The organism is Bradyrhizobium sp. AUGA SZCCT0169 (assembly GCF_018130085.1).
In the GTDB taxonomy this organism is placed as follows: domain Bacteria; phylum Pseudomonadota; class Alphaproteobacteria; order Rhizobiales; family Xanthobacteraceae; genus Bradyrhizobium.
In genome coordinates this window covers 1-51,299 of sequence record NZ_JAFCMC010000050.1, presented here as the reverse complement: position 1 = coordinate 51,299, position 51,299 = coordinate 1, and the positions used below count along the sequence as shown (strand labels likewise).

Annotated in this window: 46 protein-coding genes and 1 tRNA gene; 23 read left to right on the top strand and 24 right to left on the bottom strand. The window is 59.8% G+C overall.

Annotated features, from left to right (window positions below):
* Positions 1-360: 360 nt before the first annotated feature.
* Both JQ609_RS32605 and JQ609_RS32600 read right to left on the bottom strand, forming a co-directional pair.
* The gene (locus JQ609_RS32605; protein WP_212276728.1) at positions 361-1,680 is read right to left on the bottom strand and encodes an adenylate/guanylate cyclase domain-containing protein; all 1,320 of its coding nucleotides are present in this window, start codon (positions 1,678-1,680) and stop codon (positions 361-363) included.
* 252 nt (positions 1,681-1,932) lie between these two features.
* Positions 1,933-2,739 carry an IclR family transcriptional regulator C-terminal domain-containing protein gene (locus JQ609_RS32600; protein WP_212276727.1) on the bottom strand — a complete coding sequence of 269 codons (807 nt, stop codon included), beginning with the start codon at positions 2,737-2,739 and terminating at the stop codon, positions 1,933-1,935.
* 196 nt (positions 2,740-2,935) lie between these two features.
* On the opposite strand from JQ609_RS32600, the gene JQ609_RS32595 reads away from it, so the two are divergent.
* The gene (locus tag JQ609_RS32595; RefSeq protein WP_212276726.1) at positions 2,936-3,871 is read left to right on the top strand and encodes a tripartite tricarboxylate transporter substrate binding protein; all 936 of its coding nucleotides are present in this window, start codon (positions 2,936-2,938) and stop codon (positions 3,869-3,871) included.
* A 199-nt stretch (positions 3,872-4,070) separates the two neighbouring features.
* Here JQ609_RS32595 and JQ609_RS32590 read toward each other — a convergent pair whose 3' ends face one another.
* Positions 4,071-7,397, bottom strand: a complete 3,327-nt coding sequence (locus JQ609_RS32590; RefSeq protein WP_212276725.1) for an AAA family ATPase — start codon at positions 7,395-7,397, stop codon at positions 4,071-4,073.
* A gap of 925 nt (positions 7,398-8,322) precedes the next feature.
* Between JQ609_RS32590 and JQ609_RS32585 the strand changes: the two genes are divergently transcribed.
* The 6 genes from JQ609_RS32585 to JQ609_RS32560 all read left to right on the top strand — a co-directional run bounded on the left by JQ609_RS32585 (position 8,323) and on the right by JQ609_RS32560 (position 14,255).
* A complete protein-coding gene (locus JQ609_RS32585) occupies positions 8,323-8,748 on the top strand; it encodes a hypothetical protein (protein WP_212276724.1) in 426 nt (141 codons plus the stop codon).
* A 258-nt stretch (positions 8,749-9,006) separates the two neighbouring features.
* Positions 9,007-9,453 carry an ester cyclase gene (locus JQ609_RS32580; protein ID WP_212276723.1) on the top strand — a complete coding sequence of 149 codons (447 nt, stop codon included), beginning with the start codon at positions 9,007-9,009 and terminating at the stop codon, positions 9,451-9,453.
* Positions 9,454-9,626: 173 nt separating this feature from the next.
* Positions 9,627-10,598: a tripartite tricarboxylate transporter substrate binding protein gene (locus tag JQ609_RS32575; protein ID WP_212276722.1), complete on the top strand. Its 972-nt coding sequence runs from the start codon at positions 9,627-9,629 to the stop codon at positions 10,596-10,598.
* Positions 10,599-11,164: 566 nt separating this feature from the next.
* Complete coding sequence (locus JQ609_RS32570; protein ID WP_212276721.1) at positions 11,165-11,617, top strand: (2Fe-2S)-binding protein; 453 nt, start codon at positions 11,165-11,167, stop codon at positions 11,615-11,617.
* A gap of 2 nt (positions 11,618-11,619) precedes the next feature.
* Positions 11,620-13,938, top strand: coding sequence for a xanthine dehydrogenase family protein molybdopterin-binding subunit (locus JQ609_RS32565; RefSeq protein WP_212276720.1), 2,319 nt, complete (start codon positions 11,620-11,622; stop codon positions 13,936-13,938).
* Between the two features lie 53 nt (positions 13,939-13,991).
* Entirely contained in the window at positions 13,992-14,255 is a 264-nt protein-coding gene (locus tag JQ609_RS32560) for a hypothetical protein (protein WP_212276719.1), read from the top strand.
* An 89-nt stretch (positions 14,256-14,344) separates the two neighbouring features.
* On the opposite strand, the gene JQ609_RS32555 is transcribed toward JQ609_RS32560, so the two are convergent.
* Positions 14,345-16,072 (bottom strand): methanol/ethanol family PQQ-dependent dehydrogenase, encoded by a 1,728-nt coding sequence (locus tag JQ609_RS32555; protein WP_212276718.1) that lies wholly within the window; start codon positions 16,070-16,072, stop codon positions 14,345-14,347.
* A gap of 72 nt (positions 16,073-16,144) precedes the next feature.
* Positions 16,145-16,738, bottom strand: a complete 594-nt coding sequence (locus JQ609_RS32550; protein WP_212276717.1) for a Rieske 2Fe-2S domain-containing protein — start codon at positions 16,736-16,738, stop codon at positions 16,145-16,147.
* A 368-nt stretch (positions 16,739-17,106) separates the two neighbouring features.
* Here JQ609_RS32550 and JQ609_RS32545 point away from each other — a divergent pair, with 368 nt between their 5' ends.
* Complete coding sequence (locus JQ609_RS32545) at positions 17,107-17,403, top strand: hypothetical protein (RefSeq protein ID WP_212276716.1); 297 nt, start codon at positions 17,107-17,109, stop codon at positions 17,401-17,403.
* Positions 17,404-17,710: 307 nt separating this feature from the next.
* Here JQ609_RS32545 and JQ609_RS32540 read toward each other — a convergent pair whose 3' ends face one another.
* The gene (locus JQ609_RS32540; RefSeq protein WP_249128701.1) at positions 17,711-18,067 is read right to left on the bottom strand and encodes a hypothetical protein; all 357 of its coding nucleotides are present in this window, start codon (positions 18,065-18,067) and stop codon (positions 17,711-17,713) included.
* 104 nt (positions 18,068-18,171) lie between these two features.
* Here JQ609_RS32540 and JQ609_RS32535 point away from each other — a divergent pair, with 104 nt between their 5' ends.
* The gene (locus JQ609_RS32535) at positions 18,172-19,161 is read left to right on the top strand and encodes a hypothetical protein (protein ID WP_212276715.1); all 990 of its coding nucleotides are present in this window, start codon (positions 18,172-18,174) and stop codon (positions 19,159-19,161) included.
* A 306-nt stretch (positions 19,162-19,467) separates the two neighbouring features.
* Here JQ609_RS32535 and JQ609_RS35410 read toward each other — a convergent pair whose 3' ends face one another.
* The 6 genes from JQ609_RS35410 to JQ609_RS32515 all read right to left on the bottom strand — a co-directional run bounded on the left by JQ609_RS35410 (position 19,468) and on the right by JQ609_RS32515 (position 23,893).
* Positions 19,468-20,196 carry a hypothetical protein gene (locus JQ609_RS35410; protein WP_249128699.1) on the bottom strand — a complete coding sequence of 243 codons (729 nt, stop codon included), beginning with the start codon at positions 20,194-20,196 and terminating at the stop codon, positions 19,468-19,470.
* Positions 20,197-20,202: 6 nt separating this feature from the next.
* Positions 20,203-20,457, bottom strand: a complete 255-nt coding sequence (locus JQ609_RS35405; RefSeq protein WP_312014923.1) for a recombinase family protein — start codon at positions 20,455-20,457, stop codon at positions 20,203-20,205.
* A gap of 104 nt (positions 20,458-20,561) precedes the next feature.
* Positions 20,562-21,122 carry a recombinase family protein gene (locus JQ609_RS35400; protein ID WP_249128697.1) on the bottom strand — a complete coding sequence of 187 codons (561 nt, stop codon included), beginning with the start codon at positions 21,120-21,122 and terminating at the stop codon, positions 20,562-20,564.
* 109 nt (positions 21,123-21,231) lie between these two features.
* Positions 21,232-21,534 carry a hypothetical protein gene (locus JQ609_RS32525; protein WP_212276714.1) on the bottom strand — a complete coding sequence of 101 codons (303 nt, stop codon included), beginning with the start codon at positions 21,532-21,534 and terminating at the stop codon, positions 21,232-21,234.
* Between the two features lie 463 nt (positions 21,535-21,997).
* Entirely contained in the window at positions 21,998-22,438 is a 441-nt protein-coding gene (locus tag JQ609_RS32520) for a DUF5681 domain-containing protein (protein WP_212039111.1), read from the bottom strand.
* Between the two features lie 84 nt (positions 22,439-22,522).
* Entirely contained in the window at positions 22,523-23,893 is a 1,371-nt protein-coding gene (locus JQ609_RS32515) for a site-specific DNA-methyltransferase (RefSeq protein WP_212276713.1), read from the bottom strand.
* 550 nt (positions 23,894-24,443) lie between these two features.
* On the opposite strand from JQ609_RS32515, the gene JQ609_RS32510 reads away from it, so the two are divergent.
* The 3 genes from JQ609_RS32510 to JQ609_RS32500 are packed head-to-tail and all read left to right on the top strand — an operon-like array spanning position 24,444 to position 26,732.
* Positions 24,444-24,782 (top strand): DUF3489 domain-containing protein, encoded by a 339-nt coding sequence (locus tag JQ609_RS32510; RefSeq protein ID WP_212276712.1) that lies wholly within the window; start codon positions 24,444-24,446, stop codon positions 24,780-24,782.
* Entirely contained in the window at positions 24,779-25,261 is a 483-nt protein-coding gene (locus tag JQ609_RS32505) for a DUF2924 domain-containing protein (protein ID WP_212276711.1), read from the top strand. Before JQ609_RS32510 ends, JQ609_RS32505 begins: the two co-directional genes overlap by 4 nt.
* Positions 25,251-26,732: a recombinase family protein gene (locus tag JQ609_RS32500; RefSeq protein ID WP_212037192.1), complete on the top strand. Its 1,482-nt coding sequence runs from the start codon at positions 25,251-25,253 to the stop codon at positions 26,730-26,732. The genes JQ609_RS32505 and JQ609_RS32500 overlap by 11 nt, the downstream gene beginning before the upstream one ends.
* 370 nt (positions 26,733-27,102) lie before the next feature.
* Here the strand turns inward: JQ609_RS32500 and JQ609_RS32495 are convergent, their stop codons facing one another.
* On the bottom strand, positions 27,103-27,384 hold the full coding sequence (locus JQ609_RS32495; protein ID WP_212276710.1) for a hypothetical protein: 282 nt from the start codon (positions 27,382-27,384) through the stop codon (positions 27,103-27,105).
* A gap of 105 nt (positions 27,385-27,489) precedes the next feature.
* The gene (locus JQ609_RS35960) at positions 27,490-27,729 is read right to left on the bottom strand and encodes a DUF6894 family protein (protein WP_409411217.1); all 240 of its coding nucleotides are present in this window, start codon (positions 27,727-27,729) and stop codon (positions 27,490-27,492) included.
* Between the two features lie 1,515 nt (positions 27,730-29,244).
* Here JQ609_RS35960 and JQ609_RS32490 point away from each other — a divergent pair.
* The 4 genes from JQ609_RS32490 to JQ609_RS32475 all read left to right on the top strand — a co-directional run bounded on the left by JQ609_RS32490 (position 29,245) and on the right by JQ609_RS32475 (position 31,601).
* A complete protein-coding gene (locus JQ609_RS32490; protein ID WP_212276709.1) occupies positions 29,245-29,559 on the top strand; it encodes a hypothetical protein in 315 nt (104 codons plus the stop codon).
* Positions 29,560-30,215: 656 nt separating this feature from the next.
* Complete coding sequence (locus tag JQ609_RS32485) at positions 30,216-30,392, top strand: hypothetical protein (protein WP_212276708.1); 177 nt, start codon at positions 30,216-30,218, stop codon at positions 30,390-30,392.
* A 736-nt stretch (positions 30,393-31,128) separates the two neighbouring features.
* Positions 31,129-31,308, top strand: coding sequence for a hypothetical protein (locus JQ609_RS32480; protein ID WP_212276707.1), 180 nt, complete (start codon positions 31,129-31,131; stop codon positions 31,306-31,308).
* Positions 31,308-31,601: a hypothetical protein gene (locus tag JQ609_RS32475; protein WP_212276706.1), complete on the top strand. Its 294-nt coding sequence runs from the start codon at positions 31,308-31,310 to the stop codon at positions 31,599-31,601. Before JQ609_RS32480 ends, JQ609_RS32475 begins: the two co-directional genes overlap by 1 nt.
* A 107-nt stretch (positions 31,602-31,708) precedes the next feature.
* Here the strand turns inward: JQ609_RS32475 and JQ609_RS32470 are convergent, their stop codons facing one another.
* The 4 genes from JQ609_RS32470 to JQ609_RS32455 all read right to left on the bottom strand — a co-directional run bounded on the left by JQ609_RS32470 (position 31,709) and on the right by JQ609_RS32455 (position 34,649).
* Positions 31,709-32,197 carry a hypothetical protein gene (locus tag JQ609_RS32470; RefSeq protein WP_212276705.1) on the bottom strand — a complete coding sequence of 163 codons (489 nt, stop codon included), beginning with the start codon at positions 32,195-32,197 and terminating at the stop codon, positions 31,709-31,711.
* A 182-nt stretch (positions 32,198-32,379) separates the two neighbouring features.
* Positions 32,380-32,616, bottom strand: coding sequence for a DUF6894 family protein (locus tag JQ609_RS32465; protein ID WP_212276704.1), 237 nt, complete (start codon positions 32,614-32,616; stop codon positions 32,380-32,382).
* 727 nt (positions 32,617-33,343) lie between these two features.
* On the bottom strand, positions 33,344-34,297 hold the full coding sequence (locus JQ609_RS32460; RefSeq protein ID WP_212276703.1) for an AIPR family protein: 954 nt from the start codon (positions 34,295-34,297) through the stop codon (positions 33,344-33,346).
* A 277-nt stretch (positions 34,298-34,574) separates the two neighbouring features.
* Positions 34,575-34,649: transfer RNA gene (locus tag JQ609_RS32455), tRNA-Gln, on the bottom strand.
* 379 nt (positions 34,650-35,028) lie between these two features.
* Here JQ609_RS32455 and JQ609_RS32450 point away from each other — a divergent pair.
* On the top strand, positions 35,029-36,810 hold the full coding sequence (locus JQ609_RS32450; RefSeq protein ID WP_212276702.1) for an acyl-CoA dehydrogenase: 1,782 nt from the start codon (positions 35,029-35,031) through the stop codon (positions 36,808-36,810).
* Between the two features lie 68 nt (positions 36,811-36,878).
* Positions 36,879-38,060, top strand: a complete 1,182-nt coding sequence (locus JQ609_RS32445; protein WP_212276701.1) for a MalY/PatB family protein — start codon at positions 36,879-36,881, stop codon at positions 38,058-38,060.
* A gap of 15 nt (positions 38,061-38,075) precedes the next feature.
* On the opposite strand, the gene JQ609_RS32440 is transcribed toward JQ609_RS32445, so the two are convergent.
* The 5 genes from JQ609_RS32440 to paoA form a co-directional block, all read right to left on the bottom strand.
* Positions 38,076-39,143, bottom strand: coding sequence for a hypothetical protein (locus JQ609_RS32440; RefSeq protein ID WP_212276700.1), 1,068 nt, complete (start codon positions 39,141-39,143; stop codon positions 38,076-38,078).
* Positions 39,144-39,414: 271 nt separating this feature from the next.
* The gene (locus JQ609_RS32435) at positions 39,415-39,810 is read right to left on the bottom strand and encodes a cupin domain-containing protein (RefSeq protein ID WP_212276729.1); all 396 of its coding nucleotides are present in this window, start codon (positions 39,808-39,810) and stop codon (positions 39,415-39,417) included.
* Positions 39,811-39,943: 133 nt separating this feature from the next.
* The gene (gene paoC, locus JQ609_RS32430; RefSeq protein ID WP_212276699.1) at positions 39,944-42,151 is read right to left on the bottom strand and encodes an aldehyde oxidoreductase molybdenum-binding subunit PaoC; all 2,208 of its coding nucleotides are present in this window, start codon (positions 42,149-42,151) and stop codon (positions 39,944-39,946) included.
* A gap of 3 nt (positions 42,152-42,154) precedes the next feature.
* Complete coding sequence (locus JQ609_RS32425; RefSeq protein WP_212276698.1) at positions 42,155-43,105, bottom strand: xanthine dehydrogenase family protein subunit M; 951 nt, start codon at positions 43,103-43,105, stop codon at positions 42,155-42,157.
* Positions 43,102-43,764 (bottom strand): aldehyde dehydrogenase iron-sulfur subunit PaoA, encoded by a 663-nt coding sequence (gene paoA, locus JQ609_RS32420; RefSeq protein ID WP_212276697.1) that lies wholly within the window; start codon positions 43,762-43,764, stop codon positions 43,102-43,104. The genes JQ609_RS32425 and paoA overlap by 4 nt, the downstream gene beginning before the upstream one ends.
* Positions 43,765-43,970: 206 nt before the next feature.
* On the opposite strand from paoA, the gene JQ609_RS32415 reads away from it, so the two are divergent.
* The 3 genes from JQ609_RS32415 (at position 43,971) to JQ609_RS32405 (ending at position 47,922) form a co-directional block, all read left to right on the top strand.
* On the top strand, positions 43,971-44,864 hold the full coding sequence (locus tag JQ609_RS32415) for a LysR family transcriptional regulator (RefSeq protein ID WP_212276696.1): 894 nt from the start codon (positions 43,971-43,973) through the stop codon (positions 44,862-44,864).
* A 113-nt stretch (positions 44,865-44,977) separates the two neighbouring features.
* Positions 44,978-47,335 carry an Orn/Lys/Arg decarboxylase N-terminal domain-containing protein gene (locus JQ609_RS32410; RefSeq protein WP_212276695.1) on the top strand — a complete coding sequence of 786 codons (2,358 nt, stop codon included), beginning with the start codon at positions 44,978-44,980 and terminating at the stop codon, positions 47,333-47,335.
* Positions 47,332-47,922 (top strand): GNAT family N-acetyltransferase, encoded by a 591-nt coding sequence (locus tag JQ609_RS32405; protein ID WP_212276694.1) that lies wholly within the window; start codon positions 47,332-47,334, stop codon positions 47,920-47,922. Before JQ609_RS32410 ends, JQ609_RS32405 begins: the two co-directional genes overlap by 4 nt.
* Here JQ609_RS32405 and JQ609_RS32400 read toward each other — a convergent pair whose 3' ends face one another.
* Complete coding sequence (locus tag JQ609_RS32400; protein WP_212276693.1) at positions 47,923-48,921, bottom strand: aldo/keto reductase; 999 nt, start codon at positions 48,919-48,921, stop codon at positions 47,923-47,925.
* A 168-nt stretch (positions 48,922-49,089) separates the two neighbouring features.
* On the opposite strand from JQ609_RS32400, the gene JQ609_RS32395 reads away from it, so the two are divergent.
* Complete coding sequence (locus tag JQ609_RS32395; RefSeq protein ID WP_212276692.1) at positions 49,090-49,404, top strand: EthD family reductase; 315 nt, start codon at positions 49,090-49,092, stop codon at positions 49,402-49,404.
* Between the two features lie 441 nt (positions 49,405-49,845).
* Positions 49,846-50,562 (top strand): type 1 glutamine amidotransferase, encoded by a 717-nt coding sequence (locus JQ609_RS32390; protein ID WP_212276691.1) that lies wholly within the window; start codon positions 49,846-49,848, stop codon positions 50,560-50,562.
* Positions 50,563-51,299: the final 737 nt, after the last annotated feature.

Here is a 51,299-nt window from a genome sequence, read left to right as displayed (position 1 = left end):
GCTCGATAGAGGCCAGCGCATGCTTGAGCTTTGGAACAACTGGTACGACACCCTGGCCTCGGTGGAGGCGCTTGCCAGCGTCATCGTCATTGTCCTGGTGGCTGCTGGCGCTATTACGCTGGCGGAAAGTCGGCGGCGATAAACGCGTCCGACAAAAGATTGAGTTGGGGGCGCGTCGGCAAACCGGTCATTTAGACCAGCCTAGGAAGAAGTTTGCTCAGCAAATCAACGCGCGCCACTTCCGCTCAGGGGTCATTCGCGTCAGTTTGACCGGACCACGGCGACTTCCGGTCTACCCCGGTGAACGGACATTCTCAGGATAGGCGGGCATGTCTCAAAGGTGCCAACAACAGACATGTACTAAGCGCTCGCAGCAAATAAATCCCATCGACCCGGCAGGCCCTTGAGTTCACGCGTCCCGCGCTCGGAGAATTTCAGACCCGCTCCGGCCACCAGGTCAGTGACAACTCTCGAAACGAGAACTTCGTTGGACTGACACTGCGCCATGACGCGAGCTGCAGCGTGAACGGCTATTCCTCCGATATCCCGACCTCTGATTTCAATTTCGCCGGTATGGAGACCCGCACGTAGCGGCAAGCCCATCTGCTTTGAGGCCGCCCCGAGCGACAAAGCGCAGCGGACCGCGCGGCCCGGTCCATCAAACGTTGCCAAAATTCCATCGCCTGTCGTCTTGACCAAAGTCCCGCGATACTTTTCGACCGTTTGAATGGCTAACTGATCGTGACTGTCCAGCAATCTCCGCCATGCCTGATCGCCTATCGCGGCAGCGCTGCACGTCGAATCGACAATATCGGTGAACAAGACAGTGGCCAGAACGCGGTCAAGATCAGCCGATAAACTCTGGCGATGTCCAGTGACGAACTCCTCGATGTCCCCAAGCAACGCCTCCACGTCGCCAAAAAAGTAAAGATGATCTTGACCAGAGTATTCGATGAATTTGGCATTCGGGATTTGCGCCGCTAGGTTGCGACCAAGCTCGATGGGAACCTGAGCATCCCCTCCGCGATGAAGCACAAGTGTCGGAACTTGTACGTTCGGAAGTATTGCTCTGACATCAATTTGGGCGTTCAATAACGAGATTGCCTTGATCGCTCCGGGGCTGGCTGACAATCGCTGGAACTTGGCAAACTGATTTATGGCGTTCTGATTCGTTGCTTGGCTCGGTGAGAGTGTTTTGATGATATCGCCAGTGCCCCAAAGCTTCACGCGCTGCGCAATTCGTTCCTCTATATCAATCGGCAACATTGCAGACACCGCGAAACCCCCAAAGAGGATCAGGTGGGATACGCGTTCTGGATAGGTTGCAGCGAATAACGCGCCCATCGGGCAACCTTCGGAATGTCCAAAGAGTGTTGCTCGTTTAGAACCGATGGTATCCATGATCGCGCGAACGTCATCCATCCGCTGCTCAAGCGAAGGCGCGTCGGATATTCGATCCGATAGTCCTTGGCCTCTTTTGTCGAAAGTGACGACGCGGGCGAATGTCGAAAGGTGACGGTGAAATGCAGTATAACCGGGTATCTCGTGCATGAATTCAACATGCGAAACGAGACCGGGAACGATGATGATATCGACAGGTCCCGCACCCATCGTCTGATAAGCGATATTGACGTCGCCGCTGAGAGCATAGCGCGTCTCAGGTAAAGCAAGGTCATTCATGTTGGCCTCCCCCGAACCACCGGGCGGGTCGCAAAGATTGCCAGGAGCGTCAAGCGCACTGGATGCAGAGCATATCAGCCTGCAAGCATCCCGCTATAGCGAATGTCCGCTCCGGGTCAATCGCTTCGGTTGACGGTCGGCCAGCCACTTCCGGTCTACCCCCGCCAACGGACATCGCCAGATCGGCCGGGCTCTTCCGCTTCGTGCCAGTAACAGACAATCGGCTATGCGCTAGCCCGCTCTTGAACAGACTCAACGACGCGCGCGCTTTCGCAACGAGTCCACGATTTCCACCGAGGCCGCCTGAAGATCCTGCAAATACAGCGCCGCAAATGCTTCTACGCTAAAGGCGGGGCGCAGCCACAGCATATTGATGGCGCCAATAACTCTGCCGCTATCTTGCAGCGGCACCGCGATCGCCAGCAGACCATCCGCATGGGGTGGCTCGCCATAATGTCCTCCGACATGGATTGCATCGCGCGTTCCGTATCCGCGTGCCCGTGTCTCCGCCAGAATCGCGTTCAACCGTTCGGGTTCGCGCGCCAGACGGTCCTCGGGCCTGGAAGATGAACGCAGCAAATTGATCACGCGCTGTCGTTCCTTGGCGGGACAAAAAGCAAGATAAGCCCTGCCGACGCCACTAAGTAGCCAGTTCACCCGCCATCCGATGCGTTCCTGCTGCAACAGAAAAGGACTCCGGGTTCGGGTGGTTTCCCGTATTTCCATGTGATCTCCCGAGGGCACCATCAAATCGGACGGCCACGAGGCGCGCTGACAAAGTCGTTCCAGCACCGGCGCAGCGGCTTCCGCGATGCGGTCGCGATGCTCGCGGCGCGATGGCGTGTGGGAAAGGTTCGATCCGATACGATAGCGTCCGTCAGCGACGCGCCTTGTAACCACCGCCGATCGCGCCAGCGTATGTAGAATCCGTAACAAGCTCGGCTTGGAGATGCGGGTGAGGGTGTGCAGTTCGTGCAGCGACGAGTCCGGCTGCATTTGCAACGCCTGAAGCACGCGCAGGCCACGCTCCAGACTTTTGATGATAGGACCATCGACCATCGTATTGCCCAGCTTTTACGTTCCTCATTGCGGAACGTAGCATTCCACAGCGCGGAATGCACGTCGATTTCGATAGCCCGCCCGCACCAAATGGGCCGACAGTGGCGATGTCGCGAACCGCGATCCCCAGCGCAGGAGTTCGATCCATGATCCAGCTATCGATCCGCCCGTTGCTCGCCTTTGTTACAGCACTCGTTTGGGCCGCCAGTGGGATTGCGGCTGGGGCACAACAGCAATCCTTTCCTTCCGGGACAATCCGTTTCGTAGCCCCGAACTCTGCGAGCACGCCCCCCCCGACATCATAAGCCGCATCGTCGCCAAGGAGTTATCAGAAGCCGAAGGTTGGCGTGTGATTGTGGAGAACCGACCGGGTGGCGTGACTACGATTGCAGCCAATGATGTTATGACCCAGCCGGCGGATGGGCGCTCTCTTTTTGCCATGTCAGTGCCGTCAGCCGCTGCGCCATCACTGGTTCCAAATATCCCATATCATTTCGACACTGATTTCGAGCCGGTGATTAAAGCTTCGGTGTCCTACAACGTGCTGGTAGTAAATCCGTCAGTGCCGGCGAACACCGTCGCAGAACTTGTCGCACTTCTAAAAAGCCAGCCTGACAAACTAACGTTTTCCTCCGGGGGATTCGGGACACCCGCGCATCTCATCGGTGAACAATTCAAACTGCAGACCGGCGTGCGGGCGCAGCACGTGCCTTATCAGCAATTTCCTCAGGCCATTGGTGATCTGCTCAACGGCACCAACGCATTCATGTTTATGACCATGCTGCCGGTCATCAATCTGATCAAGACCGGCAAGCTGCGTGCGCTGGCCGTTACAGGACCGAAACGCGTGCCGGCGCTCAGTGAAGTCCCCACTATCGTCGAGGCAGGATTTCCTTCGCTCGTCGTGGAGGATTGGACCGGCTTTGCGGTGAAGCGCGGGACGCCCAAGGAAGTCGTCGCGCAACTCAACGTCGCCATCAACAAGGCGCTCGCCAAGCCCTCCGTTCGTGATGCCTTTGCAAAGCTGGGCGCGGAAGCCGCCGGTGGAACCCCCGATGGGCTTCACGACATCGGCACTGGCGATCTTGATGAATGCCGAAAGCCTAGCACTTCGCGTTCGGGTAGCGAATGATAATGGCCTCCGGTTCGGCCTCGATAGCTGATCAGGGCGACATCCGGGTCAATCGCGTCGGGTTTACGATGTCCGAGCCATTTCCGCTGTACCTCCGATAGCGGCGGTGTAGATCGCGGGACTTGCATTTGTACCAACAACAGAAGACCATCTGCTTCGGAGGCTGCCTCAATCCACGCACCCGCGCGGAGGCGCGAATCTATCGGCGCAACGTTTGCAATGCCTTTCGTGCGGCAACGAGGTCGACGATTGGGTGTTTGGTGTCGAATGCGTCGATGATGGCACGCAGGCGCCTCTCACCCTCCTGAACATCACCTTGGTCGGCGAGAACTGATGCTAGTTGTGCTGTAGCGCGGAGCTCGAATAGTCGCGCTTCCTGCCGCTTGGAAATAGCAATCGCTTTTTCGAAGAGGCGCACCGCGCCGGTCAGATCATCTCCGCAAGTGGCGATTTGGCCACGAATGCGGATGCATTCAGCCAAGACGCATGCTTCGTCGGTATCGATAACGAGGGCGTCGACCCCATCCAGCAGTTGCGATGCCTCGTCGAGGCGACCCGCCCGCACCAGAAGGTCACACAGCCAGCATGTTCGCTCTGGGGTATGAAATACGACGCCCTGGCCGCGCCAAATCATCATACCCTCGCGGGCATCGTCGATACCGGCATCCAGTTTGCCCAATCGCGAGCGCGCATGGCCGCGCCATATAAGGGCATTGCCTCGCCGGGCTATGTAACCATGCCGTTCGCTGATCTCGATAGCCTTCGTAGCGTTCTCCAGTAGCGCCTCGTTGTGCCCGAGTAGCGCACATAATTCGCACTTAACCAGGAGTGCCCAGGTGATGTCGAAGGGCTTCTCAATCCAGTCGATAGTTTGAACAAACTGCTCTGTCGTTTCGACGGCCTCATCAATGAGACCCATCGCAACCAGCGATCGGAAAAGGTAGGCCTGGATCGCGATGAGTTGATCCGCGCCGCCGCCCATTGATATACGACGGCTGGCGTCAGTCCGATCAATCAGATCTCCGGCCTTACGCAGGGCTTCGATCGCGAAGCGCCATTCTCCCCGATTGAAATGAGCAATCCCCTTTGTCGACCAAAGACCGCTCACATACGCCGGAGGTAGCAGATCGGCGCTATTTTCCAGCCGTTCATCGGCGAGCGTCAGAACGTCGCGATTGCGCCCCGTGGCATAAAAAGACGGACTGAGCGAAAGCACGACTTCACACTGCAATTCGACCGATGTCGTTTTCGCAGCGGCACGACGTGCATCTTCAAGCTCCTGGCCAAGGCGGTTGGAACGATATCCTTCGGCCTGCATCAAGGCAGTGGCCATCGCCAGATGGAGACGTGTTATCCGCTCGGCGCCGCCGGACACATCGCCAAGTCTCTCGCTGCAATTGATCGCATTGGCAAAGTGCGAGACCGCCTCCCGGCTGGCAGCCCTGGCCATGGCGGCCAGTCCCGCCTTTTGCCAGTATTCGAGCGCGCCACCCCAATCGCCGGCTTCCTGAAGATGGTGGGCCACGAGCTCCGGGTTTCGCTCGACCGCATCGGCGCGAAGCTCGACCAGGGCAACCGCGATCTGGCGGTGCCATTGGGCCCGTTGGTTACGAAGAAGGGTCTCGATGGCCGCGTCCTGGATTAGTGCGTGCTTGAACTGATAGGTTTCGCACTGGGGATTTCTTCGCGGATAGATAAGCTCAGCCTCGATCAGGTCGTGCAATGCCCGTTTGACCGTAGCAGCGTCTCGCTGGCTCACCGCTGTTAGAAGATCGGCATCGAACACGCGGCCCAAAAGCGCCGCCACCTGAATGATTTGCCGGATCGGCGCCAGACGATCCAAACGGGTGTGAAGCGCGGCCTGCAAAGTCGCAGGGATCTCGATGGCCGCGCCTAAGCCGAAATTACTCCTACTCTCGGCGACCGATTTGGTGAGCTCTTCGATGAATAGCGGCACACCGTCGGTCTTGGCGACCAATTGCGCCACCATGGCTGCCGGCAGATCATCGGGCGCGACGCCACGAATCATCGTTTCGGTCTCACGGCGGCTGAGCCTGGCGAGCGGCAAGGTCACCATCTGCGACGAGTTCGACCACGGCGCCCGAAACTCCGGTCGGGCGGTCAGCAGAACGAAAAGCCGTTGGGACGACATGTCAGTGAGCATCTGACCGACAAGTTCTGCTGTCGAGGGATCAATCCAATGGGCATCCTCGACAACCACAAGCACCGGGCTGCGCCGCTGCATCGCGGAGCTAATCCGCGACAGGGCAGCGAAGACAGCTCGGCGAACTCGTTCAGGATCCGCTGGGCTCGCATCCCATCCCTGGTCCGCAGAAAGACCCAGCAGCATGGCGAGCGGTTCGACCACATCGGCATTGTCCAAATCGAGATCGCCAAGAAAGTGTCGGAGGCGCTCGCGCCGAGCGACGACGTCATCCTCTTCGCCGGCAAACCCCAGCGCCCGATGCAACTGTTGGATCACCGGCCAAAGCGCGCTGGTCTGATGTTGCGGAGAACAATAAATGACAATCTCGGCGTGCGGCGTTTCGCGAAGCTGCATGCGCAGCGTTTGAAGTAAGCGGGATTTGCCGATGCCGGCTTCTCCCTGCAGCAGCACGGCCTGGCCCTCGCCCTCCATCGCGTTCACCCACCGCTTGGTGAGAAAGCCGAGTTCGGTCTCGCGGCCGACGAGTGGGGTCAGAAATTGTCCACCTCTCGCCTCAAAGCGATTGGGCGCGGCGCTGGGGCGCAGCACCCGATAGATCGCAATCGGTGCGCTGACGCCCTTGAGCATTTGCGGGCCAAGCGGCTCAACCTCGAAGAAGCCGTCCACGAGGCGCCGCGTCGCCTCGCTCATGACCAGGCTACCCGGCGGTGCCAAGCCTTGCAGTCGTGCGGCAATGTTTGGCGCTTCGCCAACGAGGCCATCACAAAGGCGCTTCTTACCAACGCCCATTTCGCCGACCACAACCGGGCCAGTGTGGACACCGCAGCGGGCTTCGAGACCTTCTGTCCCAAGCTCCGTCAATCCAGCCATGATGTCGAGGCCCGCCTGGACTGCACGCTGAGCGGAATCCTCGTGGGCCCTCGGATAACCGAAATAGGCGGTCACGCCATCGCCGATGAAAAGGCCGATTTGCCCTTCGTGGCGCTGAACCACCTCTGCGCATATCTTCTGAAATGACAGCAGCAGATTTCGCAGATCTTCCGCATCTAACATCTCAGCGAGGTGGGTCGAGCCGACGACGTCGCAAAAAAGCACGGTCAGCTGCCGTCGTTCCGCTTCAGTTGCCGGCTCCGTTGTCGGAACGATCGGCGGCGAAACCATTGACGCTGCGTCGGAGAGGTCGCGCAGTCCCTCAATCGCCTGGAGCAGGCGCTTGCGCGCACCCACAGGCAGACCGGCCGCCGTCAGGTCTGACTCAGTCAGTTGGGGCAGGATGTCGAGTTCGATGTCCTGAGCCAGTAGCGCGTCCGCGTAGCGCTCCAGTCCTCGCACCTCAAGCCACTCGCGAAGTTCTGCCATATTATTGGCCCTCGCAGAGTTTCGACGTACGTCTTGGCTATGTATTAGCTTCAGGATACCCCCAAGCACTGCTTCCGTCAGCAATTATTAGCCCATTCTGTCTCCAAGGCATGCGTGCTGAACCTCAACGCGATGTTGGTTATGGGTCAGCTGCGTTGACCAGCATTGATCGCTGTAGCCGCTCGCCCCCTCGGAGGAAACTGCTCATCCAGAGCCTCTATTCGTCTGGCGCCCTTAAGGAGAATGACCGCTCAGGGTCAATCGCGTCATTCTGACCGCCGGCCGCACCTCCGGTCCTTCCCGATAAGCAGACATTCTTCGGGGCCGACGGCATGACTCAAACGTGCCAGGACGTTCCTTCTCGCTCTGCGCGTCATACCGATCTGACATAATTTACTTTGCGCGATGCTAACGAGCGCGCGCTGAATCACTGATAAATCCGATGGATCGAGATCAGCGGCGGCAACAACGGAGCCTGCACCTCCGTTAGTTAGCCCAGCCGTTCTGCTAAACCTCCACGCGTTCATAATTCGTGAATTGAATTTGTCGCCTACCGGATCATGCTTTGCTCTTCGATCCGGTCGCGTGTGACCGAATTTGACATCCATTGATGGATGCCGGGTCACGCCTCTCGGCGCTACGCTGCCCGCCGCGACGCAACGACACGCAACGATTCGAGCCGAGCTGATACGGTTCCAAAGGTAATTAGTCAGCCCCACCTTCACCTTTTTGCGACACGTTAGTGCCTGCCTGAATCCCGTTGCCGCTGGCGACACCCTCGATGAGCCACTCATCGAAGTTTCGAGCCCAGCACGCCACGGATTGCAGCTGGCGGCGTTGTTCGCGAAGTACTTTGATTCCTCAGGTTTCTGCGGCCTCGCGACTGCGATCGCCGCCAATGTCTCGATTTCCGGGAGGGAGAGAAATGCTGAAGCGGTCACTCATTTTTTTCTTAGCGGCTGCCGCGAGCTTCGTCGTCACATGGCCGGTTGTTTGGTTTGTTCTGGATGCTGATCTGCAATTGAAAAAGGCGAATGCCGCTACATCAACCGTGCTATCCAAGGCCGTAGCACCCGAGCCTTTCAAAACGGCCCATGCCGCTAACCAAACGACGACGAGGCTACTTGCACTGGATCAGGCGCAGCATCTCGCTTTCTGGACCGTCGTTCTGAAAAATAAAAGGCAGGCTTGTGATGTTGTTGTTCGGACCAGGTATCAAGGCGGCACTGAATCCGGGGTCGATAACTGGAGCATTGGCTGTCAGGACGGTAACAAATATTCGATAAGGATTAACCAGGACGCGGAGGAGTCAGTCTGCACTCGAAACGCTTTCGCCCGAAGTGCTGAATAGCCTGGTCAATGAGGAGCGTTTCAGCGCGCGGCGACGTCGACTCTGCATGCCAGCGGCTTTCCGCTGCGGCAGCGCCTCGGTGCCAACGTGTGCGAAATCTTCGGAGCGGGAACAGGTCAAATGCTCGCGGTTGAGCTCAGGCGCATCCAATGCAAACTCAGGATGGGCTGGGGGCGATGCTCAGCGCCTAACGCCGTGCCAAAAGCGAAGATACTCTTGCTTTTAGGCGAGGTTTTGGCTTCGGTTGGAGGATCAACCATGGCGAACGTCATTGAAATCGCAAAAGCCGCAATTACCGCATACAACGAGAAGGACTGGAACAAGACGAGAGACTTGTTGGCTGCCGACGCCGTGTATGACGAAAAGGCAACGAACCGTCGCTTGGAGGGCTCCGGTCAGATCATCGAGGCCTTCCAGGGCTGGGCCGCCGCCTTCCCCGACTCCAAGGCCACATTCATACGGGAGTTTGTCAGCGACGATACCGCCGTCTTAGAACTCGTATGGAAGGGCGTTCACACCGGGCCGCTGCAGACGCCGACCGGTGCCATTCCGGCATCGAATAAGCCGATCGAAGTGCCAGCTTGCGAAGTCTTCCGGGTCGAAGGTGAAAAGATTAAGAGCTCGTCGCACTATTTCGATATGCTCACACTGTTGAAACAGATCGGCGCGATGGAAGGTGCAGCGCCTGCAAAGAGCGCAGCATAGGTTGAAATATACCGATCAGAAGATAGGCAGAAGCCCGCCGGTTCATCCCGGCGGGCAGCCGCAGCGCTTATGCCGTCGGCAGGCGCGCATCGAAATCAAACCGACGTCTGCGTGTGCGGCCTCCCGTGCGGCTCCGCAGGGACTTCGCACGCCAGCAGTTTTGGGAGGCCGCAATGAAAGTTCCACGCCGTCAATTCCTGCATCTGGCAGCGGCCGCTGCCACGCTTCCGGCATTATCCCGGTTCGCTAGCGCGCAGAGCTACCCGACGCGACCGGTGCACCTGCTCGAAGGCTTTGGCGCCGGCGGAGCACCTGACATCGTCGCGCGATTAATCGGTCAATCGCTGTCGGAGCGACTTGGACAGTCATTTGTTGTCGAGAACCGCAGCGGCGCTAGCGGCAGCATCGCAGCTGAGGCGGTCGTGCGGGCATCCCCGGACGGCTACACGCTGCTGTTGGCTACCGCAGCAAATGCGATAAATGCGACCATGCTCAAGCTTAACTTCGACCTCATCCGCGATATCGCGCCGATCGCAGGTATCGTTCGTGTGCCGTTGGTCATGGAGGTCCACCCATCGGTTCCCGCCAAAACGGTCGCGGAGTTCATCGCCTACGCGAAGGCTAATCCCGGCAAGGTCAATATAGCGTCATCCGGGATCGGATCTCTGCCGCACGTGGCCGGCGAAATGTTCAAAACGATGGCCGGCGTCGATCTCTTTCACGTGCCTTATCGGGGCTCGCAGGTATTTCCTGCCCTTCTCACCGGCGAAGCGCAGCTCTATTTTGGCCCGCTACTCTCATCGATCGAATATGTCAGGGCCGGCAATTTCCGCGCCCTGGCGGTAACGACGGTGGCACGCTCGCCAATATTGCCGGACGTTCCAGCTCTGGGCGAAACCTTGCCGGGTTACGAGGCAAGTGCATGGTTCGGTATTGGCGGTCCAAAGCGCACGCCGGAAGAAGTCATCGAAAAGCTGAACAAGGAGGTCAACGTCAGCATCGCCCATCCGAAACTCCAAACGCGGCTTGCCAATCTGGGCGGCACGATTCTTGGCGGGTCGCCCGCCGACTTCGCCAAACTGATCTCCGACGAGGTCAAGAAGTGGAGCAGGGTGATTTTGGCGGGCAATATGAAACGGGAATGAGCAGCAGCGGGCCGCCGCACTGCGGGATTTAGGCCGGCCTATGTCCGCTTCGAGTCATTCGCGTCGTTCTGACTATCTGACGGAGGCTTCCGGTCCACCCCGATTAGCGGACGTTCTCAGCGTCGGTCGGCACGTCTCAAAGGTGCCCAAGAGCGGAAGTCGATCAGCGTGTGCCCGGCATGTCACCTCCTAACGTTTGATTTGGTCCTCCCAGTCCTCCCACAGCACTGGGACTATACCGCTGAGGCCAATGATCTGCGGCTGGGCTGCTGCGTAAGGGCTCCTGACCAAAAAAAGCCCGCGCTTCGAGGAGGGCCCAGCTCCTGCAAAAGCAAACAAGGCATTGTGAATTCTATTCGCCCAGCTTTGTTGTAGCTTCCTGAAACTCCCTTGAATAAAGCAATAGTCAAAAAGAAGGGTGGGCCCGCGAGGCAGACATTCAAACAGACCTTACGGTGCAGTCTGCAGTTTCTCAGCGAGGTCAGTTTGCTTGAGATCATGCAGGGATCTCTGGGAAACAGGTTCTCGCTCACGACACCAGCAGCTTATGAAGAGCGAGGGACATCATGATCAAATTGAAGATCAATGGTCAGGAACAGAACTGGGACGGCGACCCGGATCTTCCATTACTCTGGTTTCTCCGCGATGAAGCCGGCTTGACGGGCACGAAATACGGCTGCGGCCAGGCTCTGTGCGGCTCATGCACTGTTATCGTCGACAAGCAGGCCGTTCGCGCCTGCATCACCTCGGTTTCTGACGTGGCCGGCCGGGAGGTTACGACCATCGAGGGCCTTCATCCGACTGGCGATCACGCGGTCCAGAAAGCCTGGCGTCAGCTTAATGTCCCGCAATGCGGCTTTTGCCAGACCGGCCAAATCATGCAGGCCGCAGCACTCCTCATCGAAAATCCAAGACCGAACCACGATCAGATACGCGAAGCGCTGGCGGGCAATATCTGCCGTTGCGGCTGCTATCAACGCATCGAAAACGCAGTCCATCTCGCTTCGACGGGGGTGTGATCATGAACATCATCACAAATCCCAAAAAGCTCCGTGGCTTTGAGCGATACATCAAGGTCGACAACGTTTCACGCCGTAGCGTCCTCAAAGGCCTCGGGCTAGCCGGCGGCTTCGTGCTCGCCGCACCCGTGATGTCACGCCCCGGCTTTGCCGCGTATCAGACCGGCGCGGACAAGATGCCGCACGGTACCGTGGTGAACCCGCGCGTGTTCGTCTCGATCGCACCGGACGGCATTGTCACAATCGTCGCACACCGCGCCGAGATGGGAACCGGCGTCCGCACCAGCCTGCCGATGATCGTTGCCGAAGAGATGGAAGCCGACTGGTCGCGCGTTCGCATCCAGCAGGCGCTTGGCGACGAGGTCAAATTCGGCAACCAGGATACCGACGGATCGCGGAGCACGCGGCACTACCTGATGCCGATGCGCCAGATCGGCGCCTCGGCCCGCACGATGCTCGAAGCCGCCGCGGCAAAACGCTGGGGCGTGCCGGCCACCGAAGTGAAGGCGGTCAATCACGAGGTCGTCCACAGCGCGAGCGGACGCCGCATTGGCTTTGGCGACCTGGCGGCCGATGCCGCCAAGGAGTCGGTGCCGAGTGTCGAAGGCCTGAGGCTGAAAGATCCGAAGGATTTCCGCTATCTGGGCAAGGGCCAGATCAGCATGGTCGATCTCCGCGACATCACGGTGGGCACCGCGCGTTACGGCGGCGACGTTCGCCTGCCCGGCATGAAATACGCCGTCATTGCCCGCCCGCCAGTGACCGGTGGCAAGGTCGTGTCGTTTGACGGGGCCGAGGCGATGAAGGTTTCCGGCGTCGAGAAAGTCATGGAAGTTAAGGGCTGGCCGTGGCCTTCAAAATTCCAGCCGCTCGGCGGGGTCGCGGTGATCGCGCGCAATACCGGCGCGGCGATCAAGGGCCGCGACGCCTTGAAGATCGTCTGGGACGACGGCGCCAACGGAAAATACGACTCGGTCACCTATCGGACCCAACTCGAGGAAGCCGCACGGAAGCCCGGCTTGTTGGTACGCAAGGAGGGTGACGTGGAAGCCGCCTTGAAGGGCGCCGACAAAGTGATCGTGGGTGAGTACTATCTGCCGCATCTCGCCCATGTCGCCATGGAGCCGCCGGTTGCAGTCGCGGACGTCAAGGGCGACAGGGCAGAGATCTGGGGGCCGGTGCAAAGCGCGGGCGGAACGCGCGAGGACGTCGCCAAAACGCTTGGCATTCCCCAGGAGAATGTCACCGTCAACGTCACCCTGCTCGGCGGCGGCTTCGGGCGCAAGTCGAAGTGCGATTTCGCCCTCGAAGCGGCCCTGCTTTCAAAGGAGCTCGGCGCCCCCGTAAAGGTGCAATGGACGCGCGAAGACGATATTCGCAACGGCTTCCTGCACACCGTCTCGGTGGAACGCATCGAGGCCGGCCTCGACAAGAGCGGCAAGGTGACGGCGTGGCGGCATCGCAGCGTCGCGCCGAGCATCGCCTCGACATTTGCCGCCGGTGCGCGGCATCAGGCGCCGTTTGAACTCGGCATGGGGCTGGTCGACATGCCCTTCGAGATCGCCAACGTCCAGTGCGAAAATCCAGAAGCGGCCGCGCATACCCGCATCGGCTGGTTCCGAGCCGTGTCGAATATCCCGCGCGCCTTCGCGGTGCAGTCCATGGTCGCTGAAATCGCCCATGCCACCAACCGCGATCAAAAGGACATGCTGCTGCAACTGATCGGCTCCCCGCGGATCCTCAAACTCGACTCGGTGAAAGACCTCTGGAACTATGGCGAGCCCTATGACAGCTATCCGATCGACACCGCCCGTCTTCGCAAGGTCGTCGAGCTGGTCGCAGACAAGGGCGGCTGGGGGCGGTCCGTCCCCAAGGGACACGGGCTAGGCATTGCCGCGCACCGCAGCTTCGTCAGCTATATCGCGACGATCGTCGAGGTAGCCGTTGACGACAAGGGCAAGCTCACCATCCCCCGAGTCGATACCGCGATCGATTGCGGCACTTTCGTCAATCCGGAGCGCATACAGTCGCAGATCGAGGGTGCCGCGATCATGGGCCTGAGCCTCGCCAAACATGGCGCGGTTACCTTCAAGGATGGCAAGGTGCAACAGGGCAATTTCGACGATTGCCCATTGCTCCGGATCGACGAATCTCCTGCCGTAACGAACGTCTACATCGTGCCTGCCGGCCCCGACACGCCGCCCAGCGGCGTTGGCGAGCCGGGCGTGCCGCCCTTTGCGCCCGCGCTGATCAACGCGATCTTCGCCGCGACCGGCAAGCGCATCCGCGCACTGCCGATCGGCAAGCAATTGGAGGCGTAAGGGGAACGTTAGGCCGCACGGGCCGTTTTCCGTGGCCGAGAGGAGTCAGATCGATGAAACCCAATCCAACGGCGCTCGCGGTGTCGCTACTGTCGAGCGTGCTTCTATTGAATGCACAGGCGGCGACCGCTCAAACGACATCGCCGCCGAGCGCAACGGCAACGCGGCCGGCAACGACACCGCCGGGGCAAACCTCGATGCCAAATGAAAGCCCGCCGGCCACGACAACCCAGACCACCGGCGAAGCCAGTCGCGATCCCGTGGTAAAGAAAATGAACGAGGACGAAAAGCAGAAGGTCGATACCAAGGGCAAATAAGCAAATAAGCCAAATTGAAAGCGGCGGACTTTCGTCCGCCGCTTTTTCTTGCCACTTCGTTGCCGTCTTCGCGCAATTACCTTTGGCTGTTACTTCTTGAGGGCAAATACCCAGACGACGCCGCCTTGCGGGACGTTGTTCTCGATACCGATGTTGTTGGTCGTCAGGGCATCCTGGATGCGCTGGGCGTCTACACCCCACCCAGATTGGATGGCGATATACTGAGTGCCGTCGACTTCGTAGGCCACCGGCATACCCACGATGCCGGAATTGGTCTTCTGCTGCCATAGCAGTTCGCCTGTCTTTGAATGAAAGGCGTGGAACATCCGATCGTTGGTACCTCCGACAAAGACGAGGTCGCCAGCGGTGGCCGTCACCGAACCAAACAGATGCGATCTGGGGAAAATATGCGACCAGACCTTCTTTCCCGTGGCCGGATCCCACGCCTGCAGCTCGCCAAAATGAGTAGCGCCGGCGCGAACCTTCAGACCGATATCTTCGGGCTTGGTCCCGAGCCAAAGCTGACCGGGAACCAACGGTACCTTCTCGCCGGTAAAGCCGCCGCAGAAATTCTCGTTGGCGGGCACATAGACAAAGCGGGTCTTCGGACTATAGGCCGCCGACGGCCAATCCTTGCCGCCCCATAACGACGGACAGAACTCAACCCGCTTGCCAATAACCGGCTTGTGGGCCGGATCGACAATCGGCCTGCCCGTCTCGGGCTCAATGCCCTTCCAGACGTCGGTATAGACATAGGGCCAACCGGCCACATACTTGATGCTGTCCGGCTTGCGCTCGAGTATCCAGAAGATCGCGTTGCGTCCCGGATGGATTAGGCTCTTAAAGATGCGACCATCCCTCTGCAGGTCGACCAGTATTGGCGCCTCCACTTCGTCCCAATCCCAGGAATCGTTCTGATGGTACTGGAAATAGGTTTTGATTTTACCGCTATCGGGGTCGAGTGCTAGCACCGAGGTTGTGTAGAGATTGTCGCCGGGGTGAGTGTCTCCCGGCCAAGGTGCGGCGTTGCCCACGCCCCAGTAGATGGTCCTGGTGTCGGGATCGTAGTTGCCTGTCATCCACGCAGAGCCGCCGCCGGTTTTCCAGTCGTCGCCGCTCCAGGTATCATGGCCGGGCTCACCTGGGCCGGGAATGGTGAAGGTCCGCCACAATTCTTTGCCGTCATTGGCATCATAGGCGACGACGTAGCCCCGTACGCCGAATTCACCGCCGGCGGCACCGACAATAACCTTTCCGTCGACAATCAGCGGCATCAGGGTCAGGTACTGACCCTTTTTGTAGTCCTGGACTTTGGTATCCCAGAGGACTTTGCCCGTTTTGGCATCGAGCGCGACCACATGGTCATCCGTTGTAGCCAGGTACAGCCTGTCTTGCCACAATCCCACCCCGCGGTTGGTCGGGTGCAATTGGAAGAGATCGTCGGGGAGCTGACGTTTGTAACGCCAGTACTCATCGCCGGTCTTTGCGTTGAGGGCGATCACCTGGCCCTGTGGGGTCGCGACGAACATCACGCCATTGTTTACGATCGGCGGAGCCTCGTGACCTTCAAGCACGCCGGTCGAAAAGGTCCACGCCGGTACCAGGTCTTTCACGTTCGAGGTGTTGATCTGATCGAGCGGGCTGTATCCCTGGCCGTCGTAGGTTCGGCGATAGAGCATCCAATTGCCGGGTTCCGGGTTCTTCAGGCGGTCGGCTGTCACTGGGGTGTATTTCTCAATCGGGCCGGCACCGGCAGCGATTGAAAACAGGCACGTGGACGCGACAAAGCTCGACAATAGCCATTGCTTCATGCTCATAGACGCTACCTCCCTGTTTGATTTCTTCCTTTTTTATAGATGTGCGGCATCCGATGCGGGCGGCCGTCACGTTCATCCTCCTTGCTGTACTCCTGCCTTTCCAATGAATGTTCCAGCGACGGTGAGCGAACCGTCGGCCGCCGCCAAGGGAAGTGCCGCAAGGCGCCGCGGCGCCGGTCCGAACACGACTTGCGCGCTTTTCCGGGGGTCGAACTCGGAATTATGACAAACGCATTTAAGGACGTCCTTGTCGCCCTGCGCTGCCTTCCCCCAAGCCGTGATGGGGCACCCGGCGTGGGAACAAATCACCGAATACGCAACGATCCCGTCAGCCGCCCGCGCGCGCGTGTCGTCATCAAGTTCGGCCGGATCAAGCTTTATGACCACCACCTCATTAAGCCGCGAGCCCTTGCGGATCACCGAGGTTTTGGGATCCTTTGGCCAGGCGCGCACGAACGGTCCGCCGGGCTTTAGATCCTGCGGCTTGATCACTTCGCCCGCATTATCCCCTTCGGCGAAGACCAGGACGTCGGCTTTTTGCGGTCGCAGGTCGCTGCCAGGCCGCTCCTCCTCGGCAGCGACCGGTGCTGGCGCAGCCGCGTGCACCGCGGTGGCGAGGGCGGTCAGGATAATGGTGCGCCGCGTCTGATCTGAAGGCGATGACATTTTCGTCTCGCGTTCTGCACTGATGCTTTCGGGCGAACGTAGTGTGTGAAGGTATGTCAAACTGAACTCGGCCAAAAGAGGCAGCGGACAAATTTTGTCACATGCGGCTTTATCTTTTCTCCGAAGGCCACTGGATACTATCTGACGCAATGGCAGCAAATTGCATGCCGCGTTTCAGGCACTGCGCGAGATCGGCAAGCCCTCGCCGCCTGAAAGCTGCAGTCATGGGAGGCACCAAAGACGAGCTGGGACGTTGCCGCCGCAGGTGCAGGACTTTGACGCGCTTCAGCGAGATGTTCACAATTCTCCCAGGAAACCAACTCAATCTCGCGCGTTGTGCGGAGGGGAAAACCATAGGAGGATAGCTCATGCGAACCTCAATTCTCGCCATCACCGTCGCTTTTGGAACCGCCATCGCCGTACCGGCACTGGCTCAGCAGTCGCCGGCGCCTGGCCAGCCGCAGATGCAATCTGACAAACAGCTGCAGGAGGAAGCGGACAAAGGCATCAAGACCCGCGACTCCGGAGAATCCGGATTTGTGGGGCAGCAGGAAAAGCCGGGTGCTTCCGCGCATCCGCCCGGCCAACCCGGCCAGACAACGACGGGTTCGGGCGCTGGTACGAGTGGCAGCCGAGGTTCGGAGACTGGCGCCAGTCCGCGCTAGCTCTGAGTTTCAGCACGCGACGGTACGAACGACGTCCGGCTTCGCCGTTTCCGTTGCAGGTCGAGCGTAGGGAGCCTCGAAGGTTGAACGGCTCGCAATATGGCCGTTGTCCTTCGAGCCAGCTGCTTTGCGGTCTCTCTAGGGAGGACGGGGAGCAACTGTGTTTTTGACGTAGACCTGTGATCGGCTGGCCTCAAGGCTGGCGCTGCGCGCCACCGCCTTCGGCGGCTTGCGGCCTTGACCCCATCCGCTCACCGGTCTGTTGGCTTTGCAGGCGCTCTGCCATAGGTTGAGCGCGGTCGGCTCGTCAGCCTGGCACATGAAGATTCGCATCCCATTTTTGACGTCTCGCGATCATGGTGTTGAGGATGACGATGAGCTTACGCATACAGGCCACGAGCGCGACCTTCGGCTCCTTGCCTTTGGCGATCAGGCGGCGATAGAAGTCTTTCACGGGGTTGTGCTGGGTCGCGGCCCCGAGACAAGCCATGTAGAAGAGATTGCGGACCCTTGCGGCGGCCGCCCTTGATGTGGCGCTCGCCGCACCGGCCGCCGCTATCGTCATCGTAAGGCGCCGCGCCGAGCAAGGCAGGGCAGCCTTGTTGCTGATCTGGCCCAGCTCCGGCATCCTCGCGATGATCAGCGTCCCGCTTCTTAGTTGCATGGCGGCCCGGCGCTCTGGGCGCTCACGACCGGATGTATATTGGGCGCCGCCGTCGCCGGCGTTCTAACAAAGCCTACTGTCTTTTTGTACTTTAGATTTTGACTATGAAGCGAAGTCCGGAGTTCATCTACATAGCATTCGTTCTTCTTGTTGCTATCGCTGCAGGTGTAACAACAAGATTTATGGCATGGTCGTTCGACGCCTTAGGATGCGCTCAACACAGGGCGCCCGGCACTTTTATGGCCTATTGTGGTTCCACGCAGTACGGTGACTACGAGCATGGCGGCTTCTATTTCGGACTTGAGAGCGAAGCCATTGCGAATCTAAAGCGAGCTAAAGTGCTGTTCCTCGGCAGCAGTCTCACCCAAGTTGCCTTTTCAACTGACGAAGTGAATAGCTATTTCCGAGCACGTCATGTCCCCTACTACGTGATGGGGTTTGGATATGACGAGCGATTCGATTTTGCACTCGCGTTGATCGAGAAGTATCAGCTTAAGCCGGACGCTATAGTTATAAACGCAGATCCGTTCTTCCGCGGCAACACAACCCGTTTTGCTGGTGAACTGCTTACCAAGACAACAGATATTCCGACGGCGATAGGGCAAATTCTAGCTTTGACTAACTCGTTGGAGAAGAAGCTCTTCAGCTTGATACGATGGCAGATTTGCCGCTTTCGTTCTTTATGCAACTTGAAGCATCTTGCTATCTATCGAGACAATACCAATGGAGCCTGGATTTGGCGCGACCTGTACACGTCCGATGAGTATGGACATCTCGCGGTCGATCTCGCGCGCCGCCAGGTCGAAGAATTGCCGAAGCCAGAAGACTTAGTTAAAGCTCGCCGATTGATCGAAGTCACACGGGTTCTGCCAGGTTGCGTGATCTTAACCGCTATCCCCAATTCGATTATAGATGCCGAGGCCTTCGTAACCGACTTGGCGAGCGCTCTAGATGCGAAAGTTATGTTGCCCCAAATCGATGACCTGTACACATGGGATCACTCGCACTTTACGTGGTCCAGCGCGCAACGCTGGTCGGCAAGGTTCCTAGGCGAAGCCGAATCGACTCTTCAGCGCTGCACGAAAATCCGCTAGTGATCGTATCTGCTTGCGCGTTGTGACGCCCGCGGGGCGAATTTAGAGCTTGCGCCGGGCGCCGCAGAGGCTTCAGCAGCAGTATGGACGGCTTGAGTTAAATAAATTCCGGAAATCCGAACATTCTGCTTGCCCCGTCGGGCAAATCACTGGTTTATGAAGCGCTGGTCCAGCAGTCGCATACGGAGCCAGCGATGTCCGAGAATCTCGATAGGTCTTCTGAATTAGTCGAAATATCCAAACTAAACGGCAGCTTCAAAAGGAACTACGGGACGTTCATCGGGGCTTATCTGTATTTGCGCTCCCTCAATGCCGCGCGCGGTCGGTCTTTCCTTTGGCCCGGGTTGATTTCAGTGGCTTTTTCCGTTGCGCTGGCCTGGCTGGCGAAGCACGGCCTGGCTTGGTTACACGCCGGATGAGTGTTTTCACTAGCGCATCGAAGGTTTCGAAACTCTCCGGCCCATGACGCAGGCGGGCCCTTTCCGTAAATCTCATCAACGATCCCGTCACGTCCGCGGTTCGAAGTAAAAGATAGTCGAGCACAGCTTCATTGCGCTCTCCCAATCTGACGGCGATGATCCACCCCTCTGGCGTGCCAACTCGGCGCTTGAGAGACCAATGAGGTGAAAATGTTTCCCGCTCTCCCCCACGCCACCGAGCCAAGAAAAAGGACACGCCCTCCTTGTTCGCGAGCAGGCAATTCGGGCCGCCATCGGAAATGAAGCTAACGGATGCCTTTCGGAACGCATCAGCTAGCTGAGCGGCAAGGCCGGCAAATAGGTCCAGCCAACGCTGGCGGGAATCAATGTGGTTGCAGTCGCGCTTGGAAGTATAGCCGATCAGGCCGTAGGCCTCGCGCAGGCTGCCGAAATGATCCATGTAGGTTTTAGCGCAGGGAAGGCCCACGGTTCCGTTGATGATCGCGGGACTAAGCCGCCCTCGTTTCAGCAGCGTTCGACGCAGGCGCGTCAGCATCTCTGGCTCCGAAATGTCAACGCGACGGTCCAAGATTGCGTTCTGCGCCTTGAAGAACATGTCTGGCTAACCGATTGGTTCAAGACAGCCCTCGCTCCTGATCCAAAGGTCGCGCGGGTTGTTTACTTTCTTTTCTCGCAGCTTACACGATTGGCGATTATAGATGAGATTTCCGATGTAGTTTTCGTTCCTAAGAATCCTCCCGATTAGAGCGCGATTCCATGGCACTTTCGAATTAGTGGGTATGGCTTTCAGATTGAGCTCTCGCGCAATTGCCGTTTCGGACTTCAACTCAAGGAACTGTTGGAAAATCCACTTCACCACCGCGACCTCGTCGGCTGTGCCGGGTCTGAGCCTGACATGGTCGGTGATAAGATACTTGCGATCGCCGTCGTTCAGTATCCCCTTTGACTGCAGCTTCTCATCTACCAATTCTCTCGGAGAGCATAGCCGGTCGACCCGCCAGACCTGAACCCCATTCGCACAAACCGGGACGCACCAGCGTGAACTTTTACGGATAGCTCGCGGCTATACTCTGCCGCCATCACCCTCTTAAGGTTCTTGACGATGCTTGAGAGCATGCTGCCATCATTGTCGAACTGCTCGGCGCAGTACGCGACTTTGATGCCCGCTTTCTTGCAGACATACTCGTAGTGAGCGCTCTCATCGACGTCCTGAAATCGTCCCCATCGGCTTACATCGTAGACAAGGATGTGCGCGAAGTCGGCGCGGCCGCTGCTAACATCGTCGAGCAGCTGCTTTAGACCAGGTCTGTTCTTGAGCTGAAGTCCGCTCTCACCTTCGTCGGGATACGTCCGAACAATCGCCAGATTGTGAGCATGCGCGTATGCCCCAATGACAGCCGCCTGATTCTGGATCGAGTATCGCTGCCTGTCGGTCGACATGCGAACGTATTGTGCAGCACGAAGGCCGCTTTGCGACCGTGGCAGTTGGACGTTTCGGACTACAAGGGCATTGGCTGCCATCGTTAGGCTCCCTCTCCGTGTGGAGGCGACGCCGTCGATGGCAGGCAAGATGACGAAATTGCGTTTGTCCGCCCTTACGAAATCCGGGCGATATTGACCGCAATTAGGGTTAGTATTGCCGAATATTGGAGGCACCAGATGTCGGACCCAGGCGGTTGAAATACTCATCACCAATGCGATCCACACGGCTTTCATCAAGTATCCCGAAGGCGACGGCGGTCCGAACCTGGACTATGAATGGATAGCGCCAGACCAAAGCGTCCATATTGCCAAGGCAATCCTTCAGGACCTGGCGGCAAACGGATATCAGGTCGTAAAGAAGGGCAAGGTCTAGCCGTTCGAACCCGGATGCGTTGACTGCGGCAAGCCCCGATTCAACACGGGTGCCCAGCGTGGCGAATTCATAAACCAACAGCGCTGGTCAGCTTTGGTTTACCAGTCCCGTTGAGCTTCACGGCCGAGCCCATGTCATGTTGGCTCGCAGATCGAGGGCAAACTTCGATAGGGAAAGCGTCAGGGTCAGGCCGCTAAACGCGCCTGACCCGCCATTTTTCGGGGAATGCAATGCGAGCGAAGAAGACGCCACCGAAGTCAAAGCGTAACGGGAACAAGTCATTCAAACGTCGGCCCGTGTCTCACCAATGATATTGATGGCCACGCGAAACCTGATCAACATGATCACGGTCGGTGCGACCTCGGGCGCCGTTCTGCTCACCCTCTTGGCGGCCAAGCATTTTTGAGAGGGCGCGGGTTCGCGTATTAGGTGTTACGGAATAAGTCGGCCAGTGGCCGCACTCCGACCCCGCTCGATCACGCATAGCTTACTGTCGGCTCTGCGCCTCGCATTCCATAACCGCTCATTACGCGAATCCGCGTCACTTCTCCGGACCCTCCATATCGTCCTCGGGAAACAGTGGCAGCCCCGCCAGCAATCTTTCACGCATTAGATCCAATTTCCTATTCAGCTCCTCCCCGGCGTCCGAATCCTGTTGATACTTCGCTTCCAAGTCCGCTTGGCGTCCGCGCTCGCTAAGTGGTCCACCCATTTCGAAAATTAGTTTAATCGATCTGAAGTCGCCACTCGCTGCCTTGTTTACAAGTTGTTTCATTACCGCCTCGGACTTTGGAATGGTTCGTCGAGATCCATTTTCGTTGATTGTCACTCGCTCATCTAGAGCTTTCGCAAAGCGGTCGAGCAACGATCGCGTGCCCTTGGGACGCCCCTTCGGGTTTCCAGATTTGCCCTTCGAAAATTGGCTACGCCGAGGTGGGCGGCCGTATCCGATCTCGTAGTCTTTTCCTTCTTTCTTAGTCATGGCGGTCCTTTCAATCCCAAGTCCCTCACGGGATGGCTTATTGAACTAGAGGGTCCTAATGTCGTTAGTTGAATTGGTTAGGTCTTAATCCTCAATCGCCTCGAGCTCCAGTTGTTGAAACGCCTTGTTGTCCAAGACGCGGTGGGCCGACAGTCCAGTCAGATTTTGCCACCGCCGTATTGCAGTATCGACGTAAAGTGGATCGAGTTCGATGCCACGGCAGACACGACCGGTACGCTCCGCTGCTAAGAGGGCAGTCCCGCTCCCGAGGAATGAATCCAGTACGATATCGCCGCGGTTGGAACAGTGGAGGATTGCATCCATCACTAGATGAACTGGCTTGGCAGTTGGATGCAGCGCCAAAAGATCATCGCCTCGGCGCGCTTGGGTGTTGGCGCTATCGTAGTTCCAGACGTTAGAACGGTGCCGGCCATGTTTACCGAGCGCAACATTGTTGACGTGAGGCGCGGTACCAGCCTTGAAAACGAAAATGAATTCGTGCTGTGAGCGGTAAAGCGATCCGAGACCAGCGGTGTTTTTAGCCCAAACGCAAATATTCTTTAGGTCTGAGTAGATTCGTTTTCCGGCTGCAAGTAATTCTGCCGCGCCATACCAACCCATACAAATATAGTGAATGGCGCCGTCCACGCTATGCCGCTCCAGCAGAGTGCACGCACGCTGCAGGAAATCAGTAAATTCCGAGCTGCTGAGTTCACCAGAAGCCTGAGCAAACTCGCGATGCCGAGTTTTACCTTTACCTGAAACAGGTCCATCGATCTTGATGTTGTACGGGGGATCCACGAATATAACATTAGCTCGTTCACCGCGCATAACACGTTCAAACGAAACTTCAGATGTGGCGTCGCCGCAGAAAACCAGATGTTTACCGATGCGCCAGAGGTCCCCAACACGGCAGATGGCGACCCCTGTGGTCGCATCTTGTAGTCCATCCGCCTCGGACATAGCGATTGAATTGAAGTCCTGAATAACCAAGTCGATCTCGGGAAGGCAGAAACCCGTAATTGAAAGATCAAAGTCGAGATCGATATCCTTCAGCGCCAGGAAATTTTCGGCTAACAAGCGCTCATCCCAGTGAGCGTTCAACGCGAGCTTGTTGTCAGCAATGCGCAATGCCTTTAGCTGAGCCGCAGAAAGATGACGAACCTCAATGAGCGGCACCTCAGTCATACCGAGGTACTTCGCTGCGAGAACGCGGCCGTGGCCTGTCACCACATTGCCAGTTGCATCCACAACAATGGGTATGAGAAAGCCAAACTCGCGAATGCTATCTGCAATTTGATTGACCTGTTTTGGCGAATGCTGCCTAGGGTTGTTCTGGTCCAATATGAGTTCGGTCACAGCTCGGTATTGAACTTGAATTTCGATGGGTCGAAGATTGCTCTTAGTGAGCCTTGTATTGCCGGGGGTTTCTGAATTGACGCCCGAGTCCTTCATGACTTGTTCCTTTCGAACACGTTTCTTTATCGACTAAGAAGTCGAAAAAGTACTCAACCGCGCTTAGGCCGTGCAGAGACGACGGCATTGCCGAGGTCCGCCCAACCGCGCACGATGAAGGAAACTGATGAAAACGCCTGTTGCGAGGACTGCGGTGGCCACCAAATAGGCGGCTCCATCTCGCGGAGGACTCACTGAACGCAAAGGACTCCCCTAACATGAGGGAATATCGAATCTTGAAATCTTTGAAAAGGAGATTTGCGCATTTTTCGATTCAATATTTGTTTGGCCCGCTGTTCGCGGACATGTGGATATTAGGCATTAGTTCAAGTTTTCGTGCCGCCTAACGACTCAGATAAGCAACAACATTGCGCAGAATTCGCTGGACTTTGGCTGCCCGTAGAGCGTCACTCGGCAATGAGCTTCCTGCTCCAGGCGCCCAAATCGGAATCGGTTGCAGCGCTCTTCGCTTCCAGCCCGCTATGGCAATTCGCGGGCTTGTGTCAGTGGCAGCACCGTGTGTTGCCGGCTAACATAAGGAAGCGTCAAAATGACTATCAAAAAATCAAAATTAGGATCCCAAAGCATCGCGCGAAAATTTCGTGCGGGCTCGACGTCGCAGCCGATTAAATCGAAGAAGAGTTCATCGAAAGCAACATCAACCAAATCAACTGGTGTCGCATCGAAGCAAGAAGTCGTCCTGGCATTGCTACGGCGGCAAACCGGTGCGACCATTGCAGCGGTTATGAAGGCAACGGATTGGCAGCAGCATTCAGTCCGCGGGTTTTTTGCCGGGGTGATCAAGAAGAAGCTGAAGCTCAACCTCACCTCCGAGAAGATAGACGGCGCGAGGATATATCGGATCATCCGATCGGGTACGTCCTCATGAAATCCAACAATGGTGCAAATGGAGCCGACCCAGCTGTTGAGGCTGAGCTGGGTCGGCTGACGGTGATGCCGATAGTCAACCTGAGAAAACGCTACCGCGAGCTGTTCCGAACTGAACCGCCCAAAGCGTTCGGTCCCGACTTGCTCCGCCGCAGCATTGCTCACACGATTCAGGTGAACACCTACGGCGACCTTCCCCTCCCCACCCGGCGGTTTCTTGCCCACATGGTGAAAACCGCCTCCGCAAGGCCCAATGGTCGGCTGGAGCTACCCCAACGGATCAAGCCGGGGTCAGAACTGGTGAGAACCTGGAACCGCCAGACGTATCGAGTCACCGTGATGGCTGACGGCTTTGTCCATGCCGGTAAGACCTACACCAGCCTTTCCGAAATCGCTTTTGCCATCACCGGCACGAAATGGAACGGCCCGCGCTTCTTCGGGCTCCGCTCAGCGCGACAGGAAACTCCCGATGGCAAATGACGCCAAGGTCCTTCGCTGCGCCATCTACACCCGGAAATCCACCGAACACGGCCTTGAGCAGGAATTCAACTCGCTGGATGCTCAGCGCGAAGCCTGCGAGGCTTACATCAAGAGCCAGGCATTTCAGGGCTGGAAGGCTCTGCCCCAGCAGTACAATGACCCAGCATTCTCTGGGGGCAACCTCGACCGCCCTGCCCTGAAAAGGCTTCTTGCCGATATTGAAGCCGGCAAGGTCGATGTGATCGTGGTCTACAAGATCGACCGCCTCACTCGCTCCCTCGCCGACTTTGCAAAGCTGGTCGATGCCTTTGACGCCAAATCGGTCTCGTTCGTGGCTGTCACCCAGCAGTTCAATACGACCACGTCCATGGGTAGGCTTACATTGAACGTGCTGCTGTCGTTCGCCCAGTTCGAGCGGGAGCTGTCAGCTGAGCGGGTCAGGGACAAGGTGGCTGCCAGCCGGCGCAAGGGGAAATGGACCGGCGGCACGGTGCCGCTGGGATACGCCACTAAAGACAAAAAGCTGGTTATCGACAAATCGGAGGCGGAGACCGTTCGGACGATCTTCAGGCTCTATCTGGAGCTGGGATCGTTCAGCAAGTTGGTAGCCGAACTCGATCGCCGAAAGATTGTCACTAAACGCCGCAGCACTAAGGTCGCGAAATATCAAGGCGGCATACCCTTCACTTATGGCCCACTCGCTTACTTCCTGAAGAACAGAATCTACATTGGAGAAACCCATCACGGGGGAAAGTGGTTCAAAGGAGAGCACGACGCAATTCTGGACCCGCCGACTTTCGAGCGTGTGCAGGAATTGCTGAAATCCAATACCGTGAAACGCAAGGTCAAGTTTTCTGAGAGCGGTGCGCTGCTCCAGAGCAAGCTCTTTGACGATAAAGGTAACCGGATGGGGCCAAGCTTTTCGAGCAAGAACGGTGTCCGCTATCGCTTCTATGTCAGCACCGCGCTACGCGGGCGCAGTCACGCGGCCGGCTCCGTCACACGAATCTCGGCGCCTGAGATCGAGGGCTTGGTCGAGACCGCGCTCGGCGAAAAGCTGCAGCTCGATCAGGTCGAAACTATAACCGTGTCCAGCAATCGGATCCGGTTGGCGCTCAATCCGATGGGTGGAAAACAGCGCTCGATCGATATTCCCTGGACTCCAAAACCGAAGGGTTCAACAGAAGTGAATACTCCGCCGACCATCAAGATTGATGAAAAGCTCATCAAGTCGATCGTCCGGTCCCACGTATGGCTCGCCGAACTTTCCAGCGAACGTCAGCCAACCATCGAAGCGCTCGCTGCAGAAGCCAATCTCCACCCGAAGGTTATCCGCCAAGAACTGAGGCTGGCATTTCTGCCGCCCGACCTGACAAAGGCAGCTTTGGAGGGCGAAGCAACCATCGAGCTGAAGCAGATCCCAAAAACTCTGCCCCTATCCTGGCATGAGCAGCATCGGTCGATCGGCTGAAATTCGGCTATCGAATGTTATGGAACATCCGGGACGCGATTTGACCGACTCCGCCTTGGGCCGAGTAACGGATTTCTACTCCGTGGGTTGCAGGTTCGAATCCTGCTGGGATCGCCAGTAAAAGTCCTTGCGGGACAGGGACTTTTGGCAATTCCGGTTTGTTCTTTGAGCGAAATCCGTGCTGCTACGTGTTGCGAGCCGATACTAGCAAAATCAAGCCCTTACGGATGGCTACCAAGGGTTCCGAGCAGCACGGAAACAGCATGGCATCTTCGTGATTTGTTCTGGGTCCGACGCCGATCCCGATTCGCGTTTTCGATGCCCTCGCCTGTCTAATCCGTATGCGTACTTCAGCGTTCGCGAATACCCTTCAAAAGTGCATAGGAACCCCGGCCGCCGCATTCCGTTTACCCGGCATCACCGGAAGGGAATGCGCCGTGATCGAAATACAGAGGCTCGATTCGTATTCAACCGCAGCACGCATCTGTCTTGGCGTCGCAATCTTCAGCACCGCCCTGCTCGTCACCGTGCTTACGCGCGCCTTTGTGCTGTAATAACCCACCTTCGCACCATCGGCACAGGACGAGCCCCTCGTGGCCTCCACTGCAAAGACAACGATGATGCGATCGCCAAGGCGCATCAAATTGCGCATGCGATGGCTTTTGAAGTCGGCGAAACGCCTCGTTGCCTTGTCGTAGTGGACGACGAAGGAAACGATCTCTGTAAAGTGCCAATCGCCCCAGCGCCCTGAATTGGGTCAATTCAGTCGGCTTATTTGGAATTCCAGCCTGGCATGCATTACCTCGCCTAGCTCGTCTCTGACCCAAATCGTGATCTCCGATACCGTCTGCCCAGTGTGCATCAAATCCCGCCCTAAGTTGCAAAGTGCCAGGCCGGCTTCCACACGAGCGGCATCGAGGTTGGGAAAGCTCTCGCCTTCCTCATCAACAGACCGGGGCGCGCCCCCTATTTGGATGTCAAAAAAATACAGACCCATGCAAGGCAAGACCCCGACCTGGAAATTCGTTCCGAGGCTTGCCTCCCGTTTGGAACGGCGCCCAGCGTCTTGAATTAACCCATGTCGTTTCGCCCCCCTGCGCGCCGTAAAACTTGCGATGGTTGGAAATAGGAACAGGCTTTGGACAGAGGAAGATGATCGCAGGCTGCTTGAATTACGAGACAGCGGGAGATCATATCTTTCGATAGCAGTGGCCATGAGACGCTCGGCCTCCGCGATTAAAGATCGTCTGTGGATTGTCCGGGCCCGGGCGAGATCCGCCCAAAACTCGCTGAAGACCGATGCATAGCAGCTCCAGCTCCGCTTAGCGGATCACCGACAAAAAAATGAGCAACCCGATGCCGCCGAGGCCAATGGCAATGGCGCTGATAAGATGTTTGGGCCGCGGCGTTACTTCGAATTTCATGCGCGCTCTCCAATAAGCGGATGCACAACAACAGGTCGATGAACGCACTTGTTTCGTGACAGAACGATGAAGTTGACGTACACGGCGCGAGGGTTCCAGGTGGCCGAATGTCATCGTAACGAACCTTTTCCAGGTTCCCGCACTTGGGTAGAACGGGCTGGGCAATCAGTGGGGTGCGTAATGACGGGACACACTCGGTTGGCGATAACACCGCGGGACCGCTTTCTTGAGGCGGCGCAAAAGGAGCTTGCGGCTTTCGAGCAACGCGAGCGCGAGTTTTCCAAGAAGGAACGGAAAGAACGGGCTGCTGCGATGCAGATGCCTGTCGAGAACATCAGACTAAGCAGTCAGGCGGGGGCGCCTGTAACAAAACGGTCACGAACCGGAGGTAACAATTGAAGCTCATCCCCCGTGGATGGACATCAAAAGTTAAACTTAAGCCGCCCTTCGAGGCGGCTTTTTCTCTTGGCGAAGCATCGCGCCCGCGCACCCTCGGCGCAAACGGCCCCGGCGCGCGGGGGACGCTATGCTGCACCAAGGCCGCCAACCCAGTGGGGGTTTTCTCCCGGTTGGAGGTTAGGGGCATACCGGGTGCGCAGAATCGATTCCTTCAGCGCCGGTTCGTTCCGGTGATGCCGCCGCGAAGTAGCCGGGCACGCCACTATCTGGGGTAGGTTGAAATAGCGGGGCCCGGCTACTCGGCCGCACGGCGGTTGCGGCACATCATCCAATGTCTGATTTCTAAATTTGTTGTAAAATCATCATCTAAGCAGAATGATTTAATGTTCTATTTGAGGGTGCAACCCAACGAAAAAACCCGCAAACGCCCCAGCGCAATGCGCCGGCTGGCGTCGCCGGGATTGTATTGGCCGGCCAATCTCGCCCGTCCGGTGGCAATCCCGGTGGCAGTTTCGACGCTCTCGCCCATCTAAGTCGCTGGCTAGTTACCGCGACAAATTTCCCAGGAACGATATAGGTCCTGACAGCGTAGGAATCGGGTGGCGTCTATGTACTGTCACCGCGGCTCCAGCTCTTTGCGCCGTCATCTTTGACTCCCAGGGCTGGAGCCCGCCCGTGCGGAGCTGTGTATGCGTCGGTCGCCCTCGATGGTGCCGGAAGCCGGCCAGGATATCTACCTGGTGTTGGACGACTTTGGCGGACGCCTTGGCCGCGCATGGCGCGAGACCGCCGAAGAGGCTACCAACCACGAAACGCTTATCCGCGACCTGATAGACGGTCAGTATCGCTGTCCGGCGCGTATCGTCGCCCTCAATACCGCCGAGGGTTGGTCCCGCGACGTGACCGTGGAGGTCGCCGACGAGCTACGTCGACGCGTTGCCGAGTTCGATGAAGTGCCCGCTTCCGTGCAAGAGTTCTTGCAGACCGAATTCACCCGGCGATGATGCTCTCATTTCGACAATTCCTAGGGAGATAACGTCTCGGTGAACGAAACCGATTGCCCTCCCCCACGCAGTCGTCCGGAAACGAAGCCGGAGGAATCTCATCGCCACTGACAACAGGGGATTTTCGAAATGATTGCTCTCACAATGACCGCCATTTTCGCCGTCTGTGCCGGAACCTTGATCGCGCTGGCATCAAGCGATTTCGGCCCCGAATTAGTCCTCGCCGTTGTCAGCCTCGTATAAGGGTCCGTTTGAACGGGCAAAGAAAAACCCGCGGTAACTGCCCCCGGCGGATTTCCTTACGCAACTCTCGCGGGGGCTTTGAGGGTCTGTTCCGCGGTTGCATTCATGATCCTCGTAGATGGTTAAACAATCGCAAAGCCTGCGGGCGTCAACCGGCTGGCTTGTTGCTATTCGGCCTTGGCCTCGAGATCTTCGCGCAGCACGCGGGCACGTTCTCTGATGGTCGTCACGTTCGCCGCAGTGTGGGTCAGTCGTTTCTGCTCTCTCTCTGATCCCGTTCTGCCTGCAGCCAGAACTCCACGGTGTTCCAGAATTAACCTCTGCGGCGAACATCAAGCTTAACACGCGAGTTTCGTTGCGGCCGATCTGAACAGGGCTAGCGTGGCTGCAAAACGAACAGAGGGCGGACTTCCATGCACGCTTACAGAGCGTACCTGATCAAACCGGACGGCCACGTTACCTTTCGCGTTGACCTCTTGTGCGACAACGACGAGGCCGCGAAAGAGCGCGCCAAGCTGCTTGTTGACAGCCATGCTGTAGAGCTGTGGGACGGCCCGCGGAAGATCGCACAATTCGAACCGCTGCACTAGGTCGCAATGGCGCCCGCCGGCGTTGAACCGGCGGCCCCCTAGCGTTTCCGCTTGGCTGAGCCGCCACCTAAGTTGCCATTCCAATTTTGCCCGAAGCGGACAAACAAACACACGAACAAGATCGCTATAGCGGCCACGACGCTGCCAGCGATCAAAATGGCATTAAGCATTGTTAACGCTCCCGTTTGAGTGCGTTTAGCCCAAGTCTTGGTATACGAAAACTTAAACTAGGGGGCTGGGTTAAAGATGGGTCGTTCCGACAAACGGCCCCAGCACCATTACGCAACGCTGCACCAAGGCCGCCAACCCAGTGGGGGTTTTCTCCCGGTCGGGGGCTGAGGGATCTACCGGGAGCGCAGAGTCGATTCCTGCGGCGCAGGATCGTTCCTAACGCCAAGAAAAAGCCCCGCCTTCACCCGGCGGGGCTAAGTCAAGAGCATCTTGCAGTGGCCCGCGTGAGGGCCGCTGGAAGCTTAAACGCGGGCGCAGGCCTCATGCAATAGACCAGCCTTCGCCCCGATCTCGATCACCATACGATCGATGCCATTAAGCGACATCTCTCTCCTTGATGGCCTGGGTTAGAGCCGGGGCGGAAGTCTTCAGCTTCCCCTCGGCTTGCTTTTTGTGCTAGCGTTAAATCATGGGAAAGTCAATTAGCGCTAGCGCAAAAAAGAAAAGAGGACGACCAGTCACGACGGGCACCGGGACGACCATTGGCGTCCGATGCCAAGATGAAATGCTTGCGGCAGTCGACGAATGGCGCCGCAAACAATCGGATCTGCCCACGAGGGCCACGGCCATCCGCCGCCTTGCGGAGATCGCGCTGAAGCTGAAGAGCCCTAATAACCTGACAATGAAAGACAGCGATGGCAGGATCCTTCTTCCTGCCGGCGGGCTGAAGGCGAAGGGGAAATAATGCCGAAGCCGCCGCTCATTTACACCATTGAGGTGGATGGCAAACCGACGCTAACGTTCGCGGCGGGTCATGCTCGTGAAGCCGCCGAGCTTTGCAAAGAGGCGTGGCTTCGGTCCGACCTTACCGAGCTCACTTCGAACGGCGTTCCCCTCTGTTTGCCCGCTTCAACGCTTACCAGCCGTATTGCTAACGAAGGCGAGGTGGCAACGTATCGGGAAGCCGCCAAAGAAGCGAAAGCGTCCGACGAGATTTTGTTCGCTTATCTCGTTGAACTAGATGGGATGCCAGAGTGAACAGACTGCATCGCTACCAAAAGAAACACTAGGGCTGAAGGCGAAGAAGTGAACCGACTTCGAAAATACATCGAGCTAATGCCGGATGGCCAAGAACTGCGTCTTGCCTACGCCATGTCGGAGACCGCACTTCCAGACGCAAGGCCACGATCGCGCTGGCAGGAAATTACACCCTTCAGCGCAGCCGACGAGGTCATGGCGGAGCCCGGGCTCAAGTCAGTGTTTAAAGCCGCCATTGAGAGAGGTTTTGCGATTGTGCCGAACAGCGGAGCGCAGGCGAAGAAGTGACATCCGACGGACCAGCCGAAGAGCGTGTCATCTACCGCCAAAACTTTCGTGCTGAGCATTTCGATTTTCGAGGCAAGATAATTTTTACGCGGTTTGATGCTTGCGAATTTGTAAATTGCACGCTCCTCATCGACCACGGAACAGAGCAACTGGCGTTTACCGAGTGCATGTTCAAAGACTGCAATATCGATAAACTGGAACCGGACATAAATCGAGGGTTGTTCGTCAGGGATAACATCTTCTATGGCCCGCTTGACGAAAGGCGGGCCGAATTCGAGAGCAGGCTGGCGCAGGCGCTGGCTGCCCAAAAGGCGAAGGGGCCATAAGGCGTGGCCGGATTTGAAACGAAATTACCGGGGTGAATTCATTGGAGACTACCGGATGTCAGCATGGCGGCCTCAGCTCTCCCCAGTGCTGGGGCCGTTTCTTTGGGCACAAGCAAAATTGAGACGGAGCCCGCCCCTAGATGCAAAGGGCGAACTCGGGCCCACTATCTGGCCGGGTTTTCGTATGAGGGCTTGGAATATACTGGCACGGTGCCAATCTCGCGCCCCGCATCGTTAATAATAGCGATGCGGCGCTCAGGATCATCTTCGGGCTTGTCGAGCGAAACGCCTATGGCGAGCACCGTCGCCCGGATGATTGCATCGGTATCGTCGTCGCAAACAAAGCCAGATGCGTCAAAAAGCCGATGGCCGTCCTCAACGTCGAAAAAGTAGCGGGGCATGGCAACCTCCAGATTGCCAAGCTCCTATAGACAGGATTGTTCCGAGATAAGACCGCCTCGGTTGGGTGACTCGCGACGCGCGACCGCTTAATTAAACTGTCATATACGGCTGTTAGCCGTGGGCTGTCGTGGCGCTTTGGAAACTCGTCATGGCGACTTAAGCCCCGCTCGCGGTTCGAGCGGGGTATTTTGTTGGCCGCTTCAGTTGTCGGCCTCTTTCATGTTATTGCCGCTACTTCCTCACGAGCCGCGCGACCCGCCGATGGTCGTGAGACCAAATTTCGATGGTAGGATGGTCTTCACTGCCGGGCTTCCCGCTCAGCCGCTTCCACGTTGGTTGCGGCGAGATCGTAGCGCCCTAGCGCCACCCCGCTAAGGTCGACGGCGTAGGCTATGAACTTGGGCATATGGGAACCGAATTTTTTTCCAAAATCCACTCGCCTCAGTGGGATCGCGGCCTACCTAACCGTCATCATGGTAACGCGTACTCGAAAAGAAGCCACCCGGCGCCCGTCGGGGTTCATAGAATTTTGCCGCCCGACGAAGGCCGACAGGCCGCCGTCCGGGCCCGGCTGGTGCCATGAAATCAAAATGGACGGGATCAGGCTGCAGGTCCGCAGTGGACGGCCTGCGGGTGCGCTGCTTCACGAAGAACGGCCACGATTGGACCGACAGATTTCCCGCCATTGTCGACGCCGCCGGCGGCGTCATCTAATGACCGCGAACCTCACACCAACCCTCCCTTAGGAGCAAGGTCTGCCTTTAATTCCTTCAAGATTGTCGCGCGCATCTCCGGTCCCTTGGCTGCAGTTTCCGTGCCTCCATGCTTTTGGTATGCGGCAAAAACAATATCCGTGCACTCCTCTAGAATCATCCCGTCGATAGTCTTTGTGGCTGCAGGCAGAAGCGAGGCTAATTCCTTGTCAGTCGGGGCATCTGCCTTCTTCAAAAGCATGCAAGCCACGGTCATCGATACATAATATTTGATGATTGATCTAACGCTCTTCAGGTCATCTCGCCCGGAGAGATATTTATCGACCTGTCGATGCAATGTCATGCAGGCGACAAACATATCGCGGCTGTGGTTCTCATCGAAAACTTGTTCGTAGTCGCTTTTTAGAACCCGGCCAGGAGTCGCATAGGCGTTATTCGGTTGCTGCAACAGCAACGCAATGACTGCACGAGCCAGTAGTTGGATACTGATTATCTGGTCCACGGGTTTCTTGAGTTCTCGATACTCACCTTTTCTGCGCTCGTAAAAGAGTCCGTAAAGCCTGAATTTTTCTTCTATGTCAAAATGAATTGGGTCAGTTGCTCTTAACTGGACCTCATTGATGGCCGTTTGAGAGTTTGTTGCGCGAATAATTTTGCTGCGGACCTGCTCATCTGGGGGGACGATTACGCGGACCAGCACATTCCGCGTATCTGTCTTATCCGGATGGGCCTTAAAAAACTCGAAGATTTCATAAGAGGTTTGAAGCCCATTCACCACTTCCGGTTTTTCAATGACGACGGTGTTGCCAACAACAGAACATTTAGTTGCGAGAATGGTCACGCCATTGTTAAGCCACCAAAACTCAGAAGCGGCCGCGGCGGCAAGCGTCTGCCCGATGGCGGTATTGACCACGTTTTTTGCGCCCTGGTAGTCGCGAACATTCGGCTCTAACATACTTCTGCGCATGTCTCCGTTCCGCAGTCCCGGGCGCAGATTCCCATTTTCTGCGCGGTCAGGGCGGGAGAACAGACCCAGACAGAGTGCCATGGTCGGGCGACAGTCGTGATCGAACCAGTCTCCGCCGATAGTCGGAGTTTTTCGGGAAACGGCCGGAGACTTTCCGCTATTTCGCTCCGGAGATTGAGAAACCGGGAGCCTGGAGACTAAGTCGAACGCGCGAAAAGCCCGGATTTCCGGGCCTGTGAGGCGCAGGTTGCAAACTGTCACCGAACGCAGGACTGGCTGGCTGGGGCGGGAGGGATCGAACCTCCGAATGGCGGAATCAAAATCCGCTGCCTTACCGCTTGGCTACGCCCCAACAGGCAGGGAACACGGCAGGAAACCTGCTGCGGACTCCCTCCGGCAACGTGGGTCTATAGGGAGAGGTGAGCCATTTCAACCGGCTAGAGCATGATCCAAAAGGGCATCCCCCGCACGGGATGCCGGGTGGGCACCCGTTTTCCGGAAAGATCACGCTCAAACAAAAGGATAGGCTTCGAATTCGGGCCTAAATCGGCTCCGGAAACACGACCCTTTATAATGGGCCTGACGGTTCGTCTGATGTGGACGCCCCGGGGGCTCGCGATGGCCTCAAACCGCCCGCCTCGCCAGACCGGCCCTCCCGCCTATCGGAGAGTTGAGAGAAGGCCGGTTTCGTGGGAAGACGGCCCCCCGCTTTCCCGACTGAGGCGAGTAACATGACCTACCGCGCGCCGATCAACGACATCCTGCTTGCCCTCAACCATGGCGCCGGCCTCAAGGCCGCCGTAGAGGCCGGCCATTACGGCGACTTCGACGGCGATATTACCGCGGCCGTGCTGGAGGAGGCCGGCAAATTCGCTTCCGACGTGCTGGCGCCGTTGAACACCGTGGGCGACGAACACGGCATCAAGCTCGCCGACAACAAGGTAACCACCGCGCCCGGTTGGCCGGATGCGTACCAGCGCTGGATCGCGGGCGGATGGAACGCGGTATCGGGCCCGGAAGCGTTCGGCGGCCAGGGCCTGCCGCTCGCGATCAACGCCGCCTGCACCGAAATCTGGAGCGCGTCGAACATCGCGTTCGGCCTCTGCCCATTGCTGACACTGTCGGCGATCGAGGCGCTCGACGCCCATGGCAGCGAGGAGCTGAAAAAGATCTACCTGGAAAAACTTGTGTCGGGTGAATGGACCGGCACCATGCAGCTGACCGAACCCCAAGCGGGCTCCGACGTCGGCGCGCTGCGCACCCGCGCCGAGCGCGCCCCGGACGGCAGCTATCGCATCAAGGGCACGAAGATCTTCATCACCTATGGCGACCACGACATGACCGATAACATCGTTCATTTCGTGCTGGCCCGTTTGCCCGATGCGCCCGCGGGCACCAAGGGCATCTCGCTCTTTCTGATTCCAAAATTCCTCGTCAATGCCGACGGCTCGCTCGGCGCGCAGAACGACATCTATCCGAGCGGCGTCGAGCACAAGCTCGGCATGCATGCTTCGCCAACCTGCACCATGACGATGGGCGACAAGGGCGGCGCGATCGGCTATTTGATCGGCGAAGAAAACCGCGGCATGCTCTGCATGTTCACGATGATGAACCAGGCCCGCCTCGGCGTCGGCCTCGAGGGCGTCGGCATCGCCGACCGCACCTATCAGCAGGCGCTGGCCTATGCGCAGGAGCGCCGCCAGGGCCGCGCCATCGACTCCAAGGGCGACGGGATGGACACGATCATCGTGCACCCGGACGTCAAGCGCATGCTGCTGCAGATGCGCAGCATGACGGCGGCCGCCCGCACCATCTGCTACGCCACCGCGGTCGCACTCGATGTCTCCGTGCGCGCCAAGGACGCCAAGGTCCGCAGCGACGCCGCCGCCCGCGGCGCGCTGCTGACGCCGATTGCAAAAGCCTTCTCCACCGATATCGGCAATGAGGTGGCCTATCTCGGCGTGCAGGTTCACGGCGGCATGGGCTTCATCGAGGAGACCGGCGCCGCCCAGCACTATCGCGACGCCCGCATCACCTCGATCTATGAGGGCACCAACGGCATCCAGTCGATCGACCTCGTGACGCGCAAACTCGCGGCCAATGGCGGCGCCTCGGTCTGGGCCCTGATCGACGAGCTCTCCGGCATCGTCAGGCAGGTCGAGCTATCGAACGATCCGGCCTTCGGCACCACGGGGGCAAAATTGCGCGACGCGCTCGGCTCGCTCGAACGCTCCAGCAAATGGTTGCTGGAGAAGGTTGCCTCCGCGCCGAACGACGCGCTCGCGGGGGCGACGCCCTACTTGCGGCTGTTCGGCTCGACGCTCGGCGGCTGCATGCTGGCCGGCGAGGCGCTCGCTGCCAAGAGCAATGGCGAGGCCGGCGATCCGCAGCGCTACGTCACGCTGGCGAGGTTCTTTGCCGAAAACATTTCGGTGCAGGCCACCTCGCTGGAGAAGACCGTCATCGACAGCGCCGACGCCGTCAACGGCGCAGATGCGGTGTTGCTGGCATAGCACATCCCACCACCCAACCAGGCGCATCAGGCGCCGCAAGAGCTACCAACGCAGGAGCCACTGTCCCGATGTTTGATTTCGATCGCGTTATTAATCGCCGCGGCACGCACGCGTCGAAATGGGACATGATGGCCAAGAATTCGGGGATCACGGCAGCGGACGGAATTCCGATGTGGGTCGCCGACATGGATTTTGCGGCGCCTCCCGGCGTCACGGAAGCACTGTCCACACTCGTTGCCCGCGGCGTCCATGGCTATTATGCCGACACCGGCAGCTGGGCGGCAGCGCTCGCCGAATGGATGGCGCGCCGGCATGATCTCGCGATCGACCCGGCCTGGGTCAGCCCGACGCCCGGTGTCGTCTCGGGCCTCGGTCTGATCCTGCAGGCCGTCACCGAGGCGGGCGATGAGGTCGTGGTGTTTCCACCGGCCTATCATGCCTTCCGCAAGATCATTCTCGCCAATGAGCGACGCATCCTCGATGCGCAGCTGGTCCTGCGCCAGGGCCGCTACGAGATGGACCTCGATGCGCTGGGAAAACAACTCACGCCGCGAACCAGGATTGTCTTCTTCTGCAGCCCGCACAATCCGGGCGGCACCGTGTGGTCATCAGAGGAGATCCGCGAGCTCGCGGCCTTCTGTGCCGAACGCAATCTGATTCTGGTTTCCGACGAGATCCATTGCGACCTGCTGCTGGGCGGCGTCAAACACACGCCGACGCTGTCAGCCGCACCCGAGATCGCCGATCGCCTGATCACCTGCCTCGCCGCGACCAAGACCTTCAATTTAGCCGGCGCCCATGTCGGCGCCTGCGTCACGTCGAACCCGGTTTTGAAGGCGCGGATCGACGCGCGGATCGCGGCCAGCGGGCTCGCCTCCTACAACGCCTTCGGCATGATCGCGACCGAGGCGGCCTGGCGAACCGGCGAGGCCTGGCTCGATGCGCTGCTGCCCTATCTTGCCGGCAATCGCGATACGCTCACCGCACGAATAGAAAATGCCGCGCCGGGCGCACGTTCGATGCGGCTCGATGCAACCTATCTCGCCTGGGTCGATTTCTCTGGAACCGGATTGACGGCTGCGGACGTGGCCGCGCGGGTCAAGGACCGGGCACGCATTTTTGCCAGCCCCGGCGAGCAGTTTGGGCCCGGCGGTGAAACCTGGCTGCGCTTCAACTTTGCCACGCCACGTCCGATTCTCAACGAGGCGCTTGATCGGCTGGACGACGCCTTTCGATACCTCAGAGCTTAGGCTGCGGAAGCCGTCCTAACGCAGCGGCATCGGCGGCCGCGGCACCGACACCAACTCCGGATCGCTCAGCGTTTCAGCGGTGGTTGGCGATTGCGCCTCAAGCTGTCGCGGCACGTAAGGTGCCGAAGTCGCTGACAACGGCGCGGCGGCCGCCGACGGCATGGCTTGCTGCCGCACCGGCCGCGGCGGCACGGGAGCCGGCGTCCGCGCTGGCGCTATCGCAGCGACTGGCCGCGGCGGCGGCGCCGGTTTTTTAGCTTGCGCGTTTTGCGCGGCAGATTTCTCCGAAACCATCGCCACGAGCTGCTGCTGGCTGGCCTTGAGCTGCTCGATGCTGGCCTTGAGCTGTTCGATCTCCCGGCTTGCGCTGGCCAGATCGCGCGCCATCGTGTCGAGCGATTGCGACTGATCAGGCGCGGCGGCGGCCGGCGGGGCTGCAGCGGCCGGCGCTGCTGTCGCAGCAACCTCCGCTGCAGCCGGCGCAGCAGCAGCTTGCGCTGCGGCTGGCGCCTGGGGCGCCGGTTGAGCCGGTGAAGTATTCGACGCATCGACATCAGCGGCAGCCAGAACCGGCTGCGCGGTGAGCCCGGTTTTTTCCGGCGCCTGCGACGATTTTTGTGCGAACAGCGGCGTCCATTCCGCGATTATCCGTTGAGCCGCCTCGGCATGGTAATGCCAGGCCATGGCGGCGCCGCCGATACAGCCCGCCAGCAGCAACGCCGTGACGGCACGCATCGCGCGCCTCGCCATCGACGACCTCGGCCGGCGGCGGCTCTTGATCAGCGCATCTTCGACGGCGGCGGCGCGAAACGTGATTTCATCGACGGCGGTTGCGCGAAACGTGGCGTCGACCGGCGGCACTGCTACTCCGGCCGGGAAGACCGGTTCGATGTGAGGCTGCGGACCCGAAGGCGCGCGCACGGCATCCGGCGCCAGGCTGGAAAACTCTTCCTCCGCGGGCGCCGCCTTGACGGGATCGGGTACGACCCTGACGGCATCGGCTGCGACCCTGATGGCATCGGGTGCGACCACAAGGATATCGTGCGGATCGTCGGTTGGCTTCGGTTTCTGCATCGATTGCATCGGCGCTCCGTACTCGATCCAATGTCGCCTGCGCCCCAAGTGCCTGTCTTAAGACTTTGCCTAAGACCCTGCCCAAGATTTCCCCAAGAGCGACCGGCGGATTTGCGTGAGATCGACGACTTCCAGCCCCCAGAATTCCCCACACGTCGTTCCCCTTACCTCATTCCGGTTTGACCAAAGCAAGGCAGCACGGTGGAGAGGTTGCGGCCGCGGGAACTCCACGCGGTTCCACGGACAGGGCGCACGGGTAAAACTCGGTCGGAGCTGCAGATCATCGCGCGTACTGTTCGTCGCTGACCTTTTCCATCCAGTCGACGGTCTTGCCGTCGAGCGCTTCCTGGATAGCCAGATGCGTCATCGCTGTCGTGGGTCCCGCGCCGTGCCAGTGCTTCTCGCCGGGCGGAAACCAGACCACGTCGCCGGGCCGGATCTCCTCGATCCGCCCGCCCCAATGCTGCACCAGGCCAAAACCTGACGTGACGATCAGGGTCTGTCCGAGCGGATGGGTGTGCCACGCGGTGCGCGCGCCGGGCTCGAAGGTGACGCTGGCGCCAACCGCGCGCGCCGGCTCGGTCGCTTTGAACAGCGGATCGACGCGGACGGTACCGGTGAAATAATCTGGAGGTCCCTTGCCGGACGGCTGCGAGCCGCTTCGTTTGATGTCCATGGTTCTGGTCTTTCGTGGTGTGGCTGCCGTCGTTGCGGCGGCAGCACCCGCTGCCAGCACGGCGAGGCCGCCACTGCTGGCTGCAAGCACATGTCTGCGCGTGATCATCGCAGGCTGTGAGCGGGATTGACGCTCATCCCACTTCCGGCAGCCGCGGCAACAGCTTGTCGAGCGTGATCGGATAGTCACGCACCCGCACGCCTGACGCGTTGTAGATCGCGTTGGCGACGGCGGCGGCGACGCCGCAAATGCCGAGTTCGGCGATGCCCTTGGCCTTCATCGGCGACGACATCGGATCGGTCTCGTCGAGGAAAATCACGTCCTGGTGCGGGATGTCGGCATGAACAGGCACTTCATAGCCGGCGAGATCATGATTGACAAAGAAGCCATGGCGCTTGTCGACCACGAGTTCTTCCATCAACGCGGCACCAACTCCCATCGACATCGCGCCGATTACCTGGCTGCGCGCCGTCTTCGGATTGAGGATGCGGCCGGCGGCGCACACCGCCAGCATGCGCCGCACGCGAATCTCGGCAGTCGCTGTATCGACGCCGACCTCGACGAAGTGCGCGCCGAAGGTCGATTGCTGATGCTTCTTGGCGAGCTCGCCATCATATTCGATACCGTCCTCGGCCGCGAGCGCGCCGCCACCGGCGGCCTGCGCCAGCGGCACGCTGCGATTGCCCGATTTGACCTGGCCGTCGGCAAAGTCAGCTTCGGCGGAATTGAAGCCGAGCTTTTGCGCCACGGCCTCGCGCAACTTGATGCACGCCGCATAGACGCCGGCCGTCGAATTGTTGCCGCCCCATTGCCCGCCCGACCCGGCCGACACCGGGAAGCTCGAATCGCCGAGATGCACCGCCACCTTCTCGATCGGAACGCCCATCATCTCGGCGGCGGTCTGCGCGATGATCGTATAGCTGCCGGTGCCGATATCGGTCATGTCGGTCTCGACCGTGACGACGCCGCTGTTGTCGAGCCGGACCCGCGCCGCCGATTTCGTCAGCATGTTGTTGCGGAACGCCGCGGCGACACCGGTGCCAACCAGCCAGCGGCCGTCGCGCACCCTGCCCGGTTGCGCGCTGCGCTTGCTCCAGCCGAAGCGCTCGGCGCCAGTGCGCAGGCACTCGATGAGCCGGCGCTGCGAGAACGGCCGCTCCGGCTTTTCCGGATCAACCTGCGTGTCGTTGAGAATGCGCAGTTCGACCGGATCGAGCCCGAGCTTCTCCGCCAGCTCGTCGATGGCGATCTCCAGCGCCATCATGCCCGTCGCCTCGCCCGGCGCGCGCATCGCATTGCCTTCCGGCAGATCGAGTACCGCCAGCCGCGTCGTGGTCATACGGTCGGCGCCGGCATAGAGCAGCCGCGTCTGGCTCACCGCGCCGTCGGCCTTGCCGCCGGGCAGATCGCCGGACCAGCTCTCGTGGCCGATCGCCGTGATCTTGCCGTCTCTGGTCGCGCCAATTCGGATGCGCTGGATCGTGGCAGGGCGGTGCGTGGTGTTGTTGAACATCAGGGGACGCTGCAGCGCCACCTTGACGGGCCGGCCGGCCGCGCGTGCACCAAGCGCAGCGAGCAGCGCGTCAGCGCGCGGAAACAGCTTGCCGCCGAAGCCACCGCCGATATACGGCGAAATCAGGCGAACCTTTTCTTTCGGGATGTTGAGCGTCTTGGCGATGTCAGCCACGTTCCAGGCGATCATCTGGTTCGAAGTCCAGAGCGTCAGCCTGTCGCCGTCCCAGGCGGCCATCGAGGCATGCGGCTCCATCATCGCATGCGCTTCGTCTGGCGTAGTGTAGGTGGCGTCGAGCTGGACCGGCGCCGCAGCGAAGGCCGGGCCGAAATTGCCGACCGCGGTGTCGGCGGGACCGCCCGTGATTTTCTCAGGCTTGGCTGATTCCATCAATTTCGAGAGGTCGAACGCACCCTTGTCGCTGATATAATCGACGCGGACCAGTTGCGCGGCCGCGCGCGCCTGCTCAAACGTTTCCGCAACCACCACCGCGATGGCCTGGTGATAGTGCTGAATCTCAGGCCCGCCCAGCAATTTAGCGGTATTGAGACTTCCCTTCTCGAGCTTGCCGGCATTCTCAGCCGTGACGATGGCGAGCACACCCGACGCGGCCTTGGCCGCGGTCAGATCAATCGACTTGATGCGGCCCTTGGCGATCGCAGAACCGACGATGTAGCCATAGGCCGGGTTCGGTGCCGCGTCGTGCCATTCATAGGCGTAGGTCGCGGTTCCCGTGGTCTTGCGTGGACCGTCGATACGGCTGACGGGTTGGCCGATCACCTTGAGCTGGTCGATCGGATTTGATGTGGCCGGGGAATCGAATTTCATGGCTCAGCCTCTCGCCTCTGTCAGCACCGCGGCGAGCGTGCGCTCGGCCAGCGTCAGCTTGAATGCGTTCTCACGGGTCGGCTTGGCGTCGCCGAGCAATTGCGCGACGGTGGCCCGCGCCCCGCGCGGCAGCGCGGCTTCCGCCGCCTCGACGCGCCATGGCTTGTGCGCGACGCCGCCGAGCGCGACGTGCCCCGAGCCGTCGCGCTGCACGATGGCGGCGACCGAAACCAGCGCGAACGCATAGGAGGCGCGGTCGCGCACCTTGCGATAGATCTGCTTGCCGCCGACCGGTTTCGGCAACGTCACGGCGGTGATCAGCTCACCCGGCGCCAGTGCGGTTTCGATTTGCGGCGTATCGCCGGGCAGCCGGTGGAAGTCCGCGATCGGGATGGTTCGTGCGGCGCCGTCAGGACGCACCGTTTCCACGGTGGCGTCGAGCGCGCGCATCGCAACCGCCATGTCGCTCGGGTGCGTCGCGATGCAGGCGTCGCTGGCGCCGATCACGGCGTGCTGACGGCTGAACCCGCCGATCGCCGAACAGCCGCTGCCGGGCTGGCGTTTGTTGCAGGGCTGGTTGGTGTCGTAGAAATAAGGACAGCGCGTCCGCTGCAGCAGATTGCCCGCGGTGGTCGCCCGGTTACGCAACTGGCCCGAGGCGCCGGCGAGCAACGCGCGCGAGAGCACACCGTAATCGCGCCGTACCCGCTCGTCGGCGGCAAGATCGGTGTTGCGCACCACCGCGCCGATGCGCAGGCCGCCGTCCGGCGTCGGCTCGACCTTGTCGAGCCCAAGGCGGTTGACGTCGATCAGATGCGACGGCGTCTCGATTTCGAGCTTCATCAGATCGAGCAGATTGGTGCCGCCGGCGATGAACTTGGCGTGGGGAGTGTGCACGGCAGCGGCGGCGGCCGCGGTGGGCGAGGTGACGCGTTGATAGGTAAAGGATTTCATGCCTTGCTCCCGGCAACTTCAGTGACCGCATCGACGATGTTGGAATAGGCCGCGCAACGGCAGATATTACCGCTCATCCGCTCGCGCAGCTCGAGGGCCGAAAATTGCGGCGCCGCCGTCAGGTCGGCGCTGACATGGCTGGGAATGCCGGCCTTGATCTCGTCGAGCACCGCGACCGCCGAGCAGATCTGCCCGGGCGTGCAATAGCCGCATTGATAGCCGTCATGCTTGACGAACGCCGCCTGCATCGGATGCATGTTGTCAGGCGTACCCAATCCCTCGATGGTGGTGACGCTCTCGCCCTCGTGCATCACAGCCAGCGTCAGGCATGAATTGATCCTGCGCCCGCCGACGATCACCGTGCACGCGCCGCACTGGCCGTGATCGCAGCCCTTCTTGGTGCCGGTGAAATGCAGATTCTCGCGCAACGCATCGAGCAGCGTGGTCCGCGTGTCGACCTCGAGCTCGCGCACCTGGCCGTTCACATTGAAGGAAACTTTGGACATCACGGGCGCTGCGGGAACCGCGGGCTTCAGGGCGACATCGGCCTTGGCCACAAAGGTCGACGTCGTGACCCCGAGGGCCGGCGCCGTGAGAGACGCTGCGCCGACGATCAACAGGTCGCGCCGAGAGAATCTGAAATCACCGGGGCTTCGCATGCCATCAATCCTTTTGCCGCTTCGTTCGATTGCGTCCCGCCCACCAACGCCGACCATGATCCATGGTTGCTAACGCCGATCATGATCGTGGGTTGCGCGCCGCCCGCCCGGGCAGGTAACGAGCTCGTGCCTTCGGGCATTTAGGGAGTGCGGCGAGTTTCGATTAGGCCTATTAATCCGCATACACTTATGAGGCTGGCTCAATAATGCTCGGGAAAAACACGCACGATCTCATGGCGTTCCTCGCGGTTGCGCGAGAACGCAGTTTTACGCGGGCGGCAGCACAGCTCGGGGTTTCGCAATCGGCGCTCAGTCACACCATTCGTGGCCTGGAGGAACGGCTCGGCTTGCGCTTGCTCACCCGCACCACGCGCAGCGTGGCGCCGACCGAAGCCGGCGAGCGGCTGATCCGAACCGTCGGACCAAAATTTGAGCAGATCGACTCGGAACTATCGGCGTTGACCGAATTGCGGGAAAAACCCGCCGGCACCATCCGGATCACGGCCGGCGAACATGCCGCGCAGGCCATTCTTTGGCCGGCGCTCACGACGCTGCTGCCGAATTATCCCGACATCAAGGTCGAACTGATCATCGACTACGGCCTCACCGATATCGTCGCCGAGCGATACGATGCCGGCGTCCGTCTCGGCGAGCAGGTGGCCAAGGACATGATCGCGGTACGGATCGGACCGGACTTCTGCATGGCGGTGGTCGGCGCACCCGCCTATTTCGAACGCAAGCCGGTGCCGAAGAAACCGCAGGATCTCACCGCGCACGACTGCATCAACATCCGCCTGCCGACCTATGGCGGAATCTACGCCTGGGAATTCGAGAAACGCGGCCGTGAACTGAGGGTGCGAGTCGATGGTCCCTTGGTGTTCAACAACACCGCATTGCGATTGAACGCGGTGCTGGGAGGGCACGGTCTCGCCTATCTGCCGGAAGACCAGGTCCAGCCGTACCTTGCCGACGGGCGGCTGGTCCGCGTGCTCGACGACTGGTGCGCGCCGTTTCCGGGCTATCACCTCTATTACCCGAGCCGCCGCCAGCAGTCGCCGGCGTTTACGGTGCTGGTGGAAGCGCTGCGGTACCGGGGCTGAAGGGCAGCCCCTCGATCGAGCGGCAGAGTCTTGGGGCCGGGCCGGAACCCATCCGTCATCCAGATGTCATCGAATGCGCCAACAGCTTGCTGGACACACACTCGAGGACCCCGATGGACTATTTCCGACGCTTCACCTTTCTGTTCGCCGCGCCGGTCTTTGATACCGACGATCTCGAAGGCCTCCGTTTCAATCAGATCATCACCGAGATCGAGCGCTCCGGCTTCGAAGTGGTCCGGGCGCGCAGGCTGGAGGATGCGGAAATCGCGGTTCAGACCGATGCCGCGATCGGCTGCATGGTGGTCGACTGGGGTAAAAAGGGCCTCGAGGGCAAGACCATGGCCCTGATCAATCTGATGCGCCGGCGCGGCCTCGATTTTCCGATCATCCTCCTGATCCGCCGCAAGCGGTTCGAGGACCTGCCGGTCGAGGTGCTGGATTTCATCGACGGCTATGTTTTCCTGTCCGAGGAAACGCCGCCCTTCATCGCCAAGAACCTGATCAGCCGGCTGAAGCAATATGCCGAAACCCTGAAGACGCCGTTCTTCGGCGCGCTGGTCGACTATGCCGAAGAGGGCAACCAGCTATGGACCTGCCCGGGCCACAATGGCGGCGTGTTTTACAGCCGCAGCCCGATCGGCCGGGTGTTCGTCGAACATCTCGGCGAAGCTGTCTTTCGTGACGACCTCGACAATTCCGTGCTCGACCTCGGCGATCTCCTCACTCATGAGGGCCCGGCGCTGAAGGCGCAAAAGGAAGCGGCGCAAATCTTCGGCGCCGAAAAGACCTATTTCGTGCTCAACGGCACCTCGACCTCCAACAAGGTGGTGCTGGGCGCGCTCGTCACCGACGGCGATCTCGTGCTGTTCGACCGCAACAACCACAAGGCGGCGCATCATGGCGCGCTGATGATGGCCGGCGGCATTCCGGTTTATATCCCCACCGTCCGCAATGCCTGGGGCCTGATCGGCCCGATGCGCTGGGACGCCATCGACGAGACGAGCTTACGCGAACGCATCCGCAGCCATCCGCTGGTCAAGGATCCGGAAGCCTGGCGCAAGCCGCGCCCGTTCCGCGTCGCCGTCGTCGAGCAGTGCACCTATGACGGCACCATCCACAGCGCCGAGATGATCCTCAAAGCCATCGGCCACCTCTGCGACTACATCCTGTTCGACGAGGCCTGGGCCGGCTTCATGAAATTTCATCCGCTCTATGCCGGCCGTTTCGCAATGGGGCTGTCCGGTCTCGGTCCCGACGCGCCGGGCATTATCGCGACCCAGTCGACCCACAAGCAGCTGGCGAGCTTCTCGCAGGCCTCGCAGATCCACATCAAGGACCGCCACATCACCGGCCAGAAGCGCCGCATCGAACACCGCCGCTTCAACGAAAGTTTTATGCAGCACGCCTCGACCTCGCCGTTCTATCCGATCTTCGCCTCGCTCGATGTCGGCGCGCAGATGATGAAGGGCCGCTCCGGCGAGGTGCTGTGGGACGACACGATCCGGCTCGGCATCGAACTGCGCAAGAAGATGCGCGCGGTCCGCCGCGAATTCGAGGAAAAGGAGGCGCGGCCCGAACGCCGCTGGTTCTTCGAGCCGTTCGTGCCCGACCGCGTCGCAATCCCGGACGTCTCCCGCGCGGGCGCCGTGCACAATGTGGCCTGGGAGACCATCTCCACCGACATGCTGGTCACCGACCCCGTTTATTGGCAGCTTTCGCCGGACGCCCGCTGGCACGGTTTTCCCGATCTGACCGCGGGCTTTGCCATGACCGACCCGAACAAGCTGACGGTTCTGACGCCCGGCTTCGACCACGCCACCGGCCGCTATGCCGAGCACGGCATTCCCGCTCCCGTCGTCGCGCAATATTTGCGCGAGAACCGCATCGTGCCGGAAAAGAACGACCTCAATTCGCTGCTGTTCCTGCTTACCCCCGGCGTCGAGGCCAGCAAGGCCGGCACCTTGATCTCGGGCCTCGTCGCCTTCAAGAAACTGCACGACGACAACGCGCTGCTGGAAGAGGTGATTCCGGAATTCCATCAGCGCCGGCCGAAGCGCTATGCCGGCGTCCGCCTGCGCGATCTCTGCGCCGGCATGCACGGCTTCTTCCGCGAAGCCGGCGTCAGCGCGCTGCAGGCGAAGCAATTCCTCGCAGAGCATCTGCCCGACATCGCAATGTCGCCGCGCGACGCCGCGCGCTATCTGGTGCGCAACGACGTCGACTACCTGCCGATCGACGCCATCGCCGGCCGCATTGCCACGACGCCGTTCGTGGTCTATCCCCCCGGCATCGCCACCATCGTGCCGGGCGAACGATTGACCGAACGGGCGCAGCCGATGATCGACTACCTCACAATGTTCGAAACCTGCTTCAACACCTTCCCCGGCTTCGACGTCGAGATTCAGGGCGTCTACAAGGAAGTCGATCCGTCCGGCCGCATCCGGCTGCATACTTATGTGGTCTGCGAATGAACCGGCCCGTCGAAACAACAGACCCGGCCGTGACCGACCAGCAGCCGGTGCTGGTCCGACCCTCGCGCGACGGCGATGTCGAGGCGATGCTGGCGATCTATCGGCATCATATCCGACGCGGCGTCGAGGAAAGCGTCGACGACAGCGGCACCCCGGAGCCCGAGGATCTGCGCGACCGGCGCAAGAACCTCCGCAGCCAGCGCCTGCCGCACCTGGTGGCTGTTTGCGGCGGCGAGGTGGTTGGCTACGCTTACGTCGTGCTGTTTCGCAAGCGGCCGGCCTATCGCTACGCGGTCAAGCATTCGATCTATGTGCATCGCGAGCATCAGGGACGCGGCGTCGGACGGCTGTTGTTGCAGGAGCTGATCGACGTCTGCGCCGCAGCCGGGTTCCGGCAGATGATCGGCTATATCGATTCCGACAATACGGCGTCGCTTGCGCTGCACGAAAGGTACGGCTTTGCCCGCGCCGGCCTGCTGCCGGGCGTCGCCTATCGCTACGGCCGCTGGGCCGACACGGTCATGGTGCAACGTTCGCTTGCCACCGGCTCAACCGCCCCGCCGCTGATTTCCAGCCCGGGAAGGTAGTCACCGCGCCTCGCCGGCAAACGCCTGCCGCAATGTCGCCAGCCGTTCGAGCGCCGCCTGCGGCAATGGCCCCTTCTCAACCGCGGCGAAAGCGCCCTCGAACTCCTGCGGCGTCGCCATGCCGACCAGGATAGTGCCCATCGCCGGATGCGACAGCGCAAACCGCGTCGCAGCTTCGGTCAGGCTGGAAGCAGACCCCTCCTCCACCAGCGGCATCAGACGGCGGGCGCGCTCGATATCGGCATCATAGCTCATGCTTGAGCCGATCGGCTCGGGCGCCGGGCTTGCAATCGGGTGACGCGCGGCCGAGCCCGAGAGGGCGCCGCCGGCCAGCACGCGGATGCCGACGACACCAACGCCGGCAGCGCGCGTGTGATCGAACAGCCGCGCATAATCCTGCGCCGGATAATTTTTCGGCAGTTCTTCGGCCGCGGATGGATTGAGCATGTTGTAGACGATCTGCGCGCTGTCGAAGACGCCGGCATCGATCACCTGATGCAGCGCCACGGTGTCGCCGACCGCCGAAATCCCCAGGTGTCGAATCTTGCCCTGCTGACGCAGCCGCTCGAGCGCCGGCACCACCTCGTCCAGCACCTGCCGCGCGCTCAGCGCCGATCCGCCGCCTGAAACGGTAATCGGATTGTGCAGGTGAAAGATGTCGACGTGCTCGAGACCCAGTCGCGCCAGACTGCCTTCGAGCGACGTGGTAATGGCGTCGGCAATGCGACCGAACGCATCGGGCGCTATTCGAACCTTGGTGCCGACGATGGCGTTGGCCGGCTTCAGCTTGTGCAAGACACGGCCAAGGTTCCTCTCCGATTCACCGTCGCCGTACAGCACCGCGGTGTCGAAATAATTCACGCCGACATCGATCGCCCGCGCGACGGCGCGCTCCTGATCGGCCGGATCGCCGCGCACCATCACGCCGCCGACGGCGCCGCACCCAAAGCCCAGCACCGAGAGCTGCATTCCCGTGCGCCCAAAAACCCGCAATTGCATCGCTGTTCCTCCGGCTGCTCGTACCATACTCCAGATTTTCGCCCCGAAGTAATTTGCGACCGATGCAACTGCAACCCGGTGTTTCAGAGTTGCGGGATCGGTAAAACTGACGCACAGTTTGGACCTGTGCCGGAAATCAACCGGCGAATATCAAACGAGGAGCACGCCATGATCAAGGTAAGCGTTATGTATCCGAACACGCCGGGGGCGCGCTTCGACCACGATTATTATCGCGACAAGCACATGCCGCTGGTCAAGGCGCGCATGGGCGATGCCTGCAAGTCCTACACGGTGGACAAGGGCATCGGCGGCGGCGCACCCGGTGCGCCCGCGACCTATGTCGGGATGTGTCACATCTTCGCCGACTCGGTGGAGTCGTTCCAGGCCGGCTTCGGGCCTCACGCCAAGGAGATCATGGGCGACATCAAGAACTATACCGACATCGCCCCGGTCATGCAGATCAGCGAAGTCGTCGTCGGCTGACGGCGGCTGCTTCGCTACGTAGGTGGGTCAGGTGACTTGTCCGCCATAGCTCGCAAAGAGAAGGCGTAAGCCGTAACCCACCGCCGACGCGAATACGAACAGCGGTGGGTTACGCGGAGTTTATCACCGGGCCGCGCGTTGCGCGGATCCGGTGGCAACCCACCCCAAGCATTAACCTTATCTTTGCCTGGTCAAGCGCTGAAGCATGTGATGGGAAAGCCAATTCGGACTACCCCCAAAGAAGCGGGTTCGTTCCACGATGTCTGTTGCGGAAACCCCGAAATCTCGGCATCATTTTCAAACGCTGCCGGACATCGCCCCCCTGACAAAATCCTGGCCGCGAACCCCAAGAAGCCGCGTCGGGCCTCAGCTCTTTCCCCAAGGAGCTGAGGCTCTTTCATGTTGTGGTGCCTTTATGCTTTGGTGCCCTGGAAAACTTTCATGCCGAAAATCACGATCATCGAAACCGGCGTCATTTCGCCTGCCAATCGCGCGCGGCACGGCTCCTTCCCCCAGATGTTCGAACGGCTGCTTGGCGAGGCGGATGCCTCGGCGAGCTTTGCGACGGTCCGGCTTGCCGATGGCGAAGCGCTGCCCGATCCCGCCGGCCTCGAAGCCATTCTGCTCACGGGATCGCCAGCCGGCGTCTACGACGATCTCGACTGGATCGCACCGCTCGAGCGCTTTGTCCGCGCGGCGTATGAAGCAAAAACTCCCATGGCCGGAATCTGCTTCGGCCATCAATTGATCGCGCAGGCGCTCGGCGGAACGGTGCGCAAATCGGAAAAGGGCTGGGGCATCGGGCGTCACGTCTATGACGTCGTGCCCGGCAACGGCGTGATCGAGGGCGATAGAATCGCAATTCCCGCCTCACATCAGGACCAGGTCATCACGCCACCCACGGGGGCAACAACCATATTCCATTCGCAGTTCACGCCGCACGCGGGCCTTCTCTATGCGAACGGCGCAACGCTGTCGGTGCAGCCGCATCCCGAATTCACCACGGCCTTTGCGCATTTCTGTTGCGAAAAAGCCGGTCAGAACAACGCTCCCGAACCGTTGGTCGCGGCGGCCAAGGCGTCGCTCGAGCAGCCCCTCGACAGCGCCGACCTCGGCCGTGCCATCGCGCGTTTTCTGGCGAGGCCGCGTACAGCGTGATCGATTTCGTGCGGCTGTTAGCGCAGTAAGCGTAGTGCGTAGGATGGGTAGAGCGAAGCGAAACCCATCGCACAAGCGCAAACCGGAATTGATGGGTATCGCTATCGCTCCACCCATCCTACGAGCTGCTCAGGAACAACCGCCCGGGACACAAGGGGCGTTGGCCATCGTCACGACGAGGGGCGGGTTGCGGTGGACGCTGACGTTGCGATTGACGGTCGCGGCTGAGGCGTACGGCGAAAGCGTGTGGTCCTGGCGCCCGTAACGGCGTCAAGCTCTGAAGAAGCTAACGCTTCCGAGGGGTGACGGTGGCAATAGAGGCCGTCTCACCGGGGAGAGCGCGTCATAAGCCGTAAAGCCATTGCGCAGGGAATGTCGGATGCTCTCCGCTGCCCTGTATGCTCATGTGCAGCTTCTTTAGCACAATCGCACATGAGACCGCGGGTGCAGCGCGCATCCGGCATTCCCTGCGCCCTCTGATTGGAGAGGGCAAGGAATTTCTGGCAAAGCTCGGGCTTATCAGGCCGCGAGAATGCGAAGGTGTGTTTGGATAATGCTGCAGCGACAAACACAGCCGTCGTCCCGGGCTTGACCCGGGACCCATACGCCGCGGCCCATCGGTGAGAGCGCAGGCGTTTGCGACCTTCTGCAACAACAACCGCCGCGGAGTGATGGTGTGGACGGCCCCCTACGGCATCAGTTGTGCCAGAATGAGGTTGTTGAGATCTCAGACAAGG

Coding starts and splice junctions, on each gene's coding strand:
- JQ609_RS32605 (WP_212276728.1), bottom strand. CDS start 1,680: ATGAATGACCTTGCTTTACCTGAGACGCGCTATGCTCTCAGCGGCGAC.
- JQ609_RS32600 (WP_212276727.1), bottom strand. CDS start 2,739: ATGGTCGATGGTCCTATCATCAAAAGTCTGGAGCGTGGCCTGCGCGTG.
- JQ609_RS32590 (WP_212276725.1), bottom strand. CDS start 7,397: ATGGCAGAACTTCGCGAGTGGCTTGAGGTGCGAGGACTGGAGCGCTAC.
- JQ609_RS32585 (WP_212276724.1), top strand. CDS start 8,323: ATGCTGAAGCGGTCACTCATTTTTTTCTTAGCGGCTGCCGCGAGCTTC.
- JQ609_RS32580 (WP_212276723.1), top strand. CDS start 9,007: ATGGCGAACGTCATTGAAATCGCAAAAGCCGCAATTACCGCATACAAC.
- JQ609_RS32575 (WP_212276722.1), top strand. CDS start 9,627: ATGAAAGTTCCACGCCGTCAATTCCTGCATCTGGCAGCGGCCGCTGCC.
- JQ609_RS32570 (WP_212276721.1), top strand. CDS start 11,165: ATGATCAAATTGAAGATCAATGGTCAGGAACAGAACTGGGACGGCGAC.
- JQ609_RS32565 (WP_212276720.1), top strand. CDS start 11,620: ATGAACATCATCACAAATCCCAAAAAGCTCCGTGGCTTTGAGCGATAC.
- JQ609_RS32560 (WP_212276719.1), top strand. CDS start 13,992: ATGAAACCCAATCCAACGGCGCTCGCGGTGTCGCTACTGTCGAGCGTG.
- JQ609_RS32555 (WP_212276718.1), bottom strand. CDS start 16,072: ATGAGCATGAAGCAATGGCTATTGTCGAGCTTTGTCGCGTCCACGTGC.
- JQ609_RS32550 (WP_212276717.1), bottom strand. CDS start 16,738: ATGTCATCGCCTTCAGATCAGACGCGGCGCACCATTATCCTGACCGCC.
- JQ609_RS32545 (WP_212276716.1), top strand. CDS start 17,107: ATGCGAACCTCAATTCTCGCCATCACCGTCGCTTTTGGAACCGCCATC.
- JQ609_RS32540 (WP_249128701.1), bottom strand. CDS start 18,067: ATGCAACTAAGAAGCGGGACGCTGATCATCGCGAGGATGCCGGAGCTG.
- JQ609_RS32535 (WP_212276715.1), top strand. CDS start 18,172: ATGAAGCGAAGTCCGGAGTTCATCTACATAGCATTCGTTCTTCTTGTT.
- JQ609_RS35410 (WP_249128699.1), bottom strand. CDS start 20,196: ATGTTCTTCAAGGCGCAGAACGCAATCTTGGACCGTCGCGTTGACATT.
- JQ609_RS35400 (WP_249128697.1), bottom strand. CDS start 21,122: ATGGCAGCCAATGCCCTTGTAGTCCGAAACGTCCAACTGCCACGGTCG.
- JQ609_RS32520 (WP_212039111.1), bottom strand. CDS start 22,438: ATGACTAAGAAAGAAGGAAAAGACTACGAGATCGGATACGGCCGCCCA.
- JQ609_RS32515 (WP_212276713.1), bottom strand. CDS start 23,893: ATGAAGGACTCGGGCGTCAATTCAGAAACCCCCGGCAATACAAGGCTC.
- JQ609_RS32510 (WP_212276712.1), top strand. CDS start 24,444: ATGACTATCAAAAAATCAAAATTAGGATCCCAAAGCATCGCGCGAAAA.
- JQ609_RS32505 (WP_212276711.1), top strand. CDS start 24,779: ATGAAATCCAACAATGGTGCAAATGGAGCCGACCCAGCTGTTGAGGCT.
- JQ609_RS32500 (WP_212037192.1), top strand. CDS start 25,251: ATGGCAAATGACGCCAAGGTCCTTCGCTGCGCCATCTACACCCGGAAA.
- JQ609_RS32495 (WP_212276710.1), bottom strand. CDS start 27,384: ATGCGCAATTTGATGCGCCTTGGCGATCGCATCATCGTTGTCTTTGCA.
- JQ609_RS35960 (WP_409411217.1), bottom strand. CDS start 27,729: ATGGGTCTGTATTTTTTTGACATCCAAATAGGGGGCGCGCCCCGGTCT.
- JQ609_RS32490 (WP_212276709.1), top strand. CDS start 29,245: ATGCGTCGGTCGCCCTCGATGGTGCCGGAAGCCGGCCAGGATATCTAC.
- JQ609_RS32485 (WP_212276708.1), top strand. CDS start 30,216: ATGCACGCTTACAGAGCGTACCTGATCAAACCGGACGGCCACGTTACC.
- JQ609_RS32480 (WP_212276707.1), top strand. CDS start 31,129: ATGCTTGCGGCAGTCGACGAATGGCGCCGCAAACAATCGGATCTGCCC.
- JQ609_RS32475 (WP_212276706.1), top strand. CDS start 31,308: ATGCCGAAGCCGCCGCTCATTTACACCATTGAGGTGGATGGCAAACCG.
- JQ609_RS32465 (WP_212276704.1), bottom strand. CDS start 32,616: ATGCCCCGCTACTTTTTCGACGTTGAGGACGGCCATCGGCTTTTTGAC.
- JQ609_RS32460 (WP_212276703.1), bottom strand. CDS start 34,297: ATGCGCAGAAGTATGTTAGAGCCGAATGTTCGCGACTACCAGGGCGCA.
- JQ609_RS32450 (WP_212276702.1), top strand. CDS start 35,029: ATGACCTACCGCGCGCCGATCAACGACATCCTGCTTGCCCTCAACCAT.
- JQ609_RS32445 (WP_212276701.1), top strand. CDS start 36,879: ATGTTTGATTTCGATCGCGTTATTAATCGCCGCGGCACGCACGCGTCG.
- JQ609_RS32440 (WP_212276700.1), bottom strand. CDS start 39,143: ATGCAATCGATGCAGAAACCGAAGCCAACCGACGATCCGCACGATATC.
- JQ609_RS32435 (WP_212276729.1), bottom strand. CDS start 39,810: ATGGACATCAAACGAAGCGGCTCGCAGCCGTCCGGCAAGGGACCTCCA.
- paoC (WP_212276699.1), bottom strand. CDS start 42,151: ATGAAATTCGATTCCCCGGCCACATCAAATCCGATCGACCAGCTCAAG.
- JQ609_RS32425 (WP_212276698.1), bottom strand. CDS start 43,105: ATGAAATCCTTTACCTATCAACGCGTCACCTCGCCCACCGCGGCCGCC.
- paoA (WP_212276697.1), bottom strand. CDS start 43,764: ATGCGAAGCCCCGGTGATTTCAGATTCTCTCGGCGCGACCTGTTGATC.
- JQ609_RS32415 (WP_212276696.1), top strand. CDS start 43,971: ATGCTCGGGAAAAACACGCACGATCTCATGGCGTTCCTCGCGGTTGCG.
- JQ609_RS32410 (WP_212276695.1), top strand. CDS start 44,978: ATGGACTATTTCCGACGCTTCACCTTTCTGTTCGCCGCGCCGGTCTTT.
- JQ609_RS32405 (WP_212276694.1), top strand. CDS start 47,332: ATGAACCGGCCCGTCGAAACAACAGACCCGGCCGTGACCGACCAGCAG.
- JQ609_RS32400 (WP_212276693.1), bottom strand. CDS start 48,921: ATGCAATTGCGGGTTTTTGGGCGCACGGGAATGCAGCTCTCGGTGCTG.
- JQ609_RS32395 (WP_212276692.1), top strand. CDS start 49,090: ATGATCAAGGTAAGCGTTATGTATCCGAACACGCCGGGGGCGCGCTTC.
- JQ609_RS32390 (WP_212276691.1), top strand. CDS start 49,846: ATGCCGAAAATCACGATCATCGAAACCGGCGTCATTTCGCCTGCCAAT.